The sequence below is a fragment of the Ruegeria sp. C8 genome (genome assembly GCF_056537565.1).
Genome location: NZ_JBQFRV010000010.1, coordinates 112,141 through 168,774, shown reverse-complemented (window position 1 = coordinate 168,774; position 56,634 = coordinate 112,141). Strand labels below are relative to the sequence as shown.

The 56,634-nt window shown below is 53.8% G+C and carries 56 protein-coding genes (2 of these 56 cut by a window edge); 23 read left to right on the top strand and 33 right to left on the bottom strand.

Features of this window, described 5'->3' with window-relative positions; all coding sequences use genetic code 11:
- A protein-coding gene (locus ACR0KL_RS14670) for a ShlB/FhaC/HecB family hemolysin secretion/activation protein (RefSeq protein ID WP_170679019.1) crosses the window boundary here: on the top strand, positions 1–1,320 show its 3' portion. It extends 99 nt beyond the left edge of the window; 1,320 of the gene's 1,419 nt are visible here — the last part of the coding sequence; its start codon lies beyond the left edge, outside the window; its stop codon occupies positions 1,318–1,320.
- A gap of 1,328 nt (positions 1,321–2,648) precedes the next feature.
- On the top strand, positions 2,649–2,852 hold the full coding sequence (locus ACR0KL_RS14665) for a hypothetical protein (protein WP_170679021.1): 204 nt from the start codon (positions 2,649–2,651) through the stop codon (positions 2,850–2,852).
- 452 nt (positions 2,853–3,304) lie between these two features.
- On the opposite strand, the gene ACR0KL_RS14660 is transcribed toward ACR0KL_RS14665, so the two are convergent.
- The gene (locus ACR0KL_RS14660) at positions 3,305–4,009 is read right to left on the bottom strand and encodes a helix-turn-helix transcriptional regulator (protein WP_170679023.1); all 705 of its coding nucleotides are present in this window, start codon (positions 4,007–4,009) and stop codon (positions 3,305–3,307) included.
- A gap of 106 nt (positions 4,010–4,115) precedes the next feature.
- Between ACR0KL_RS14660 and ACR0KL_RS14655 the strand changes: the two genes are divergently transcribed.
- Together ACR0KL_RS14655 and ACR0KL_RS14650 are read left to right on the top strand one after the other, a co-directional pair.
- Positions 4,116–4,553, top strand: coding sequence for a VOC family protein (locus ACR0KL_RS14655; RefSeq protein WP_170679025.1), 438 nt, complete (start codon positions 4,116–4,118; stop codon positions 4,551–4,553).
- 40 nt (positions 4,554–4,593) lie between these two features.
- A complete protein-coding gene (locus ACR0KL_RS14650; RefSeq protein WP_170679026.1) occupies positions 4,594–4,950 on the top strand; it encodes a VOC family protein in 357 nt (118 codons plus the stop codon).
- Between the two features lie 878 nt (positions 4,951–5,828).
- Here ACR0KL_RS14650 and ACR0KL_RS14645 read toward each other — a convergent pair.
- From ACR0KL_RS14645 to ACR0KL_RS14635, 3 genes are read right to left on the bottom strand one after another with little or no spacing between them, the layout of a single operon-like run.
- Entirely contained in the window at positions 5,829–5,993 is a 165-nt protein-coding gene (locus ACR0KL_RS14645; RefSeq protein WP_170679028.1) for a hypothetical protein, read from the bottom strand.
- A gap of 47 nt (positions 5,994–6,040) precedes the next feature.
- Positions 6,041–6,391, bottom strand: a complete 351-nt coding sequence (locus ACR0KL_RS14640; RefSeq protein ID WP_480777193.1) for a hypothetical protein — start codon at positions 6,389–6,391, stop codon at positions 6,041–6,043.
- Between the two features lies 1 nt (position 6,392).
- Positions 6,393–7,013 (bottom strand): hypothetical protein, encoded by a 621-nt coding sequence (locus ACR0KL_RS14635; protein ID WP_170679030.1) that lies wholly within the window; start codon positions 7,011–7,013, stop codon positions 6,393–6,395.
- A gap of 604 nt (positions 7,014–7,617) precedes the next feature.
- Here ACR0KL_RS14635 and ACR0KL_RS14630 point away from each other — a divergent pair.
- From ACR0KL_RS14630 to ACR0KL_RS14620, 3 genes are all read left to right on the top strand, one after another.
- Positions 7,618–11,217 carry an adenylate/guanylate cyclase domain-containing protein gene (locus tag ACR0KL_RS14630; protein WP_480777192.1) on the top strand — a complete coding sequence of 1,200 codons (3,600 nt, stop codon included), beginning with the start codon at positions 7,618–7,620 and terminating at the stop codon, positions 11,215–11,217.
- Between the two features lie 27 nt (positions 11,218–11,244).
- Complete coding sequence (locus ACR0KL_RS14625) at positions 11,245–11,502, top strand: DUF4242 domain-containing protein (protein ID WP_170641725.1); 258 nt, start codon at positions 11,245–11,247, stop codon at positions 11,500–11,502.
- 116 nt (positions 11,503–11,618) lie between these two features.
- Complete coding sequence (locus ACR0KL_RS14620; protein WP_170679034.1) at positions 11,619–13,034, top strand: FAD-binding oxidoreductase; 1,416 nt, start codon at positions 11,619–11,621, stop codon at positions 13,032–13,034.
- 368 nt (positions 13,035–13,402) lie between these two features.
- Here the strand turns inward: ACR0KL_RS14620 and ACR0KL_RS14615 are convergent, their stop codons facing one another.
- Complete coding sequence (locus tag ACR0KL_RS14615; RefSeq protein ID WP_170679036.1) at positions 13,403–14,428, bottom strand: helix-turn-helix domain-containing protein; 1,026 nt, start codon at positions 14,426–14,428, stop codon at positions 13,403–13,405.
- Positions 14,429–14,610: 182 nt separating this feature from the next.
- Between ACR0KL_RS14615 and ACR0KL_RS14610 the strand changes: the two genes are divergently transcribed.
- The 6 genes from ACR0KL_RS14610 (at position 14,611) to ACR0KL_RS14585 (ending at position 22,167) form a co-directional block, all read left to right on the top strand.
- The gene (locus ACR0KL_RS14610) at positions 14,611–15,972 is read left to right on the top strand and encodes a metal-dependent hydrolase family protein (protein ID WP_480777191.1); all 1,362 of its coding nucleotides are present in this window, start codon (positions 14,611–14,613) and stop codon (positions 15,970–15,972) included.
- A 69-nt stretch (positions 15,973–16,041) separates the two neighbouring features.
- Positions 16,042–17,433 (top strand): amidohydrolase family protein, encoded by a 1,392-nt coding sequence (locus ACR0KL_RS14605; RefSeq protein WP_170679040.1) that lies wholly within the window; start codon positions 16,042–16,044, stop codon positions 17,431–17,433.
- Between the two features lie 64 nt (positions 17,434–17,497).
- Entirely contained in the window at positions 17,498–17,896 is a 399-nt protein-coding gene (locus ACR0KL_RS14600) for a hypothetical protein (protein ID WP_170679042.1), read from the top strand.
- Between the two features lie 24 nt (positions 17,897–17,920).
- Positions 17,921–18,301: a hypothetical protein gene (locus ACR0KL_RS14595; protein ID WP_170463054.1), complete on the top strand. Its 381-nt coding sequence runs from the start codon at positions 17,921–17,923 to the stop codon at positions 18,299–18,301.
- A 224-nt stretch (positions 18,302–18,525) separates the two neighbouring features.
- Entirely contained in the window at positions 18,526–19,314 is a 789-nt protein-coding gene (locus ACR0KL_RS14590; RefSeq protein ID WP_480777190.1) for a DUF3299 domain-containing protein, read from the top strand.
- Between the two features lie 108 nt (positions 19,315–19,422).
- Complete coding sequence (locus ACR0KL_RS14585; RefSeq protein WP_480777189.1) at positions 19,423–22,167, top strand: AsmA family protein; 2,745 nt, start codon at positions 19,423–19,425, stop codon at positions 22,165–22,167.
- An 11-nt stretch (positions 22,168–22,178) separates the two neighbouring features.
- Here the strand turns inward: ACR0KL_RS14585 and ACR0KL_RS14580 are convergent, their stop codons facing one another.
- Positions 22,179–22,679 (bottom strand): hypothetical protein, encoded by a 501-nt coding sequence (locus ACR0KL_RS14580; protein WP_170679048.1) that lies wholly within the window; start codon positions 22,677–22,679, stop codon positions 22,179–22,181.
- A 232-nt stretch (positions 22,680–22,911) separates the two neighbouring features.
- On the opposite strand from ACR0KL_RS14580, the gene ACR0KL_RS14575 reads away from it, so the two are divergent.
- Positions 22,912–23,118 (top strand): hypothetical protein, encoded by a 207-nt coding sequence (locus tag ACR0KL_RS14575; protein WP_170679050.1) that lies wholly within the window; start codon positions 22,912–22,914, stop codon positions 23,116–23,118.
- A gap of 139 nt (positions 23,119–23,257) precedes the next feature.
- On the opposite strand, the gene ACR0KL_RS14570 is transcribed toward ACR0KL_RS14575, so the two are convergent.
- Complete coding sequence (locus ACR0KL_RS14570; protein ID WP_170679052.1) at positions 23,258–24,439, bottom strand: adenylate/guanylate cyclase domain-containing protein; 1,182 nt, start codon at positions 24,437–24,439, stop codon at positions 23,258–23,260.
- A 194-nt stretch (positions 24,440–24,633) separates the two neighbouring features.
- Between ACR0KL_RS14570 and ACR0KL_RS14565 the strand changes: the two genes are divergently transcribed.
- Positions 24,634–26,166, top strand: coding sequence for a phospholipase D family protein (locus ACR0KL_RS14565; RefSeq protein ID WP_480777188.1), 1,533 nt, complete (start codon positions 24,634–24,636; stop codon positions 26,164–26,166).
- Positions 26,167–26,654: 488 nt separating this feature from the next.
- Here ACR0KL_RS14565 and otnC read toward each other — a convergent pair whose 3' ends face one another.
- The 7 genes from otnC to ACR0KL_RS14530 are packed head-to-tail and all read right to left on the bottom strand — an operon-like array spanning position 26,655 to position 32,978.
- The gene (gene otnC / locus ACR0KL_RS14560) at positions 26,655–27,296 is read right to left on the bottom strand and encodes a 3-oxo-tetronate 4-phosphate decarboxylase (protein ID WP_170679056.1); all 642 of its coding nucleotides are present in this window, start codon (positions 27,294–27,296) and stop codon (positions 26,655–26,657) included.
- A complete protein-coding gene (gene otnK / locus ACR0KL_RS14555; protein WP_480777187.1) occupies positions 27,293–28,570 on the bottom strand; it encodes a 3-oxo-tetronate kinase in 1,278 nt (425 codons plus the stop codon). The genes otnC and otnK overlap by 4 nt, the downstream gene beginning before the upstream one ends.
- Entirely contained in the window at positions 28,567–29,364 is a 798-nt protein-coding gene (locus tag ACR0KL_RS14550; protein WP_170679060.1) for an N-acyl homoserine lactonase family protein, read from the bottom strand. Before ACR0KL_RS14550 ends, otnK begins: the two co-directional genes overlap by 4 nt.
- The gene (locus tag ACR0KL_RS14545; protein WP_170679062.1) at positions 29,361–29,648 is read right to left on the bottom strand and encodes a putative quinol monooxygenase; all 288 of its coding nucleotides are present in this window, start codon (positions 29,646–29,648) and stop codon (positions 29,361–29,363) included. The genes ACR0KL_RS14550 and ACR0KL_RS14545 overlap by 4 nt, the downstream gene beginning before the upstream one ends.
- Entirely contained in the window at positions 29,648–31,159 is a 1,512-nt protein-coding gene (locus ACR0KL_RS14540) for a tripartite tricarboxylate transporter permease (protein WP_170679064.1), read from the bottom strand. The genes ACR0KL_RS14545 and ACR0KL_RS14540 overlap by 1 nt, the downstream gene beginning before the upstream one ends.
- Positions 31,160–31,163: 4 nt before the next feature.
- Positions 31,164–31,913 (bottom strand): hypothetical protein, encoded by a 750-nt coding sequence (locus ACR0KL_RS14535; protein ID WP_170679066.1) that lies wholly within the window; start codon positions 31,911–31,913, stop codon positions 31,164–31,166.
- Between the two features lie 57 nt (positions 31,914–31,970).
- Positions 31,971–32,978 carry a tripartite tricarboxylate transporter substrate binding protein gene (locus ACR0KL_RS14530; protein ID WP_170679068.1) on the bottom strand — a complete coding sequence of 336 codons (1,008 nt, stop codon included), beginning with the start codon at positions 32,976–32,978 and terminating at the stop codon, positions 31,971–31,973.
- Positions 32,979–33,113: 135 nt separating this feature from the next.
- Here ACR0KL_RS14530 and ACR0KL_RS14525 point away from each other — a divergent pair, with 135 nt between their 5' ends.
- The 5 genes from ACR0KL_RS14525 to ACR0KL_RS14505 all read left to right on the top strand — a co-directional run bounded on the left by ACR0KL_RS14525 (position 33,114) and on the right by ACR0KL_RS14505 (position 37,658).
- A complete protein-coding gene (locus tag ACR0KL_RS14525; protein ID WP_170679070.1) occupies positions 33,114–34,202 on the top strand; it encodes an isocitrate/isopropylmalate family dehydrogenase in 1,089 nt (362 codons plus the stop codon).
- Positions 34,199–35,230 (top strand): Gfo/Idh/MocA family protein, encoded by a 1,032-nt coding sequence (locus ACR0KL_RS14520; protein WP_170679072.1) that lies wholly within the window; start codon positions 34,199–34,201, stop codon positions 35,228–35,230. The genes ACR0KL_RS14525 and ACR0KL_RS14520 overlap by 4 nt, the downstream gene beginning before the upstream one ends.
- Positions 35,227–35,904 (top strand): GntR family transcriptional regulator, encoded by a 678-nt coding sequence (locus ACR0KL_RS14515; RefSeq protein WP_480555008.1) that lies wholly within the window; start codon positions 35,227–35,229, stop codon positions 35,902–35,904. Before ACR0KL_RS14520 ends, ACR0KL_RS14515 begins: the two co-directional genes overlap by 4 nt.
- A gap of 364 nt (positions 35,905–36,268) precedes the next feature.
- A complete protein-coding gene (locus tag ACR0KL_RS14510; RefSeq protein ID WP_480555006.1) occupies positions 36,269–37,219 on the top strand; it encodes an Acg family FMN-binding oxidoreductase in 951 nt (316 codons plus the stop codon).
- On the top strand, positions 37,209–37,658 hold the full coding sequence (locus ACR0KL_RS14505; protein WP_170679076.1) for a MarR family transcriptional regulator: 450 nt from the start codon (positions 37,209–37,211) through the stop codon (positions 37,656–37,658). Before ACR0KL_RS14510 ends, ACR0KL_RS14505 begins: the two co-directional genes overlap by 11 nt.
- A 38-nt stretch (positions 37,659–37,696) precedes the next feature.
- Here the strand turns inward: ACR0KL_RS14505 and ACR0KL_RS14500 are convergent, their stop codons facing one another.
- The 9 genes from ACR0KL_RS14500 to ACR0KL_RS14460 all read right to left on the bottom strand — a co-directional run bounded on the left by ACR0KL_RS14500 (position 37,697) and on the right by ACR0KL_RS14460 (position 43,174).
- Positions 37,697–38,464 (bottom strand): hypothetical protein, encoded by a 768-nt coding sequence (locus ACR0KL_RS14500; RefSeq protein WP_425085430.1) that lies wholly within the window; start codon positions 38,462–38,464, stop codon positions 37,697–37,699.
- Between the two features lie 364 nt (positions 38,465–38,828).
- On the bottom strand, positions 38,829–38,999 hold the full coding sequence (locus ACR0KL_RS14495; protein ID WP_170679078.1) for a hypothetical protein: 171 nt from the start codon (positions 38,997–38,999) through the stop codon (positions 38,829–38,831).
- A 263-nt stretch (positions 39,000–39,262) separates the two neighbouring features.
- Entirely contained in the window at positions 39,263–39,817 is a 555-nt protein-coding gene (locus tag ACR0KL_RS14490) for a CIA30 family protein (RefSeq protein WP_480777186.1), read from the bottom strand.
- A gap of 11 nt (positions 39,818–39,828) precedes the next feature.
- The gene (locus ACR0KL_RS14485) at positions 39,829–40,281 is read right to left on the bottom strand and encodes a TspO/MBR family protein (RefSeq protein WP_170679080.1); all 453 of its coding nucleotides are present in this window, start codon (positions 40,279–40,281) and stop codon (positions 39,829–39,831) included.
- A gap of 13 nt (positions 40,282–40,294) precedes the next feature.
- Positions 40,295–40,798, bottom strand: a complete 504-nt coding sequence (locus ACR0KL_RS14480) for an aggregation factor core (protein WP_170679082.1) — start codon at positions 40,796–40,798, stop codon at positions 40,295–40,297.
- A 136-nt stretch (positions 40,799–40,934) separates the two neighbouring features.
- On the bottom strand, positions 40,935–41,318 hold the full coding sequence (locus ACR0KL_RS14475) for a nuclear transport factor 2 family protein (RefSeq protein ID WP_170679318.1): 384 nt from the start codon (positions 41,316–41,318) through the stop codon (positions 40,935–40,937).
- A gap of 144 nt (positions 41,319–41,462) precedes the next feature.
- Positions 41,463–41,843, bottom strand: a complete 381-nt coding sequence (locus ACR0KL_RS14470; RefSeq protein WP_170679084.1) for a VOC family protein — start codon at positions 41,841–41,843, stop codon at positions 41,463–41,465.
- Positions 41,844–42,857, bottom strand: a complete 1,014-nt coding sequence (locus ACR0KL_RS14465; protein ID WP_170679086.1) for a zinc-binding alcohol dehydrogenase family protein — start codon at positions 42,855–42,857, stop codon at positions 41,844–41,846. It abuts the gene before it with no gap.
- Between the two features lie 26 nt (positions 42,858–42,883).
- Entirely contained in the window at positions 42,884–43,174 is a 291-nt protein-coding gene (locus tag ACR0KL_RS14460) for a putative quinol monooxygenase (RefSeq protein WP_170679088.1), read from the bottom strand.
- A 104-nt stretch (positions 43,175–43,278) separates the two neighbouring features.
- Between ACR0KL_RS14460 and ACR0KL_RS14455 the strand changes: the two genes are divergently transcribed.
- On the top strand, positions 43,279–44,166 hold the full coding sequence (locus ACR0KL_RS14455; protein WP_170679090.1) for a LysR family transcriptional regulator: 888 nt from the start codon (positions 43,279–43,281) through the stop codon (positions 44,164–44,166).
- Positions 44,167–44,183: 17 nt separating this feature from the next.
- Here the strand turns inward: ACR0KL_RS14455 and ACR0KL_RS14450 are convergent, their stop codons facing one another.
- From ACR0KL_RS14450 to ACR0KL_RS14420, 7 genes are all read right to left on the bottom strand, one after another.
- Entirely contained in the window at positions 44,184–45,104 is a 921-nt protein-coding gene (locus ACR0KL_RS14450; protein WP_170679092.1) for a haloalkane dehalogenase, read from the bottom strand.
- A 235-nt stretch (positions 45,105–45,339) separates the two neighbouring features.
- Positions 45,340–47,229, bottom strand: a complete 1,890-nt coding sequence (locus ACR0KL_RS14445; RefSeq protein ID WP_170679094.1) for an SLC13 family permease — start codon at positions 47,227–47,229, stop codon at positions 45,340–45,342.
- Between the two features lie 340 nt (positions 47,230–47,569).
- A complete protein-coding gene (locus ACR0KL_RS14440) occupies positions 47,570–48,676 on the bottom strand; it encodes an alkene reductase (protein WP_170679320.1) in 1,107 nt (368 codons plus the stop codon).
- Between the two features lie 115 nt (positions 48,677–48,791).
- Positions 48,792–49,388, bottom strand: a complete 597-nt coding sequence (locus tag ACR0KL_RS14435; RefSeq protein WP_170679096.1) for a TetR/AcrR family transcriptional regulator — start codon at positions 49,386–49,388, stop codon at positions 48,792–48,794.
- Between the two features lie 216 nt (positions 49,389–49,604).
- A complete protein-coding gene (locus ACR0KL_RS14430) occupies positions 49,605–50,393 on the bottom strand; it encodes an aspartate/glutamate racemase family protein (RefSeq protein WP_170679098.1) in 789 nt (262 codons plus the stop codon).
- 67 nt (positions 50,394–50,460) lie between these two features.
- Entirely contained in the window at positions 50,461–51,309 is an 849-nt protein-coding gene (locus ACR0KL_RS14425; protein WP_480777185.1) for an alpha/beta fold hydrolase, read from the bottom strand.
- 75 nt (positions 51,310–51,384) lie between these two features.
- Complete coding sequence (locus ACR0KL_RS14420; RefSeq protein WP_170679103.1) at positions 51,385–51,573, bottom strand: hypothetical protein; 189 nt, start codon at positions 51,571–51,573, stop codon at positions 51,385–51,387.
- Between the two features lie 151 nt (positions 51,574–51,724).
- On the opposite strand from ACR0KL_RS14420, the gene ACR0KL_RS14415 reads away from it, so the two are divergent.
- Both ACR0KL_RS14415 and ACR0KL_RS14410 read left to right on the top strand, forming a co-directional pair.
- On the top strand, positions 51,725–52,600 hold the full coding sequence (locus ACR0KL_RS14415; RefSeq protein ID WP_170679105.1) for a LysR family transcriptional regulator: 876 nt from the start codon (positions 51,725–51,727) through the stop codon (positions 52,598–52,600).
- Positions 52,575–53,738, top strand: a complete 1,164-nt coding sequence (locus ACR0KL_RS14410) for a trimethylamine methyltransferase family protein (protein WP_170679107.1) — start codon at positions 52,575–52,577, stop codon at positions 53,736–53,738. Before ACR0KL_RS14415 ends, ACR0KL_RS14410 begins: the two co-directional genes overlap by 26 nt.
- 264 nt (positions 53,739–54,002) lie before the next feature.
- Here the strand turns inward: ACR0KL_RS14410 and ACR0KL_RS14405 are convergent, their stop codons facing one another.
- The 3 genes in view from ACR0KL_RS14405 to ACR0KL_RS14395 are tightly spaced (at most 3 nt apart) and all read right to left on the bottom strand, a layout consistent with a single transcriptional unit that may run on beyond the window.
- Entirely contained in the window at positions 54,003–55,028 is a 1,026-nt protein-coding gene (locus ACR0KL_RS14405; RefSeq protein ID WP_170679109.1) for a response regulator, read from the bottom strand.
- Positions 55,021–55,362, bottom strand: coding sequence for an Hpt domain-containing protein (locus ACR0KL_RS14400; RefSeq protein WP_170380064.1), 342 nt, complete (start codon positions 55,360–55,362; stop codon positions 55,021–55,023). The genes ACR0KL_RS14405 and ACR0KL_RS14400 overlap by 8 nt, the downstream gene beginning before the upstream one ends.
- Before the next feature lie 3 nt (positions 55,363–55,365).
- On the bottom strand, positions 55,366–56,634 hold the end of the coding sequence (locus tag ACR0KL_RS14395; protein WP_480777184.1) for a GAF domain-containing protein. It continues 5,727 nt past the right edge of the window; only the last 1,269 of its 6,996 coding nucleotides appear in the window; the start codon falls outside the window, past its right edge — the gene reads right to left on this strand; the stop codon is at positions 55,366–55,368.

The following is a 56,634-nucleotide window of genomic DNA, read 5'->3' as shown; positions in this document are numbered from 1 at the left end:
ATCTACCGAGAGGACGGTTACTTCTTGGCTGAAGCCTGGCCTGGTCCCGATGGGCAGAGCATTGTTGTTGATGAAGGGCGTATTCAAACCATCGAAATTGAAGGTGTAGATACGCGCACGTTCCAAACCTTGGAAAAGATCTTTCGCCCCCTCACCACCGCATATCCCATAACTCTCAAACGATTTGAGCGGGCCGTTATGTTGGCCGAGGACATACCCGACTTGGACGTGTCGACCGAACTTGATTACCCGGATCAAGCTGGTGCTCGGCTGAGGGTATTGGGAGAGCCTTTGCGCAAACAAGCCGGCAGCGCGACACTCGACAACCCTCCGCGTGAGCTTGGAGAAGCGCTCAGCTTCTATATCGTACAAGAATTTTATTCGACGCTGACCGTCGGGGATTTGCTTCGATTTGAGGGGTCAGGCAACTACAATTGGGACAAAGACGACGAACACTCATTGTGGGGCGCTGTTACCTATCGCACGCCGCTGAACAGCAATGGTCTGTACGGTGAGATTTTCTACGGAAACATAAACGCAAAACGTGACCTCTCGGGTGATTTTGCAAGAACAGATGTTGATGGCGAGAACTTCACCGTCGCGTTGGGTTACCCCGTGATCCGCGATGTGGCCCGCTATGGTTATCTTCTGCTGGATTATCGCCTTTCCGAAGCGGACTCAGTCAGTGGCGGCGTTCCATTGTCCAGTGACGCGAGTGTCGTTGGCCTCACATATCTTTACGGGCAAAACTATCCAAAAGGACAAGCTCTGGAAGCGGGGCTAACCTTGTCTTTTGGTGATAATGACAACGACACGACAGACGCGAATTTTGACGACGGAGATTCTTCGTTCTGGCATCTGCGGGCCGGCATCGGGTACGAAAGCCCGCTTACGAGCTTGTCGCCCAACACAGCTTGGCGCACTGAGATTTGGGGGCAGTACACCACCGACCGGCTGCCCTCGGTCGAGGAGTACTTCCTTGGTGATCGTTATGCTTTGCGTGGATATCGGTTTGACGAAGTGGATGGTGATTCCGGGATTTCCGCGGTTTTCGAAGTGTCTCACTCCTATTTTCCAAGTTCCCAAAGCATTCATCGCTTAACGCCTTTTGTCTTTTTCGACGTGGGTTATATCTCGAACAATGACCCTGCGAGTTTTGAAGTCGACAATACTACACTGGCCTCGACAGGTCTGGGTTTGGACATTGAGTTTAAGCAAAACCTATTCCTGTCCGGATATGTCGGTGTCCCTTTGAGAGACGGTCCGTTGACTGACTCTGGTGATCCTGGCGCGTATCTTGCTCTGACAACAAGTTGGTGAGGATGTTATGAAACGGAACCACATTGTTTTACTTTCCGCAGCTTGTTTGGTCGCGGAGCTGGCCGCCACGCAGGTCGTCGCCCGCGGCAATCATTACGGGTGGTGCCGTGGCGTAGGGAACCCACACCAATCGAGCCAAGGATGCGGGCAGGCCGGCGGGCAAGGGGCAGGCAATCAAATTTCCGGTCCAACGCAGCCGGTGGCAAATCAGTTGCCACCTCAGGGAACGCCGCAAACGCCCACCTCCGTTGCTGTGCCGGTCCTTGCGCCGGGCGCGGTCCCGAATGCAATTCCCGGTCGGGTTCCTGTCGCGACGCCAATAGCGATTCCCGGTCAAGTTCCAACGCCGATCGTAGCGCCGACGCTCGCTCCGCCCTTGGTGCCAAATCCAACACCAAACCAGGTTCCGACAGCCGTTCCCAATCAGGTTCCGCCATTGGCTAATGTGCCGCCGCAAGTTCCGACTGCGACTCCTTATCAAGTTCCGATAGCTGTCCCTGGTCAGGTTCCGCCTCAACCTAATGTGCCGCCCCTTGTGCCAACAGCGACACCCAACCAAATACCTGTCGCCGTTCCTGGTCAGATCCCGCCTCAGCCTACCGGTCAAACTGCTGTGCCACAGCTTGTCCCAACCGCGACTCCTAATCAGGTTCCCATTGCGGTTCCTGGCCAGGTTCCACAGTTGACGCCAAGACCCACGGCAACTCATGTAGCCGTCCCAGGACATCAGAATCCACAAGGTGTCGTGACAATCATGCGCCCAAGGCCAAGGCCAACAACCGGTACTGCTCAGCAACCTGGCGCAACACAAGTGACCCACCATTTAACCCATCAAAGCAATTCAAAGAAACACGATCACGTCGCAGCAACACCAGGACGGCATGACCCGCACGACCTACCAAGATTCCGCAACGCGGCGGCCAAGGAAAACTGGGAATGCGTTGCCAGCGGATTTGGACAGCGTCGTTATGATGCTGGGCGAGGCGTTTTGTTGAACAGCGGGGCGTTGCGGCATCTCGGAAACGTGGACGCCATGGCACGCGATGTACCAGCGCGGCATCCAAAACACTCTGGCTGCATTATTTCGGTCAAACGAAAGCAGCGTTGACCCGGTTTGGTGGGTTTTAGTGCGCTTGTAGCACTTGGCGCATCTTTAAGGTCATGTAGGTGCGGGCACAACGCTGCGCCTCTGAAACTGATTGCATTCAGACAATAAAGGAGTCCGCGCTTTTGCCCGGAGATACGGAAACTGAGATTCCAGGGAATTCGTTTCCGGCCATTGCCTTGGCGCATCCGTTCTCTGCGTCACTACCAACGGGCACAGCTGGATGATCTGCGGCGACCATCACATTGGTCACGCCACGACAGCCACGCTGACGGATCATGCGATCAACCTGCCCATGCACAGCAAAGGCATCCGCGACGACACGCTGAACGGTTCCTGGAGTGCTTGGGTACCGGAACGCATTGTCTGCATCACACTGTCCAGATCCCTCGGGAATTGCCGCGACCGGGCTTTTGCGCTGTTGTGAAAAAGCGGGCAAGCGACCGCGACTGAATGAACAGGCCCGTGACCGCAATCGTCCTCTCTGGCGCGCGCCGTGCACCAGATCATGGCCCATCGGTTGTGCAGACGGTCTTTCTGGAAGTTACCCTCAAAACGCTCTGGCTCAAAGAGCTTGGTCAGATGCGCGAGCGGGTCGCCCTGGTACGCCAATGGATTGCGGTTACCAAATGCTCCGAATTTGGCGCTGACCAGCTTCCATTTTTTCGAAGCAATTCGGCATGTTTTCCCTCTCCCCCTAACAGAAGCGCGAGAAGCCGCTCCGACACGTGATCACGGCATCCATGTTGTTAAAGACGGTCGCGTAAAAGTTGCTCTGATAGGGAGCGGATGACATCACGAATCTGATCGGAGCGGTTTTTGAACCAGCGCTCCGCTGCGCTGCAGATTTCACAAAGCGGTCGTGCGGCAAGCCCTGCCCTATGCCCCTTCTTCATAGCGCTTTCGTTCTGCATCCGTTGCATCGCGCCACTCCGCGCGGAGTAGGTCCATTCGCCGAGGAATGCTGTCTTCGAGGACCTCCGCCTCAATGATCCGCTCTGTCCGAAAGTAGCGAAAGCCTTCTCGCATCTCGCACCATGCAGCTATGATGCGGCTGGTGTCTCGGTAACCCAGCAGTATGGGCCATATCACACGACGTGACTTTTGGCCTGAGTGGTCTGAATATTTCAATGCTATCTTTTTGCGGCACCGAATGGCCAGACGAATGGCCGCCGCGCCGAGCACTTCATCCGGCTGTGTGACGGGCGCGACGCTGACCGCCGGCTGAAGGAATGACGTCCGGTACTTGTCAGGAGCAACAGCTTCCAGCTTGGTGATCAGCTTCTCAGCCGCCAGCGCAAGTTCGGGTTCGCCTCGGGTCTGGACCCACAGCACACCAAGCGTAACGGCCTCGATCTCATCCGGGGTCAGCATCAGCGGTGGCATATGAAAGCCGGGCTCCAACACATAGCCGACCCCGGCCTCGCCATTGATTGGCACGCCCTGCCCAATCAGCGCAGCAATATCACGATACACCGTGCGCTTGGTCACGCTCAGTTCTTCACCAATAGACTGGGCTGAGATCGGGCCTTTGGCACGTCTCAGAATCTCTATGACTTCAAATAATCTATCGCCACGCCTCATGTGATCTCCTTCCTATGAAGCAGATCATACTGACACCATGCTGACAACACGCTGTCAGCATAGGCGCGGTAAAAGCAGGAAAGGCATCAACTAAGGAGATCAGAATATGAGACGATTCATTGCCCTAACCCTCGCCGCTGTTCTGCCATCAGCGCTCGCAGCGAAGTCGTCCGAGCAGCAAGGAACTGCGCCGATCATGGCTATGGGTGCCTATGTGCCGACTGACAACATGGACGAATCGGAGGCCTTCTACCGCGCCCTGTTCGACAGAGAACCGACAATTGGGCTACCAGAATTCGTGGCGTTCGACGTGGCTGGTGGCTGGTTCGCGATCGTGTCACGGGATAAGTACGCACCTGGTGCCGAGGCAGGTTCGGGCGCGGTTCCCTACCTGCAATCCGCCGATCTGGAAGTCTTGCACGCCCGTGCCATTGCCGCCGGCGTGGCCGCGCCAAAGATCATCGAAGAGCCGGGCATCCACCTGCTCAAGATCATCGACCCGAACGGTCAGCTGATCGAGTTCTTCAAACTGACAGTCAAGTGACGCACTCAACACTCCGCACTTTCTCAACGGAGATCGCACCATGCAAATGAACTACTTCGTCGTCGGTACCAACGACATGGCCGCCGCAACGCACTTTTATGACCAGCTTTTTGGTCGAACGGGTATGGAGCGTGTCTCGCCCACTGACAGAATGGCATACTGGCTCGGACCTGGCTTTGCCTTTGCAGTCGCCATCCCGTTCGACGAAAACCCTGCCACCAATGGAAACGGAACCATGGTCGGCTTCAGTGTCGGGTCGGCTGAAGAGGTCGAAAGGCTGTATGTATTGGCCATCGAGCTTGGCGGCACGAGCGAAGGCGAACCGAACCAACGGGGACCGCGTTTCTCGGCCTACGTCAGGGATCTGGACAGCAACAAGATTTGCCTCTCCGCCTGAGGACAGGTCGCAAGTGCAGTTTCCGATTGAAAGGAGAAGGTTTTTAAGCTTGTTCTTTTGGGCGCGAATGGGCGGAGAGGTAAGCTTGTCCTCGATGCTGCGCTCGCAAAGGATTTAGTCGTCACAGCGATCAATCGTTCTGCAGACAAGGCACGCGATCTCAAAAAAGACTGCACGTGGAGGTCGGTGATCCCTGTAACCCTGTGTTCCTCGCATCAGTGTTTCGCGAACATGGCGCCGTTGCTTCGACCTTGGGCAGCCGGCTGCCTTCGAAAGGCGCGACATCGGTGTATTAACGATCTGCGGTCGCCATCGTAGAAGCTGCGTCTCGGGTTAGCCGTTTGACCCGTAAGGCCAGACTATGTTTAGAATTAAGATTGCCACAAATAGGGTGACAAGCTTAAGCACTGTTGCTTTTCGTTTCGGCATGTTCGCAAAAAGTGGCGTCTGTTCGAGACCCCAGAGGACAGCAAAGCAGATTGCTACGGTGACAATCATATGTGGAATATCAAGGCTCACAGCGTCCCTTTCAAATAACTGAAATGATGTCTACAGGCGTCGTTTTATACGACGGCAAAGCAACGTTAGGATTACAAGATTGAGCGCCGGAGCCAGACTCGCAAGCCATAGGCGCCAAGTCTCCGGAAAACCATCTGTCAAGAGAACCCATGGCAATCCCATGGGCAGCAGGAAGATACCGGACAAAGGGTCTCTCTGCTGACCAAAAAGCCCGAAGGTGCCGACCAAAAACAGCGCAAGTGCCATGAGGTACAAAACCCCTAAGGTTCGAACAACCCAACGACAGGCGGTTGCCGATCCTGACACTGCTTAGTCCTTTCCGTATGTGTAAGTGAGATTCTCCGGGTGCCGATGTCAGATTAGTTGCACGCCGGATAGTTCGCGCGATCCGCTTCCGATACATCCACGGGGCATTCGGTGTTCCGGTTTACTTCGGAAATATCCGCTTCCGTGGTGAAGGATTGCTCTTCTGCACATCCTGCCAAAACGACGAACAGTGTTGCGGCTGCAAGCGTGTATTTCATGGAACTTCCTTTCAATCAGACAAAGTGTTCAGCCACGACCTAGAGCATTAGCAATCTACGGCGGGCAGCATAGTGACATCCGAATAACGGCCATCGGCAGTCGCGATGCGTGCGCAGGCACCCGTGCTGCGGTTAAACCAGAAGGCAGTTAGACCGTCTGTCCGGATCAACTCATAGCCGAGGTTTTGTATGCCCATCTCGGCCTGACCGGCCCGCGCACCTTCAAATGCGGAAAGATCGGTGGAGCTTCCCACGGACGGTTGGTCAGTTGAAGGTGCCGTGGGGCTTGAAGTCTCCACGCAACCCGCCAATGCGCAGAGTGTCGCAAATGCACAAACCAGCATAAACGATTTCTTATTGGATTCTCCAATTTGATGCGGAAACTCTTCCGCATTCATGTCATTCGATGCCAAAGATCACGTTGTAGGACTGTGCACCGTTCGAAGTGTTGTAGACTTCGATCACGTGATCTCCCGACTGCCAGAGCTGCCCACGATACTCTTGCGCCGCGCCCGTTTCATCGAGCAGAACAGACCCGTCCGGATTATAGATCACATAAGTCATTCCGGGTCCGTTCGCGGCGAGACGGAAATAAAGGAACTGACCGTCGCGCGCACCCAGGATATACCGCCGGCTCTCTTGTGGCAGGAGAGAGCCGGTCAGCTCCGCACCGGAAGTGCCACTTGCGAACTGCACGCGCTCCGTGCTTGGCGCGCCTGTGCCAGAAGAGCCCGCCATCGCACCACCGCCGTCATCTGCGGCTTGTGCAACGCTCAATTCGGCAACCTGACCATCGTTTGAGACAAGGCATCGCCAGATTGTTTCGCCTCTATCTTGCAACATGACAAGCGAGTTTGCTTCGGAAAACTCGGTGGAGAGCACCGCGCCACCTTGTCCGTCTGGCCCTCCGACTTCTCGCAATTGGTCGATACAGCCGTCAATTGCTTCCTGCCCAACATCCGCGGCGGCCGCGAGCGTTGGCAAAGCAAAAATACATACAGTCAAAAACGTCAATCGCATTATTAAAAACTCCCAATGGAACCACGGAGAACTTTAATTACTAAAGCAATGCAAACTGTCGCACGCAATAATAATGTAAACACCGCTCCGGGCTCAAATCAGCTGACCAAATCACAAGTCACTCAGCGAATTTTGCGAGTGTTCGTTAGTGTTGTGAGTGTCAAAAACGGTCGTTTTGGGCCCGCTTCCCGGGAGAAGGCTTTCTTGCGCAGTGCAACATTCGGCAAAGTGGGCTCACAACAGACTTCAGAGGCAGCGCAGCATCTGTAGTGGTGTGTCGGGTTGGCTCATCTTGTGCGGCGCAAAGCTGCCCTACATTGCTGAGTCTGTATGCCGCGTCGCGGCCCATCAAAGAAGACACTCACTGCGCTAATGTGGCCTAGCGCTGCGCGCACTCGCACATCGCGGTCACAGGTCTCTTCAAAAACAATTCATCGAATACGTGCAGCTAATTGGCAAGTTGCGCAATTCCAGAAGGCTGGGGCAAGAACCGACCTAGTCGGTTGGTCTGAATGTAAAGATATTCTGCAGCTATTCATTCAAGGTCATCCCGTTTTGATTGCGTATTCTTGATTAGTGATGCGTATCCCAGCATGATCCAAAGATGACGGTCGAAATTGAAAAGTGGTTGAAAGATCTCGAACTGAGCCAGTACGCAGATGTTTTTGCGGCAAATGATATCGATGCGCGTGTTTTGCCACTTCTGTCAGACGACGACTTAAAAGAGCTCGGGCTAAGCCTTGGTCACCGCAAGATCATCCTCGCCGCAGTGCAAGAGCTAGGCGGCCAGCAACGCGCAACTTCATCGCCGCAAGCATCTCGTGAACACCCGCCGGGAAACGTAAACGCGCCTATCTCAAACCATTCACAAAGTGACGATCCGCTCAAAAGTAAGCATAGTGAGCCGGCCACTGCAGAGAAGCGCCACGTAACCGTTTTGTTTGCCGATCTCGTCGGCTCGACGGAACTCACCAATCGTTTCGACCCCGAAGATATGCGGGACTTACTACAGAACTACCAAGACGCCGTTGCGGGCGCCGTAAGTCGATATGGTGGCTATGTTGCAAAATACTTGGGCGACGGTCTTCTCGTGTTTTTTGGCTGGCCGAGGGCCTACGAAGATCACGCAATTCGGGCGATCAAAGCCGGTCTTGAGGCCGTTCATCGCGTCAGCGAACTCAAAACCCCGGACGGAGAGCGCTTGTCAGTAAGGCTGGGCATTGCGAGTGGTGATGTCGTTGTCGGCGATAATATCGGTGAAAACACATATGAAGAAGGGGCCATGACGGGCCCAGTTGTCAATCTTGCGGCGCGAATTCAAGAATTTGCGGAACCAAACTCGGTCGTGTTGTCGGCAGAAGAAACCGAGACCGCTTTGCATCGGATTTTTGAATACAAATCTCTTGGCAAGAAAGAGCTAAAGGGTTTTGCTGAGCCTCGGACTCTACTGAAAGTGGTGTCGGAACGCAGTGCGGAAAGCCGGTTCCGAGCCGCACATCGCGATGAAGTCGACAGTGTTATGATCGGCCGGGACTACGAAAAGGGTATTCTGCTGCAATCATGGCAACGTGCCCAGAATGGTCATGGAGAGGTTGTGTTGCTGTCCGGTGAAGCCGGGATTGGGAAATCGCGACTTACAGAGGAATTCCTCGCAGATATCACCGCGAACGACCAGGCAGATATCATAAGGCTGAATTGTTCTCCTTATCTCAGCAGTAGCCCCTTTCATCCGGTTGCCCAACGGATATCCCAGGACGCAGGTGTCGAACCGGACTTCGATGACAATTTGATCCTTGAACATGTCAGGAAGATGCTGGAAAGACGGCCGGGACTGGACTGGGAACAAGTTCTACCTGTCTTCGCAGCTTTGGTTGCACCTCGTAGTGCGCTGGCCCAAAAGGTGCTCGAGATGTCGCCGCAGGAGCAGCGCGACATAACAATCCAAACTTTGATTCACACAGTGCAGGTGCGATCAGACGTGTGCCCGGTTGTTCTGTGTGTAGAAGATGCGCATTGGATCGATCCTTCCACACAAGCCTTGTTGGAGCGCTTTAAGTCGATTTCCAGCGACCTTCCTCTGATGATCCTGATTACCCACAGGCCTGGGTGGGAATTGGCCCGCGACGATGGGGACACGCACGTTCAGTCACTAGTACTGCGCCGGTTCGATTCTGCGCATGTTTCACACCTCGTCGCAAACATCACAGGCAAGAAACCGGACGGTACCTTGATTGTTAAAATCATTGAAAAGACTGACGGTGTACCTTTGTTCGTGGAGGAATTGACGCGAACGATTGTGGAGGCTGGTGAGCAAGGGCAAATCCACATACCCTCGTCTTTGAAAGGCGCGTTGATGGCGCGTCTTGATGCGGTTTCGCCTAAGGCAAAACAGGTTGCGCTTACAGGGTCTGTTATTGGCAGAGAGTTTGAGCCGAGCATATTGAATGCGGCGATGCGTCTTGCAGAATCTGATATCGACAAATGCCTCGAAGAACTTTCGCGAACAGGCATAGTCTTCGAAAGCGGTCACAATCGCGGGCACTTTGTATTCCGTCATGCCCTTATCCGCGATACCGCCTATCAGTCCATGCTTAGCTCAACTCGAAAACAACAGCACGCGGATGTTGCGCGTGCGTTGATACAGACAAGGTCAGCCGAAATCGCGCGTCGTCCCGAACTGGTCGCCCGCCACCTTTCAGAAGCTGAGGATTGGAGGGCCGCGTTCGAAAAATGGCAGATTGCGACAGAAATGGCGTTGGCACGATCTGCCAGCCAAGAGGCGATGACGAACGCCAGAGAAACGCTGCAAGCTGCTGAAAAACTTGGCTCAGATTCCAAAACAGAATTGATCAAAGGTAAGATCCTTGTTGGCCGCAGCCATGACAGCCTGGGCCAATTGCCTGAAGGGATAGCAGTTCTGAAAGACGCCTCCAACGCGGCGCTGGCAGTGCACGATGTGGAATTGGCTGCTGACGCGGCCAACCATTTCGCCGACTCATGCATGATGTCCAGCGAAAGGCACAATGAAGCAATCGATCTCTGCGACAATGCATTAAAAGACTTGCCCGATGCCGATGAAGTCCGTCGGTGCAGACTGATGAGCCAACTTGCACGCGCCCACATGTTCGTCGGTCAGTTCTCCGAAGGTGCGCGTTTCGGCCAGCAGTCCATGGAGTTGGCCGCAAAACTGGGAGACTATAAATCCCAGTTCTCAGTAATGATGATGCATTTTGGGGCTCCATTCGTTGCGCGTAAGGGAAGAGAAGCCCATCATTGGCGTGAAAATCTGGAGGCCATGCACGGTGTGGCAGAGCATCTTGGTAGTATCGATCAAGGTCGAGACCGAACTCTGAGCTTGTTTGTAGGCGCCGAGATGGCCGACCGTGAATTGATGGACCATTCTCTGGGTTTGCTGACAGAGATTTCGGAAAAGGACAATCATCTGCAGCTCTATTGGGTTCAGAAACACGCACGCGCCATGGTTGCAATTATGGATGGCGATTTTGAGCAAGCCGAGAACCACGCCACCGAGGCTGTGAAAATTGGTCGAAAGACCCATGGGGAACATGTTGAGGGCGTCTTTGGAGTTCAGATGTTCACGATCCGCCGCGAGCAAAACCGACTGCACGAAGTTGCGCCTGTGATTAAGAAACTGATGACAGACAGCCCCGAAGACATTTCATGGAAGCCCGGTTTTGGTCTTATCGCTGCAGAACTTGGGTACAAAGAACCTGCCGAACGAATACTGAACGAAATGGCTGCCAATGGCTTCGATCTTCCACCCGACGCCATGTATTCAACGACATTGTCCTATTTGGCCGACATATGTGTCGCCATTGAGCATCAGGAACACGCCAAGACGCTCTATGAAATGCTTGCTCCTTACGAAGACCTTACGATCACCGCTGGGGCCACTACAGTCTGCACTGGCGCAGCTGCCCGACGCCTTGGAAGTCTGAGTAAGGTTCTGAAGGACTGGGATGCCGCTGAGAAGATGTTCGAGAAGGCCATAGAAATTGACACGCGCATGAAATGCCCCCCTTGGGTCGCGCACAGCAAGGCGGCATATGCAACTGCATTAAGGCGACGCGGGCGCCAGAATGATGTGGAACAGGCGTTTCAACTGGAAGGGGAAGCGTTGGCAATTTCACAGAAATTGAGTATGGTTTCCCTCAGATCAAAGCTCGAAGGAGTAGCGAGTTAAGGTAATTAATCTGGTTTGGGGGACTTTATGCCAAGGTACATAATTGAAAGAAATTTCGCTGAGCAGCTCAACGTCACAGACGATGACAAAATTCACATAAAAGAGATCAATGACGAAGTCGGCGTCGAGTGGATTTTTTCGTTTCTAAGTGCAGACAAGCGCAAAACGTACTGCTTGTACGAAGCCCCGGATGAGGAAAGCCTGAGAAGGGCGGCCGAACGCCTGAACATTCCCGCCGATGTCATAACGCCTGTGGATCGGATTGATCCGGCAATTTTCGCCTGATCAGCATCGTATTTTACTAATTCAATGAAACGCCGTCGCGAGACAACGCGACGGAAATATCAATTACTTGAGGCAACCCTGCAAGAAGCCCGACCTGACAATAGGGAGGCCAATGCATGTTTGACCTAAAAACACTTGATGGTAGTACGGCAACTGTAAACCAAGGCGCTTTAGACGCTCTTGATTTATCGCTTCGCGGCGGAGTCTACCATAAGGGCACTGCGGAATACGAAGATGCTAGGACCACGTGGAATAGCATGTTCGAACGTTACCCCGGTTTCGTGATCCGCGCCTTGGGTGCAAGCGATGTGCAGAAGGCCGTGAACTTCGTGCGCGACAATGGCCTCATAATGTCCATTCGGTCAGGTGGGCATCAGATAGCGGGACATGCAGTCGCAGATGAAACGGTCATGCTCGATCTGTCCCAGATGCGGTCGGTTCACGTCGACCCTGTCAGCAAAACTGCTCGGGTTGCGCCCGGAGCACTGCTAGGAGATGTGGATCGCGAAACTCAGGCACATGCACTTGCCGTTCCCGTTGGCATCAATTCGACTACGGGCATCGCAGGTCTCACGCTTGGCGGCGGCTTTGGATGGACCACTCGGAAATTTGGTATGACGATCGACAATTTGCTCTCAGCGGAAGTCGTGACCGCGGACGGAACCATAGTAACGGCCTCTCCCAAAAGCCACTCTGAACTTTTCTGGGCCATCCGAGGAGGCGGTGGAAACTTTGGTGTGGTGACTTCCTTCGAGTTTCAACTGCATGAGTTAGGGCCCGAGGTCCTGTCTGGCCTCATTGTTCATCCGATAGTAAAGGCGCCAGAACTATTGGCCGAATTCGCCACCATTGCAGACAATTCCCCGGAGGAACTGACCGTCTGGAGCGTGATGCGGAAAGCGCCTCCTCTACCCTTTCTGCCAGCTGAGTGGCATGGACGAGAGGTGTTGATCTTTGCTGCCTGCTATAGCGGGTCCATGGACGAAGGTGAAAAAGCTATTGCGGCACTACGCGCGCTTGGCGAACCAATTGCCGACGTGATCTCTCCCCACAAGTTTGTAGACTGGCAGGCCGCTTTTGACCCGCTTCTAACACCAGGTGCTAGGAACTATTGGAAGAGCCATGATTTAGATGAACTTTCTTCGGACGCCATCTCAAGTTTACTGAAAGCGATTGCAAATCTTCCTGACCCGGCGTGCGAAGTTTTTATTGCCCATGTGGGCGGAGCGATGGCGCGCGTCGACGCCGGTTCAACGGCCTATCCCCAAAGATCTGCTCACTTCATCATGAATGTTCACACGCGTTGGGAGGATCCCGGCAAGGATGCCGAGTGTATTGATTGGGCGCGAAAACTTTACGTCCAGATGCAACCGCACGCGAGCGGAAGTGCGTATGTCAACTTCATGCCAGAAGACGAAGCAGACCACATGGCCGGGGCATATGGCGATAACGGTGGCAAGCTTTCTAGGATCAAGGGCACATATGACCCGGCCAATTTGTTCAGGGTAAACCACAATATCTTGCCCGCGTGATAGAATTCAAAACCGCATAAACTGGTCCAGATTGATGTTGAGCGTTGCGCCTTAACATCACGTGGCTATTCTCGTTGACGAATTGTCAGGTCAAGTGAAGCATCCAGTGGACAATCGAACTAGTGACCCCGCTCGTACCTGGTTGCGGATTCCGTCAATACGATCTTTAAATTCAAATCGTGTAAGCGTTATTTCTAAATCAAAGTTGCAGTTTGATTAGCAGAATTCAGCCTCAAAAAAATGGATGCAAGGCGACTAGCAACTATTTGGGACTAGTTCGCCGATCTTCTTGCCGAGCATCAAGACCACTATTTGGTACAGTCTTGTTACAGGAACAGAAACCTCGATCAGCATTGGCACCGAGATGATCAGGCCCGTTCCTCCACCGTTTTCTTAAAGGCCGACGGCGACATCCCAGACCATTTTCGGAAGGCCCTCGAAAACGCGGTGGAGTCTGCGTAACCAAGCCGCAGTGCGGTCTCACCAACGGACTTCCCAACCGGACCCAGCAGCTTCCTTGCTTCTTCCAGTTTGACACCAGATATGACCTGAGATGCTGATAGCCCATAAGTGGCCAGCCGATTGTTCAAAGTCTCCCGGTGGAAACCGCATAGGCGCGCCAGTTCGTCTACACCAAATCCCTGCTCGCCAAGATGAATCCGGATCAGGCCCTGAAGCCCGGCTAAGAAATCTTGAGGCGCATGCTGATCGAGGTTAGCGCTTGTCAGGTCTGACGGGTTTGCCAATGTTTCCGTGAGCAACTTATGGCTCAGCCAGGGTGAGGGAAACCGGATCGAAAAACCCTGTGGGCCGCACTTGATGGCTTGAACACCATGAAAGTGCTTAGGTAGCACGTCAGGTTCGCTTACCCGTAAATTGATTTGGCTTGGGTCCCACCTGAAATCCAGAACTCGGTGCAGTAGTGATATCCAAATGCTCGCCAGAAATGCGTCGGTCTGTCCGGGCGAAACCGAAATGTTGAAATTCCGCTTGGCACTGAAATAAGCATGCTCGCCTTCCACAAGCAGCGATTGCGTGACCGCATTGGATTCTTTCGAGACGGCTTGAGTGTATCGCGTAAAGAAGTCGCCTAGCGTCAACGCCTCGGCCAACATGTCACCAAGGGGCAGAAACCGAACAAGGTCAATTGATTGACCAACTTGCGCGCAGAAGTCCGGTGATGTTGCGTCAGCAGCGGCTTGATGGATTTTATAAATCGTCTCGTGTGGCAGGAAATTCTGGCGATCCATCACCTGAGCTTCACTCACGCCCAGAGGGTCCAGAACAAATGCCGGTTCAACACCGGCACCACGCAAAGCAGCGACCACGGGTGCAGCAACCGATGCCCGAACCAACGGCAAGGCCTTCTTGGTGTTTTGGTCAAATGCGTCCATGCCGACCTCAGATATCATGAAGGTAACGACAGAAAGACAGAAAACACACAAAAAGGCGCCAAAAGCATGCAGAATGCCAAATCAATTTGGCTAAGCCCGCCATACTGTCAGGCAAAATCCGGCAATCACTCTAAAATCATATTCAGAAACATATATCTGTAATTCGTATTTGGAGGGCCTCAATGACACCGAAATTCAAACACCTGGTGGCCACGGCAGCCTTTTCTGCAAGCCTGGCAATCGCGGGCCAAGGTTTGGCACAGGAAGAGAGCTTTCCAATCCTATTTACCAACGTGCACGTTTTTAACGGTGTCGATGAACAGCGACTTGAGAACGCAAACGTTCTGGTCGTGGACAACCTGATCGCAGAAGTATCGGCGGAACCACTGGCCGTCGCCAATGCCCAGATCATTGACGGTGGTGGTCGCACGCTGATGCCGGGCTTGATCGACGCACATGTGCATATGACCGTCACCGAACCGGTGGCTGACCTGCGCGATAACTTCGACTGGATGTACTGGGGTGCTGTTTCAACAATTGAAGCCGAAAAAATGCTTCTGCGAGGGTTCACAACAGTGCGGGATGCGGGCGGCCCCGCGATCGGCCTGCAAAAAGCGATTGATCGGGGTAAGGCTATTGGCCCGCGTATCTACGCCTCTGGGCCTGTGATCTCGCAAACCTCGGGGCATGGAGAACATCGCGTCTACACCGAGCCCCATCCCAATTTCATGGGGGCGCAACCATCCTTCTTTAACCAGCACCTGGAGTTTCTGGCCGACGGCGTGCCGGAAACACTGCGCGCGACCCGCGAAGCCCTGCGCCTTGGCGCTGTCCAGATCAAAGTTATGGCTGGCGGCGGCGTGTCCTCTTCAGTTGATCCTCTTCACACCGTTCAAGGTCTTCCGGAAGAGCTGGAAGCTTCTGTTCGGGCCGCTGCCGATTGGGGAACCTATGTGATGGTTCACGCCTATACGGACGAGTCCATTGTGCGGTCGATTGAGGCAGGTGTGATCAGCATTGAACATGGACAACTGATGACAGAAATCGGTGCGCAAGCGATCAAGGACGCGGATGCATGGATTGTTCCGTTCTACTCTCTTTTGGGGCTGGACGAACAAACCGTTATTTCCGCTCTCGGACCAGGGGCCGCTGAAAAGTTCCTCAGCGTGCAAGCGGGTGCACGAAATCAGATGCAGTTGATCAAAGATTTCGGGATCGAGAACGTGGCTTTCTCAACTGACATAATCGGCGACCCGGTGGCTCTGACCAAGCAAAACGATGAGTTCAAATACCGGCTGGAGGCGTGGACTTCACACGAAATCCTGCAACAGGCCACGTCAAAATCGGCCACACTTCTGGCACTTTCAGGAAAACTCAATCCCTACACAGCAGGCCCGCTGGGCGTGATCGAACAGGGTGCATACGCCGATCTGCTGCTAGTTGAAGGTAACCCGGTCGAGGATGCCGAGATCCTGGTCGACTACACCAACAACATCGACCTCATCATGAAAGATGGCGTGATCTACAAGAATACACTCGATTGAGTGTCGCGCGGGGTGAATTTACCTCGACATCCCGCGCCCCCTTAACTTGGAAAATGGGAGTACTGACACGTGAAAACACTGGCCTCACTGACAGCAATCGCTGGACTTGTTTCCATGGCAGCAAGCGGTGCCTTGGCGCAGGACGCGCTCCCGCAAACCTTGTTCACCAATGTGCATATCTTTGACGGAATTGATGAAGAGCGGATCGAAAACGCGAATGTTCTGGTTGAAGGCAATCTCATAAAGACAGTCTCGACTGACGGTATTGATGCGCCTGACGCGACGCTTGTTGACGGGGGCGGGCGCACGCTGATGCCGGGCTTGATTGACAGTCACGTGCACTTTTATGCCACAGGGCTCGTGCAATCCTTCTCGGGCCTTCAGGCCGCCAAATGGGATCAAATCGGGGCCACAGCAGCCGAAAATGCCCGCGACTATCTCTACGACGGCTACACCACGGTGCGGGATACCGGCGGAATGGGATCAGGTCTGCGCGAACTGATCGACAAGGGGATTGTAGACGGCCCGCGCATCTATGCGTCAGGTGCGGCCATCGGCCCGACATCCGGCCATGGTGACTGGCGAAACCCCGAGCAGCGAACCTTCAACATCGGTTCGGACGACGTCGCCAATACGTTCAACCTGTCATATATTGCTGATGGTGCCGAAGAAATCCGGAAGGCATCGCGGCTTAACTTCGCGCATGGGGCGAGTTTCCTGAAACTGATGGCCGGCGGTGGAGTGTCATCCGAGCTCGATCCACTCTGGTCCGTTGCTTACAACGTCAATGAGATTGCGACAGCCGTCGAGGCTGCGTCCTTCTTTGATACCTATGTGACAGTTCACGCCTATACGGACGAAACAGTAACAATGGCTCTGGACGCCGGCGTCAAGTCGCTGGAGCACGCTCAGATGGTGAGCGAAGAGACCGTCAAACGCATTGCGGATGAGGGTATCTTCTGGGCCTTGAATGTAGCTGGAATGGATCCCGCACTGCTTGATCACCCCAATTTCTCGATGCCAACAGTGAAACCGAAACTGGAAGAATATCTGGTCGGGTCAGAAAACGTCATTGAGTACATTAAGAAATACAAGCCCAAGATCGTGCATAACGTCGACACCGTGCTGTCCACCATTGGGTTTGGACGCGCGCACCGCGACTTTGAAAAATACTACTTCGCTGAATTGCTGGGTAACCATGCCTTCCTAGTTGCAGCGACCTCGACTGGTGGCGAGTTGGCACAGCTGACTGGGCGGCGGAACCCTTATCCCAACAAACTGGGCGTGATCGAAGAAGGGGCCTATGCAGACATCCTGATCGTCGATGGAAATCCGCTGGAGGACCTGTCGGTTCTTGGAGCAAACCCGAAATGGTTCGATGCACCGGCGCGTGATCGAGGGTTCGAGACCATTCGTGTCATCATGAAAGACGGCGTCTTCTACAAGAATACACTCGAATGAGCAGAGTATGCGGGAATTTGACATCTGCGCCTTGCATCGTCGATCCTGATCGGGGGAGTGATCAATGAACAGGGTAATCGCAGTAGTTCTTTGCGTATTTGGGATCGGCGTTGCTGAAGCAGCAGCCGACGAAAACCAAAGCCGATACTATCTGGGGATCGGGGAACCAAACTCCGAGGCCTGGCAAATCATGATCGACAACCCAACCGACCGGGAAAAGGACATGGGCGCTGCACTCGCCGCAATGGGCGGTGAGATGATAAGCTATTTTTGGGGACTGGCAGATGGCAAGAACTACATCACCGTCCGTTTCCCAGACGATCCGGGCATGGTGCAGGCCATGTATATTTCGCGTCTGAGCCAAGGGGTTCTGAAAGACTACAGGTTCATCGAACTGATGACGAGCGCGGACATGGTTGAAGCCCTGAAGCGCGTGCCGGAATTTTCAACTCCGGTCGAATGAAGTTAGGAAGCAAAGGAACAGTCTATGAAGATCGTGTACGGAATTCTCGCAGCCTTATCAGTTGTGTTTTTCATCCTTGGAGGCAGCGATGCCTATGCCAAAGACAACAAGGGTAAGAAGCCGAACAAGGGGGGCAAGGACCGTGATGTCAGCATTCAGATCGAAGACAAACCCGGCAAAGGCCCAAAGGCTGTGCCACCTGGTCAGATCAAGCGTTACACGCGCGGTGCCAAGCTCCCGTCTGATCTGGAGTTCGAGGAAATTGGGGACCTTTCCAAATGGAAGCTGAAGGAGCCGGGCAATGGAAACCGCTACATTCAGGTCGATGGTGAAGTTCTCGAAGTTACAAATGACCTCTCTACGGTTGTGGATGCTGTCGGCATCGTCGGCGATCTTCTCAACTAGACGAAAGTACGATGTTTCAGGGCAAGAATTACCTCGTTTGCCCTGACGCTGGCCGGGGCGATCTTTCTGTGAACCCCGGCCCAAGTTCAAAACCCAGACACCAGGCCTAGCGATCGAAAAAGCCCTTCTTATACTTTTTGCGCTTGCGACCCTTTCATGAGCACGCGTCCTGCTCGCGCAGGAATCCGTTGGAACTTAATGATGACCCGTCAGAGCCAGTGGCAGTGGGCGCTGTTTTGCGTACAATTGAGGAGCATATGACAATGCGTCTTTCCTTTGCGGTAATAGCCGCGTGCTTTTTGGCTTTGCCGGTTCATTCGGAAATTGCACGTATCGAATGGTCAGACCTGATCGATGAATCCGCTCAAGACTACGAAGATCCTTTCGTTGAATTGACTGACAAACAGCTTAACGCGCTTCGTAAATTGGTCCGGTTGCGCGCACGGCAAGAAAAAGGCGGGGCGACGCCAGAACAGCTGGACCAGCTTCAAGTGGATATCGGGACGACCGAAGCAACTCTTGCTGAGGGAGGCATTGATGCGAACTGGCTGATTTCCCAACCCTGGGTTGTGGTGGAAAGACGTGGGCAGGCGGGCACGACCACCAACGTCGACATCGATGGCGTGACCGTTTCATCGGGCGGGTTTGTGATCCCGGCAACCCGCGACGAAGATGGCTCCCAAAAGGCATATATCGTGCGGGAACGTGGAATGTGCAGCCACGTACCGCCTCCGCCACCAAACCAGATGGTGCGTTTGCGCCTGAGTGAATCCTGGTCACCATCGACAGTTTACGAGCCCATCGTTGTAACTGGTCAAATCAGGATCGACCCGACGCAGAACAAAATGCTGGTTGTCGATGGTCCCGTCCTGATGAAGGCTGCGTTTACCTTGGAGGTTGATGACGTTCAGACTTTTGGACCAATCCAGTCTTCAGAAGAGGCTACGACAAATAGGGCAAGCGTACTGATGGGAAGAATAATAGCGACTGGCGGGGCTATCAAAGACGAATAGTGACACAGCCCAACTGACCTGAATATGTTTCAGAAGGGGCGTTCTGTTAGGTGGGCCGAAAATCTGCTTGTCAGAGACTGAACGGCCAAAGCGGCGATAGGGGAGCGCATGAGGGTTTGGCTATTTAGGATAATTGGGCTTGTCGCACTTCTCGCTTTCGCAGCAGGCGCGTTTGTTTGGTTGTTGTTCGCTGCTCCGATGTTCTCGGACATGCGGCGCGACCTTGTGGAAAGAGTTCTTTCGGAACAAATTGGTCGGCCACTTCTTGTCAAAGATGATGTAAGCGTCGCGCTTGGCCGCACGAGTTACATTTACGTCGGTGGTGTGGTCATCCCGAGCCTGACAATGCCGCAGGAAGCTCTTGTGGAATTGAACCTGCTGGAGCTGGAGCTGGATATAGCCGCTTTGGCCAACAGGCGCCTGCACTTTGACAATCTCGTCGTGGAGGGCCTCCAAACAAATCTTCTGACGGCCGAAGACGGCACCACAAGCTGGCGAACAGACAGGCCGACACGCAGGCCCGAATCTGAGGAAACAGTATCAACGGAAGATCAAGAAGACGTCGCGAGCGCTGATAGTACCAATGAGAGTGGTGCGGAAGGCGGTGGGATCCTGAACTTTCTGAGCGACAAGAACGTAAGTTTCACATCAATCGGGTTAAACATTGACGACAAGGTCTCGGGCTTCTCATTTGTATTTGACCTTCAGTCACTCGCGCTCGAACAAGTAGACAATGGACAAAGAACAAAGGTCTCTGGTTCCGGCTCCGTCAACGGTCAGGTTTTCGAAATCGAAGGCGACTACCCACACGCCGCACCGTTTACGACACGCGCCAGTTTTGGCGAAATGACCGTAAGCTACGATGGCGAGCCCTTCTCGGCAGACGAAGGGGGCGGTTATCGGGCAGTCTTGGAAATGGACACAGGTGAGTTCGGTGATTTTCTGGACGTCATCGGGCTGGAACGCGTTCTGGAAGGCAATGGTCAGCTGCAAGCAGAACTCGTGTCTCAGGACGCTGTGAAGATCGAGGCGTTTACAACAACTGTAAGCTTGGAGGATGGGCAAAAACTCGAAGCTGAGGGTTCAATAGATGACCTCTACACCGCTCAGGGCGTTGATCTGATCTTCAACGCGCGGCTTCATCCCGAAGGACAGCCTCCGCCAGCAGCAAAAAGTATCCAGGAACTTAAATTCACCGGCTTTGAAATGCATATGGTCGGATCCCTGGCTTCCTTCGAATTTGAGAAGTTGCTGTTCCAAACCAATGCATTTGACCAAGGGCTGGACGTAATCGGCCCAGCCTCAATCGAAAGTATTCGCCGCATGCCAGACGGACGGCTTGCCATGCTGGGCATTGCGCTACAAGCCGGTCCAATTGAACAGCCTGTCCTGAAAGCCGAAGGTGAAATCCTCGATCTGCTTCAGCTTCAGGACGTGACTTTCGATGGGGAGCTAAACGGGCCCGCCAAGTTGATTTTGCCCAACCTCGATGAAGAATACGTTGACCAGTTCGGCGGCATCAAAGCCGATTTCAACATATCCAACGCGGGTGGGCCGGTTTCACTCAACAGGTTTAACGCGACCACCTACGGCACCGATCTCTGGGCGCTTGATCTCGCACTATCTGTCAACGAGCTAAGAGGCCTTGCCGGTCTCGATTTCGACGTGGAATTGGACATCGACGACAGCGCCAAGTTTCTGACCGCAGTTAATCTGCAGCCTGTCGAGATCGGAGCACTAGCTATTGATGCGGAAACCTCCAAACAGGGCGAGGACTTTGATGCCGCAATCCAGTTCGAAGCCGGGTCTTCGCATCTTCTTGCGGCTTTGGACGCAAAATTTCCCGAGGGTGCTTCTGTTGTTCGGGGCAACATCACGAGCGAAAGGCTCGATCTCAACGACCTGAAGAACCTGACTGCCGTGCTGGACCAACTGAAAAGCTTGGTAGGCGAGACCACAAAGGAACCTGAAGCCGAAGTTCAGCCTTTGGTTTTACCGAAGGAGACAGACGTCCAGCCCTTGGTATTGCCAAAGGAAAAAGGGAAACCTGCCGATCTTCTGGATGTGCAGCGCGTGCTTCGAGAAGCTGACGTCGAGGTACAGATCGACTTCAAAGAGATCGTAGGCCAGCAAGGCGTAACATCAGTTTCAAGCCAGTTGTCTGCCAAAGACGGAACTGTGGATTTCGGGCCCTTTCAGATGGCTTATGGCGGTGGAAACTTCAGCTTGCGGGCGGTCATGGATCTGATTGACTCTCCTGATTGGCTTTCATTGTCGGGATCGACCTCGGGATGGGAATTCGGCGAAATCTTGGATGAGTTGGGAATTGGTATTGAGGCCTATGGACGTTTGAGCGGAGAGTTCAACGTTTCTGGCAATACTGCCTCGGGCAAGGCCTTCATCAACTCCATGCGCGGCAATGCGTCTTTGTCGATGTCGCAGGGCTATATCAGCACCAGCCTATTGGAGCTGGCGGGGCTGGGCATATTCCCGTGGCTGTTTTCAGAGGAGTTTCGGCAGGGTTACACCGACATCACTTGCGTGGTCGCCCCGGTTGATATCCAGGCCGGGCGGGTCAGTTCAAACTCCATCGTCATTGAAACGGGATCAGTTCAGTTGGTGGCCAGGGGGCAAGTGGACTGGCTAAACGATAGCATCGCATTAAGAGCGGAGCCTCGTCGCGTCGGCAAACCCCTATCCCGGAGCGCTTGGCCATTTGATGTAACGGGTCAGCTTTCGTCGCCGAAGTTCAAGCTGGATGTGGGTGGGTCTATAAGCAAGGCTCCAGAGGGCGCTGATGCTATGCCTGTCGACAGGCAACCCTGTGTGCCGGACATCAATCAATTGCAGTAGTCGGACGCGACCTAGTTCTTCAGTGGTTCCGGCTGTTCAGCCTGACACGTCAGAACGGCCTCAATGGCTTTTGCGGACCCGCTGAGATCAAGCTCTACCTCGGCCCCACTTTCGCCAATAATCGTGACGCTTTGGCGTTTTCCAAACTCGGTCACAAACGCCGGGTTGTCGAAAAAGGCGTAGCCACCGGGAACTCCATTCTTATAGACACCAACCGCTTCGCCTTCGAATTTTGCATCACCAAAGTCGAACTTTACGATGCCGGTCGCGCCGTCCTCGATCTGCACCCAGGCCGGATTGTAGGCGGCAAAAAAACCACCAGCCTGATTGGGTGCCGCACCAATTTCAACGGTCATTTCGTCTTCAAAGGGCTTCCAAGCGAGACAGCCGTTTCCCTTTTCGAGATCAATTAAGATTGTCCAGTCACCGGATTCACCCCACCGCTCCATACCAGCAGCCCACACCACGCCAGCGGGGATCAATGCCATTGCTGTCAGCGCCAACCTGTTCATTTAAAGCTCCACAAATGGTCCGTGTATCTAAAGCTGCATTCAGATTATCTTGCGGGACAAATCAAATACAACCATTCAATTTATGGAATGCTGAGCCAACGCTAGTACGCCATTGCCCTGAACACGAAATCATCTTCAACCGCCGCCAGAGAAAAAATGACGCTCTACTCACCTAGAATTTGCCAGAGTTATTCAAAGCCTCTTTCGGGCCGATCCGTTCCTGAAAATCCCAATGTTCGACGATCTTTCCACTCTTGATCCGGGACAAGTAAAAAACGGCCCAGTCGCGCTCGTCTCGCTCTACATGGCTAAAAGCGACCACGAAATTTCCTTGACCGAGTGGTCGGTGAACTTTGACGTATTGCGCGGTTTTTCTGCCACTTGTCACTTCTCCAAGAAGCTTGGAAAAAGCTTCCAATCCATCGGCTACGCCGGTTGAGTGTAGCGTTTAGCGATCCGAAGGATTGCCGCCGCGCATTCAGTGCTGCCGTTCTCTGCAAAGTACGTAAAGGCCGCTAGCAGCCCTAGGCAGACCTTGAAAACACGAAATTCCAAAGTATTTACAACAAGATAGAGCATCATTTTGCTTGATCGGAGAGGCTGATAACACGGAAAATCTGCACCGGGTTACCGATGCCCTTCAGTTCCTGTTCTCCCATTTCTTCGGTCTCTACATATTCTTCTATGTCTAGAAGCGCCCGTTGGTTCAAAAGGATCTGCCCGTCGCTGGCAAAGTCGCAAAGCCTGGATGCGGTGTTCACGACCCCACCTATTGCAGTGTAGTCGGCGCGGCCATGAAACCCGATAAGCCCAAGCGTCGCATAACCACTACTGATCCCAATACCCAAACCCATCGCATGTCCGAGTTTCTGCCAGGGTGCTCGTATTCCTTCGAAGGCTTCGTTTATTGCCTTAGCCAGCCGCACGGCTTGCAGAACGGGCTGATCGCACGGAACCGGGTCATTGAAGAAGACCATCAATCCGTCTCCGGCTCGGTATCCAATTGTTCCTTTGTGTTTGGCAACTAAATGGCCAACTTCATCGTGGAAATGCTGGAGAAGGGTAATGACATCCTCCGGCTCAATCGCTTCGGAAATGGCGGTGAAATTCCGGATGTCGCAGAATAGGCAAGCGATGTATTGACGATGAGTATTCAAAAGCTCGTCAGCGTTTTCTTCGACGACAAGCTCCGCAACTTGAGGCGCAAGGAATTGTTTGAGACGCCCCAGCCTGTCAATCTCGCCTTCCTGGCGCTTTACCTTCTCAGTCAGTCTTTCGTTCAATGCTTCTATTTCATGTGTCTGGCTGCGGACCGTGTGGTTCAAAGCATCGAGTATAAAGTTCTGGTTTAGCAAAGCCGCGATCACCAAAAGCACATAAGCCAAAGCTTCGACGCGTTCATCATAGCCGAAGTATAGTGTGACAATCAGGATGACAGCAGCAATCCCACCAAGGACGAGTGGAAGCTCCTTGGCATGCCGTTTCCGATCTCTCCATAAGAAACTAACCGCCAATAATGCAAACACCCACATGAGCACCGCTTGCGCATGTGGGTTTATGGTAAGCGCTTCGTAGCCAACCAAATAGGTGAGCAAAATCCCGGAATAGCACGTGGCCAAGGAGGCCAGAGCAGCCAAAACAGCTCCGATCCCGATTGGCATCGAGATTTTGAACTCCTCAGTTGCCACGCCGATACCGTCGGCCGCAGCACGCGGCGAAGGCTCCGCAGCGGAGTTATTTCTGTGTTCGGGATCAGGCATGGTCCTCGTTCGCACTTGGTCGCTGGTAGAGTACGTTTGATTTGAGATTGCGTCAAAATCACATGCCAGCATGCGAAAGCTGAGGGTTTCACCAAAACAACAACGCCCAGCGAAACAATCTCATGCTTTACAGAACAGACTTGCAATCACCCGTCTAGGCGTAGTCACCTAATTTTAGGGGATGGAGGAAGCTGATGACGCAATGGAAGTTGGTGGTCTGTATCTTGTGCACGCTGACCCTTGTTGCTTGCGCCCCCAAAACTCGCAGATATGAAAAGACGGTATCGGCTTCGCTGCCGGCGGACTCGCGCACGGCTCTCAGTCGGGCGGCCAACCGGCTTGGCGATCCCAAAGACGGTCGGTCGGGCGTAAAGCTGATCAGTGACGGCGAAGAAGCTCTTGTCTCAAGGCTATTGCTCGCTGCGGCGGCCGAGAGAACGATAGACGCGCAATACTACCTTCTGCACGACGACCCAACAGGCCACCTATTCGCTGCCAGTCTTTTGCAAGCGGCTGATCGGGGTGTACGTGTCCGATTGTTGCTGGATGACATGGACACGTCCAGCTATGACGCGATGACCGCCGCATTGGACAATCACAAAAACATTGAGATTAGGCTGTTCAATCCATTCTGGCGGGAACAAAGCCTTCTGATCGCAGGTTTGACCGATTTCAAACGCATCAATCGCAGAATGCACAACAAGTCCATGACCGCAGACAACGTGTTCACGATTGTGGGCGGGAGAAACATCGGTGACGAGTACTTTCTCGCGCGAGAAGAAATGAACTACGCTGATCTAGATGTGCTGGCAGCAGGCCCCGTTGTACGCGAGGTGTCACAAAGCTTTGACTCATACTGGAACAGCGAATTCGCCGTTCCAGCTCGGGTAGTCGTTGGAGAACCTCAGGAATTTGACCTTGTTGATGCGCGAGTCAGGTTGAACGAACTGGTCGAGGAAGCGAAGCAAACGCAGTATGGCGCGGCCCTCAGAAAGTCAGCACAAGAGAACTTCGCAGATGGAGCCCTATCACTGGATTGGCTGCCTGCGAAGCTCTACGCTGATCCGCCGTCAAAAGCCGCCGGTCTCGAGAACTCAGGTCCCGTTCTGGCATCTCAATTGCTTCCGTACTTTGAGAATGCAAGCAGTGAAGTGAACATCGTCTCCGCCTATTTCGTGCCGCGTAGCAACGGTGTGAAATGGCTGACCGAATTGGAAAGCCGCGGCGTCGACGTAAAGGTTGTAACCAATTCACTTGCCTCTAACGACGTCGCACCCGTCTACGCCCACTACGCCAAAAAACGCCGTGCACTTCTGCGCGGTGGAGTAGAACTCTATGAACTGCGACCGGACGCCTATCAGGTCCAACGCCGCGGTATTAACTGGGCTCAATCCAGGTCAGGCCTGCATTCCAAGGCATTTGCAGTCGATGACCGATACTTGTTCGTAGGATCGTTCAACTGGGATCCGCGATCTGTCAACATCAACACCGAGATGGGAATTCTGATTGACTCGCCGGCATTGGCGACACAGACCATGGGTGCCTTGGATGACGCGCTACCCGCATACACATATAACGTAACGCTCGAGAAAGCTGGTCAGCTTAGATGGACGACAAGAGGCGATGATGGCAACGTTCTAGAGTACCAATCGGAACCGACAGGATCGACCTGGGATCACATAGTTGCGGGATTTTTAAGTGTTTTACCAATTGCGTCTCAGCTGTAGGTTTTGGCAAATACCCGACGCTACCAGAGAACTCCGGCCTGCAAAAAACGCTTGGATTGGGTTCAAAACGTCCGTTGCTCTTTTCCAGCCGGTCGTTTTGTTCATCCGCCCACCAGAATTTGCATCTTCGCTTTCAGCGCATTGCAGACCTTCGCGAGAATCCAAGCAGAAAAGCCGCATGGAACCCAAGGGGCCTTAGAGAGGCCCTTTGTGGGGTTGAGCGCCGCAAAGAACCATGACCGCAATGACTACGACAAAAACTGACAAAATTCGTCGCTAAGGCAGACAATCGCGCAGCGCAAGACTACAGGCAAACTACGCAAACTTATGGGGTGCGCGTAGTGTTATGCACAAACCTAAGCATCATGTAAGCGCGCTCATAACGGTGCGTTCCTGCAATTGATTGCATTCATTAAACTCAAGCGTGCTTGCGAATAACTTTTCACGATTTTCCCAATTGTTTGCACACTCCTCCTATCGGCGTCCGATTACATCCTTCCGAAAGTCTCTTTGAGTTCTGTGACTTGTGCTGCATCCAACATCCGGGTTGGCATGCCCCGCAAGGCCACAAGCAGCTTGGCCGTTTCTTCAAGCTCTTCTGCTGCACAGACAGCAGAGAAGAGGTCCTTTCCCGACACGACCGGGCCATGATTAGCCAACAGAACCGCACTGTACTTGCCGCCCAGTTCGCGGATCAAATCACCGGATTTCGGGTCACCCGGCTTAACGTATGGAACCAGTTTGACCGTGCCAACGCGCATCACCACGTATGGTGTTAGCGGTGGAATACAGTCATTGGGATCGGTGTCTTCCAAACACGACAGTGCAGTGGCCCAAGTTGAATGCAGATGCACCACGGCGCCCGCTTCTGGCCGCGTCTCGTAGAAGGCTTGGTGCAGAAAGACTTCCTTTGTCGGCTTATCGCCCGAGACGTAGCTGCCATCCAAACTAATCTTGGCGATGCGCTCTGGGTCGATATCGCCCAAGGTCGAATTCGTTGGCGTCATGAGGATTCCGTCATGTAGACGCGCGGAGACATTGCCCGCAGTGCCGACGGAAAAGCCACGCGCAAAAAGCGAGGCGCACAGTTCCGACATTTGCTGCCGTAAAGCCAATTCTTCAGATCTCATTTGCCGGCCTCCATCATTCTGAGGGCTTTCGCAAAAAAGTCCGGAGCGCCAAAGTTTCCAGATTTTAGGGCCAGCGCAATAGGTTCAGTTTTTCCAACGCTCAGGATTGGCACGCCCGGGTCGATCTCTGGCCCAATTGACATGGCCTGAGACCCCAGTGCCTCAGAGATGACCTTGGCAACAGCTCCCGACGTCTCCCCTCCGGCAACGACAAGGCGCTTATAGCCCGTTTGGACAAGTTCCCGGGCAGTTTCAGCAAAGAGATTGTCCAGCCTGTCCGCTACAGCTTCCTGACCGAATTTATTTTGGATAGCACGCACATCATCCGGGCTTCCCGATGAATATGCGAGCGGTGCCTGACCCGGATGCTTTTCAAAGAAATCCAGAAGCGTTTGCGTGGTCACATCCCCGGACATCACGCCCGGAACATCAATGGCGAAGGTTGGATAGGATTTCGCATGAATCTCAATCTGCCCGCGGGTCGCACCTGAACAAGAACCCGCAAGGATCGCGGCAGGCCCTGCGATACCAGTGAACGCTCTGCCAGCACTTTTGGATGAAGTCTCTCTCAGGAAGTTTCTTGGTAGACCCAGCGCTATACCCGATCCGCCAGTAATGAGCTTGGCATCCTTTAGAGCTTCGCCCCAAGCCAACAAATCTTCATCCGAAATCGCATCGCCAATCACAAATCGTTCGTCGGCGTTCTGCCAAGCAGCAGCAATCCCCTCTGATCCTTGCTTCACGGCGTCGATCGACACCAACCCGACCGGTTCTTTGGTTTGATGCTGCAACCATCGCCTAATGTTGGCATCCGTCATCGGAGTAAGTGGGTGGTTTTCCATTCCGGACTTGTTCAACAGCTTGCCGAGCACAAAAAGATGACCGTGATAGACCGTGCGCCCCGTTGTCGGAAAGGCCGGACAGAAAACCACCTTTTGCGCGCCCAGTTCGTTGGCCAGCGCTTCTGCAACTGGGCCGATATTTCCCTCCATAGTGGAATCGAAGGTCGAGCAATACTTGAAGATGAACTGCTGGCATCCTTGATCCTTAAGCCACCGCAGGGCGCGCAGGCTGTCCGCAACAGCTTCTTCGACAGGTGCGGTGCGGCTTTTGAGCGAGATCACACCCGCCTCGATCTCTTCGTTGGCTGGGGTTGTGGGAATACCCGGGAACTGAGCCGTTCGTAATCCACCTTCCGGCTCGACACCCTTTGCCAAGGTGTTCGCAATATCACTCGCACCGGTAAAATCGTCCGCTATGACGCCGATCTTCATAATTTGATTTCCCTGGTTGGCCCAGGATCCAGCCTATGAATATGCGGTGCCGCTCCGACTGGAAAGATCTCACGCACAAGTGGATCATGGCCGGGCACGATAAGTCGAGGATGCGAGGCCAATCTCTCTAGCGTCCCAAAACCATCCATCATGTCTTGCAGGTCGACGACGATGGGAAAGGCTTTGCGTGCCATGAAATTCTCGTAGTAATGCGAGGCATCAGAGGCGAGTACCATCCACCCAGCTCCCGTTCTTACGCGAACGCATTGCAATCCGCGCGAGTGTCCACCGATGCAGTGCACCGTGACCCCATCTGCAATCTCAGCTTCTCCATCGTAGAACACGACCTTGCCTGAATAGAGACGCTTTACCACCTCGCAGACATGGCCAGCCGTGAAAGGCGCACGCAGGTGGTCATGGCACATGCAGGGACCTGTGGCGAAGGCCATTTCCGCCGACTGCATATGCAACTTTGCGTTAGGAAACATGTGCAGTCCGCCCGCGTGGTCATAATGAAGATGGGTCACGATGACCTCGGTCACCGCTTCCGGCGAAATGCCTAGGGGCCGCAAGGCCTCGCGAGGGTCCATCGCGATGGGACGACCCCGGGCGGCGGCCTCATCGGAGTCGTAGCCAGTATCGACCAGAATGACTTTGTTGCCGCGTTTGAGCACCCAAACAAAATAATCCATCGCATGAGACGCGTCGTGATTATCATCAATGATGAAACTATCAGCGCGCGTCCGGGCATTTCGATCCGCGTATTTCACGGCGTGGATTTCCCAACCGTTCATCGGATGACCTCAGGATACTGGTGAACTACTTTGGTGGCGATAATATCAGCCACTGCCGAATCGAAAGACCTAAAATGCGCACTTTCTAGGTGGGCAGAGAATGCCACGCTGTCATCATAAACTTCATAGAGAAAAACTGTCTCGGGATCGCCGCCGAGGCAAACGTCAAACTGATGGCATCCGGGTTCTTCACGCAAAGAGGTTGAAGCATTTTCGACCATCAGCGGCAAAAAGGTGTCTCTTGAACCGGGCTTGAGAGTGAAGGTGACAGTGACCACAAACATCAGACAGAAAGTCCTTTTAGACGTGAGAAAGCGCGCTTTGCGACGGGCAGTTGGCTGAGGATCAGACCAATGTTGAGCAACAGCAGAATGGCCGCACCGGGTCGTGAAAAGAAGACCGAAAGATTCCCGTCCGACAAGAACAGCGACCGGCGGAAGGTTTCGTCAAAAAGGCTGCCCAGAATAACCCCGATAACCAACGGCGCGATTGGGTACTTCATGAGGCTCATGAAGTAGGCAACGGCACCGACACCGAGCATCAGGTAAAGATCATTGATGCCTCCACCAACGCTGAATGACCCAATTGTTGTCAGAACCATCACGACGGGCAAGAAGATGGTCTGCGGGATGGCGAGTATCTTGATAAAGACCCGAGCCGTGAAAAGCCCCATCATGAACATGGTCAGGGATGCCAGCACCAGGATCGCAACCACGCGCAGAATGATCTCGGGATCAATCGTCGGCCCCGGGATCACGTTGTTGATCTTGAAGGCCCCCATCAAAGCCGCGGCGGGTGGTGAACCGGGAATGCCCAACACCAAAAGCGGGATCAGCGCGCCGCCTATGCAGGCGTTGTTTGCGGTCTCAGAAGATAGCAGACCTTCCAATGACCCTTTGCCGTACTTGTCGCCCTCGGCGGACACCGTCTTGCCAACACCGTAACTGACCCAACCGGCTACATCTTCGCCCACTCCGGGAAGTGCTCCTACCCCTGTCCCGATCACGCCTGACCGGCCAATGGTGGGCAGGTAGCGTCGAATTGAGCGAAGGTTCGGAAGGATACGACCTTTCAGGGCCAGAACCTTCCCGGCCTCCACGTGCCTCAAACCGTCGATGATTTGGGGGATGGCAAAAGCCCCCATCAAAACTGGCACAACTTGAAACCCGCTCATCAAGTATGACCAGCCAAAGGTATAGCGCGGCTCAGACAACAGAGGATCGAGCCCAACCATGGACATCGCAAGCCCAATCAGACCGGCGATCCATCCCTTAATCACTAGGTCTTCGCTCATCAAAGTGCCAGAAAGCAAAATGCCGAATAGGGCAAGCAGCGCTTTCTCCGGGCTTGCGATGTTCTTTGAAACCAAAAGCAACGCCCAGACGAAAATCAAAAGCGTGATGGTCCCGATAACTGTGCCAATAAAACTGGCCGTTGTGGTCAGTCCGAGTGCTTCGCCCCCTCGACCCGCTTTGGCCAGAGGGTAGCCATCCATGGCCGTCGCCGCGCTGGCTGCCGTGCCCGGTATATTCAATAGAATTGAGGGGTAAGAGCCGCCGTAGATCGCGCCAACATAGGCTCCGAGCAATGCGATGAGTGAATAGTCGAGCGGGATTTTGTTGCCGAAGAAACCTGTCAGGATCGTCACCGCCAAGGTTGCCGTCAGACCGGGCAATGCGCCGAACGTGATGCCCAGGAATACGGATGCGATCAAATACAGATAGGTCAGCGGGTCCACTGCCAGGCCCACGAAGGCGGCCCCAAATCCAGCCAGTTGCGAAAGGATAAAGTCCATCCGGTCAATCTTTCCATAGCGGACGAAGCGTCACGTAGTAGTGGTATTCGATTTGCTTGAAGATCAGCCCGCCGCGCGCGGGCACGTTCTGCCTGAAAACAAAGGCCATCGCGCAAACAAGGATGAGCGGGGCAAGTATTGCCACCAAAGGAACGTACCGCAAAACGGGCTCAGAGGCCACTTTGGTCAACACTACAAATGTGAGCGAGACCCATAAGGCCAGCGTAAACCAATCATCACCGTGTGCGTTCCAATCCGCCTGCGCGGGAAAAACAGCAAACGCAAACAGTCCAGTGGAGACAACAGCGATACAGGCAACCAAAGCACGCCGAGCATGGCCGCCGTAGTAGCCATACGTCAAAGCTGTAATCAGCAAGCCAGAACACAGAATGAAGTCGACCCTTGGAACCAACCCGACGACATATGCTAGAAGGATCAGGCCTATTGTTGAAGCTCGATAGGCTTCCGACTTGTCCCACCCGATCCCCAACGCACTGAGCGCGTTTTCGGCCCCACCAGAGCGGATCGAAATAGCCAGTAAAACGAAGGACAACGCAAGCAACCCACCGAAGATGAACAGCGGTACAATTGCAGCCGAGTTGTACCAATCCGACCCGCTTACACCTGCGCGGTTTTCACCCCAAAGGGGGATGTCCGACGTCTTCCAAAGGAAAAAGACGGACACCGTTATCAGAACAATCGACGCCCAAAAATCGCGCGCCCGCATGAGCAGTGTTTCGTCAGGTTTGTCCATTGCCTGCCTCCTGAGGGAAAGGGCGCGATCAAGCGCGCCCTTTCAAAATTGATCGGATTAGGGCTTCTCGATACCCAGCGAGGCCGGATCGACCGTTGCAGCACCAAGATCCTGCAAGGTATAGGCAAACGTAGCTTCGAGGTTCGCAAACAGCTCTTGAGCCTCTTCACCGTGCTGACCACCGACGTCGTAGTTGTTCGCCGCAGCCCATTCGGCGACAGTGTCAGACGCAATAGCCTGCTCGAACGCATCGCCTAAGGCAGCCTTAACGTCATCCCCGGCCGAACTGTGAACCGCAAACCCGATGGCCTGTTTCAGCGGCAAATACTGATCGAGTCCGTCATAGATGCCAAAGGCAGACGGAACTGTTGCCCCTGCGATCTGCGCGTCATCGGGCGTCAACATCGCGAGCGGTTTAAGCTGACCGCCTTCGATCAACGGCGCCTGTTCAGCCAGTGACGTCACAACCAACGCAACTTCACCCGCTATGGCTGCTTCCTGCCCGGGCGCTGAGCCTTTGTATGGAACAAACTTGAATTCTGCACCGGACCCTTTTTCGATGGCCAGAAGGTTCAAGTGGTGGATCGAACCTGCGCCCGAAGCCGCGGCTGGAATAGTGCCCGGAGCAGCTTTCGCGGCGTCGACCAGTTCTTCCAGAGTATTGTAAGGGCTGTCCGCCGGAACCGAGATCAGATCAGGTGATCCGCCAACAATGAATGGATACCAAAAGTCAAATTTCTTATCCCAACCACCCTGCACAGCAGCGGTGACATTCGATTCAGACAGACCAACCAGTGTGTAGCCATCGTCTGGTTGGTTCATGACGTAGACCATACCGTTGGAGCCCGCGACACCACCTGTTTGATTGATCACATTGATCGAGACCGGAAGGTGTTTTTCCATCTCGGCCATGATCATACGGTTGATCGTATCCGTGCCGCCACCGGCCCCCCAGACCACAGCTGTGGTAATGTCACGATAGGGGTAATCCTGCGCAGCAGCTGCGCCTGCAATTCCGGTCGCCATCACAGCTGCGGCCACCAACTGCCCTAGCATTAATTTCATTTCCAAGTCCTCCCAAACAACATCGCGTTTATTATTGCATTTATTTGCGTATACATTAAAGAATGCGTTGTCAACGGACTGTAGTGAAGGCTGCGATCGCGCTATGAATGCGAAACAGGAAGGAAGCGGGGCAAAATGAAAAAGACTTACGATATTGCAGTGTTCCACGGGGACGGGATTGGCCCAGAAATTATGGGCCCCACGCTTGAAATCCTGCGCCAGCTCTCGCTCAGCAATCCCAGCTACGACCTGGCGTTTACAGACGCGCCGGCAGGAGCAGGCCACTACGCCAATACTGGAGAATCGTTTCCGGCCGGATCACTCGAAACTGCCCGCAATGCTGACGCGATTCTGCTGTCTGCAATGGGCTTGCCGGACGTTCGATACCCGGACGGAACTGAGATTTCGCCGCAGATTGATCTTCGAAAGCAACTGGGACTTTTCGCTGGTGTGCGACCTGTAAAGGCAAGCAGCGGACAAATGACCCCATTGGCGCTGCCTCCCGGAAAAGAGATCGACTTTGTGTTGATACGCGAAAGCACTGAAGGGCTGTTCTTCACCCAAGGCGCTGGCGAAGTTTCCGAAGACGAAGCACGAGAAACTCTCCTGATCACGCGTGAGGTGTCCGAAAAACTGTTCCGTTTCGCGTTTGAGCTCGCCCAGAACCGCAAAAGAACCGGGCGCGGCCAGGGGCGAGTTACATGTGTCGACAAGGCCAATGTATTTCGCGCCTTTGCGTTCTTCAGATCAATGTTTGATGCAGAAGCCGCCCAACATCCCGAATTGCGGGCAGACCATGCTTATGTTGATGCCACCGCTCTGTGGATGGTTCAAAAACCTTGGGAATTTGATGTTTTGGTCACCGAGAACATGTTCGGAGACATCCTCTCCGACCTTGGTGCAGGTCTTATGGGGGGTCTTGGACTGGCTCCGTCAGCGGATATCGGGTTGAAACACGCTGTATTCCAACCCTGCCATGGTTCCGCACCGGACATTGCGGGACAGGGAATTGCCAACCCTTTTGCGATGATCCTGTCCGCAGCAATGATGCTGGAATGGTTGGGTTTGACCCATGATCACCCAGGCCTGTCCAACGACGGCCAACGATTGCGTGAAGCCGTGGAAAAGGTGACTGCGAACGCACAGAACCTGACGCGTGACCTAGGTGGCACCGCCGGAACGCAGGATGCAGCCGCATCGGTATTGGAAGCACTACGGGCATGAATACTCGACAAACCATCAGGGTCGCTTGTGTGGGCGCAGGATATTTCAGCAGGTTCCACTACGAAAGCTGGTCCCGAATGCCCGGAGCGGTTCCGATTGCATCCTGCAACCGTGATATCAAAAAGGCGAAAGAAACAGGACTTGCCGCTTACGATGATCTGTCACAAATGCTGGAGGCGGAAAAACCAGATCTCGTGGACATCATCCTTCCACCTGTAGCGCAGGCCGAAGCCATCCGAACGGTACTGAACTCTGGTATCAAGTGGCTGATCTGTCAAAAGCCATTCTGCATGTCTCTGGATGAAGCGGAGAAGATCGTCTCCGAGGCTGAAGCGGTAGGCGCAACTATCGTCGTACATGAGAATTTTCGCTTTCAGCCCTGGTATCGTGCGATCAAGGTGACGATGACCGAGGGTCGAATTGGAACACCTCTACAAGCGACTTTCCGGCTTCGGCCCGGCGACGGACAGGGACCACGAGCCTACCTTGACCGGCAGCCGTATTTTCAGGACATGCCGCGTTTCCTCGTTCATGAAACAGCAGTTCACTGGGTAGACACGTTCCGATTTTTGTTCGGTGCGCCCAGCGCAGTTTATGCGGACTTGCGCCAAGTTAACCCCGTTATCGCGGGCGAGGATGCAGGTTTCATCCTATTTGATCACCCCAACGGCTTGAAAGCCCTGTTCGATGGCAACAGGTGCCTTGACCACAGTGCCGAAAACCTGCGTCAAACCATGGGTGAGGCTCTCATCGAAGGAACCGAAGGATCACTGGTTCTTAACGGTGACGGTTCAGTTGAATTCCGTGCTTTTGGAAAACAGGAGCGACAGCAGATTTTACCTCCGAGCGATCATGATGGGTTTGGAGGAGACTGCGTGCACGCCTTGCAAAGTCACGTCGTTTCAGGCCTTGTAGAGGGCACGCCGCTGGAAAACACGGCTCGAGACTATTTGGACGTGATCCGCATCGAAGAGAACATCTATCTCTCGGCTGTGGAGGGACGAAAGATCAACTTGGAGACGCCGTGAAGGGTCAGGACGCAAAAACTCTTTCCAATACCCAACGCGCTGTTAGGGATTTGCGACAGATGATTCTGTCTGGCGAACTAGCAGCCGGAACTGACCATCTGGAATCGGAACTCGCCGAGACCCTTGGCATGTCCCGCACCCCGATACGGGAAGCTGCGCTGATGTTGGAGAGTAAGGGCTTGCTTGAAATGCGGCCCCGAAAGGGCGTGCGAATACTGCCTGTTTCATCAGATGATATGCGTGAGATTTACGACATACTGACGGAACTCGAGAGTCTCGCAGCACAGCGCGCTGCCGAAGCGGGCTATTCAAAAGATGAACTGGCGGTACTCGCCGGATCAATTGCAAAGATGGACCAAGCCATCGAAGCCGAAGATCTTGAAGCCTGGGCCGAGGCAGACGAGTTGTTTCATCAGGAGCTCGTTCGGTTGGGCGGCAACAAACGAGTCGAAGCGATTGTTGCCATGATGAGCGACCAGGTGCGCCGCGCGCGCGCAACGACATTGTTCATCAGGCCCCTGCCCGTCAAATCCAACGAAGATCACCGGGTTGTTTTTCAAGCGATTAGTGAAGGTCGTCCAAATGCCGCCCGTGAACGTCATCGAGAACACAGGCTGCAAGCACAGGCTATGCTTTGCGGGATACTTGAAAAGCATCGGCTTAACAGCCTCTGATCTTCTCGCATCCGGTCGTTAATCAACTAAGATAGCTGCTTATTTTCGGCACAAAAGGCGCTCCGAATGCCTGTCTAACACGGCAGTCCGCCGTTGAGTCTAGCTGTTCTGATTTACTTTTTTCAGGTCACTCAACCAATCACTGTATCGGTGGGGTTGCAATAGTACGATTTCGCATTACTTTAGTTCGATATCGTACTATTGGGGAGTCAAGATGCCAAACCGAAGACGTTTTCTCAAGATTCTAGGCGGAGGCACGATACTGGTGGCAACGGGCGCGGTTGGGTTCCTCGCTACACGCACGCCGCATGACGCGCTGGCTCCGTGGACGCCAAAACCGTATGACGACCCACGCAAAGCCGCCTTGTCCTACGCAATTCTCGCCCCCAATCCACACAACTTGCAACCTTGGCTGGTCGAGTTGGTTGGGCAAGACACGGTACGTATCCACCGTGATCCTGATCGCGAACTTCCGGAAACCGATCCTTACCACCGCCAGCTCTTTATTGGCCTCGGCGCATTTGTTGAGACACTGGTCCTGGCGGCAGGAGCACAGGGATTTGATACCGAAGTCAAACTACTGCCAGATGGAGATTACGGACCTATCGCAGAAGCAGTGTTTGTTCCCGGCGGAGCACCCGATCCGCTCTCAGATCAAATCCTCAAACGGCATTCCAACAAGGAACCGTACACTGAACAGCGCCTCTCAGCCGACCAAGTGTCTACGCTTGGCAACTATGCAACCTTGATTACCGATGAAGATCTGGTGGCGCGTATTCGAGACCTCACGAAACGCGCTTTCGAAATCGAAATGCGAACACCCCAGACCCTAAAAGAATCCGTCGACCTCATGCGGATCGGGAAAGCAGAGATCAACGCCAACCCGGACGGGATTGAATTGCGCGATCCCATGCTGGAAACGCTGCGACTTACCGGCCTATTGGACAATGAGACCCTTAAGAATGTTGACCACCCAGGCACTCAGTCTCACATGCGAGGCTACTTCGCTATGCTAGACGCGACGCCGCAATACGCAGTCCTCACGACAGCTAAAAATACGCGAAGCGATCAACTCGAAGCCGGACGTCAATTGATGCGTTTCTACCTGAAAACAACTGAAATGGGCTTAGGCGTTCATCCAGTCAGTCAAGCCCTTCAGGAATATCCTGAGATGGCTGATGAATACGCTCTTGCGCATGAGCTTCTTGCGTCACCGGGCCACACGGTGCAAATGTTGCTGCGTTTGGGGTATGGACCCGAGCCAATTGCCACACCCCGCTGGCCTCTGGAGACACGAATTCTGAATGAAGCCTGAAGATGAGACCAACGCAGTCTACCGGTTCTTCACCGAGGTCGGGATCATCAACCAGCTGATCTCGACCAAGCTTGAGGCGTTCTTACCTGGCAGAATGACCGCAACCCAATTTGGCATATTGGGTCACCTGGTCCGGCGCCCCGAGGGGGAAACGCCACTACAGCTATCGAACGCGTTTCAAGTGCCCAAGACGTCGATGACGCACATGCTCGCGAGCCTTGAAAACCATGCCCTGATTACCCTTGAAACCAACCCCAATGACAAGCGTTCGAAAATAGCCCGGTCCACGCCACAAGGCGCGGAGTTTTTGAAAGCTTGTACCGAGCGGATGTCGGAATCCCTGGCTCCAGTTTTGTCCGAACTCGGGTCAGGTCCGTTTCAGAATTCGCTACCGAATCTGACGCTCATACGCGAAGCTTTGGATAGCGAACGGGACTAGGCAAAAACCAGTGTTGGCCAGAATACGAAACCAAATTCTCAGAACATCATGCAGTCTCCGCCCGGGGGAAGCGGCGGTGATCCTTCAGGCAAGGTGGGCGTGTAGTCAAATGTCACAATCTTCGCGCCGCCGTCGAATGCTACAAACAGTTGGTTAGATCCCGGCCTAATGGCGATGCCTTCAGGGTCAGTTCCGAATTCCAAAAGGCTTTGCTGGGCGAGCAATTGGCCATCTGCCGTGAACTCATACAAGCTGTTTGACCCTTCCCAGTCATCAACAATCAACATGTGACCTGTGCGTGGGTCAATGGCGATGCCCTGCGCCTCACTTAAGGGGGGAGAGAGCTTCATGGTATCCAACCTCGCCGTCAAAGCACCCTCTGAAGTGAACCAGGACAACCGTTCGGGGTCATCTTCTACGGTCACGATCTGCCCCTTCGCGTTGATCGCGATCCCCTCGGTGTCTGCGAATCCGCCGTCCAGTTTGAAAGGCGCTCCGAGTGGCTCTCCATCTTTGGTGACACGTTGAAGACTGCCGATACCATCGCCCAGCAACAAGTGATCCCCTTCGATAGCAATTGCTTTGATACGGAAGAGATCGCTGGATATTCGGCGCAATTCATCCCCTTGCAATGTAACGAGAATGGCCTCGGGCCCTTCATTCGCAATCCACAACCCGCAAAACGTCGGATCGTAGTCAAGACTTGCGGGTTGATTGAGCTCATACCGCCCTGTTTCGCGAAGCTGCAGTGCCGTGGCCGGGGTCGACACAGCAAAAATTAATAAGGCAGTGGTCCTCACAAACACTCAGGATGCTCCTAACTGAGTTAGAAAAGTGGGGCGGTGTCGTGACGGGTCAATACAAAGAACGATTGGTCTCCTAACAACAGAGGCCATCACATTGCCTCACCAGAGGAACGGAGAACGCCAAGAATCGGCCCAAGGTCGCGTGAATTTGAAATATCCATCGACACAAACCAAGGCGATGAACTGGTGCAGTTTCTTGCATCGCAGCGGGACAGGAGGTTCCCTACCACGCAGTACTTATAGACGAGTCTGTCGCGTCACCACTCTCGGCATCGAGTGCTGTTTGGCTTTGGTGCTACCAATTGCAGAATTCGATCTGCCTTAACCAAATTCACAGACAATTTGGTGTCGAACCCCGAAACGCTTAAGCTTCGGCGATCAATGTGCCCCAACTGGAAAAGCCACCGTCTGTCTCGCAGATGATCGTCTCCATCCCGGTTACCGCATCGTTCCCGAAATAGCAGTCCGCAAACGCACCAGTGCCAACAAATGATAGAGTCAGGGCAACAAGCCCCAAAGTTGCAATCCTCTTCATGATACTCACTCCTTTAGATGAGCTTCATGTGGGAGTTGTCTTTTGCTGAATGTATTTTGCTTTGATTAAGTTACTTTAATTTAAGACCGTCTGTGGAGTTGTCTCTTCGGAACGCAGCACGCTGCAAATGTTTGCTCAGAAAAGACAGGTTCAGCATCGAAAATGAAGGAACCGCACATCCGCGTCGAGGCATTGGCACAACTCGATCTCAAGCGGTCTCAAGCAGACCTATCTGAATATCACAGCCCTCTCTTTGGAGATCTTCAATAGAAACCAATCTCACTGACATCTACGCGGGCCTCGTGATCGCGCCCGAAGGCTACAACTCCAACTGAGGTAATTTCGTCAGCAACGGGAATAGCGCGCAATATGGCACCAGAAGCCTTGAAACCTGACAAAGGCAAGTGAACTTCGGTCCATTCGTCGGAAGTTGCGAAAGCGGCCTGATAGTATTGCCACGGAAGCACCGTGCCGCGGGTTCTGAGATGAACGAAATATTGCTCACCGTTCCCCCGTACCAATAACCTGACGCCTGATACACCCTCATCTGGTCGATCAGACAACTTGCGCCGGAACTGGATGAAGCCGCCGTTGTTTTCCGTACTGACCGTTCCGGTCAGCCGCGCGAATGCAACATCACCTTCCGAACGAAACTGCACTTGTCCTGAGGAAACACCTCCCATGACGGTGTCGGCAACGTAGTCCCAACGCGTCTCCGGAGACTTGGAAAAGTCTTCAGTCAGTTTTTCATCAGCCTGAGCCATTGTGCATCCAATGATAACAAGACCTGAAACAAGCCCAATGAAGTTGGCAAGCATTTTGTTCCTTCTCAGTTCAGTATCGCAATGGAAAGGTTCAGCGCCATGGCAAATGCGACCCATGCAAAGTACGGCAGGAAGGCCAGCGTAGAAACCCGATCGGAATTCCTGACCTGAACGATGAACATGACGATCACAGCCAACAACGCGACAATGACCACAAAGGCAATCCACGGCCGTTGCAGTATGAAAAAGGCTGGGGACCACAAAAAGTTCAGAACCATCTGCGCCCACCACAGCTTCATGGCGGTCGAGCTTCGGTCTGCTTCGAACTGGCGCCAACCTACCATAGCGATCAAGACATATAGCACTGTCCAAACTGGCCCAAAAATCCAATTTGGTGGATTGAAAGCCGGCTTAGCAAGCTGCGCGTACCATTCGCCGGGTGCGGTCAGTGTCCCGATCAGGATGCCGCCTCCCACCATGAGCGCAAGGAATGCTATGCGGATTAACCAGTTCGACATTTTGGGATAGCTTTCAGCAGTCCTGTGTCGCCACGTTCACAAATGCTTCGGAAGAGAAGGTCGCAGTACTGGTCTCATCCGCATCGGTAAATGACACCGTGGCGCCTTCGATCTCCGACCCCGTTACGGTGATTTCGCGTTGCCCGATAGTATCATCGACATCGATGGTAAAGGCGAGTGTGTCCCCGGCTGCGAGGGAGGCGATCTCAAGTTCAATTGTATCTTGCCCGTCCACGACCCCTGGGATTTGCCGCAGAGCATCCGCACCCTCAACGAATTCGAGAGGTTGGAATACCTCCACGCCAGCACCCTTTTCGGTAACGTCGAAAATCAGACGTCCGGTAGATTGCGACAAGTCAATTTTGAGGGTCGAGGCTTCTACTTCGCAAGCTCCGACATTTGTCAAAACAAAACGGTCCTTGGGTGCGCCTTCTATAAAGCGAATTTGTACACCAGCTTGAAGGGACGTGGCTGCAAATAGTCCAACGGTGGCCGTAAGAATACTCTTCGAGAACATATTTATCTCCTAATTAAACGGTTCTTGATAGATACGCCTCGGCGGGTTTCCTGGATCAGACTTATACCCTTTGACTATCGTGGTTTAGCAGACAGCAGCTTTCGAAGTTTCATGCTCTGCAGTTAGAACGGCGAAGTCAAAACATGCCATTGTCATTCTCGCTGTTTGCTGGAACTTCCTGAAGAACGTCCCAGTGTTCGACAACCTTGCCATCGGCATCCAGGCGAAAAATATCGATCCCTGCATACTCGAGACCATCAGGCCAGATTTGATGGCAATGCAGAACAACGTGATCGTCTTCAGCAAAGGCTCGTTTGATATCCACACGCTTTCCCGGGTATTCGGCGGCCATGCGCTCAAAATAGTCAACAAAGGCTTGCTTGCCGTCGCCAACATGCGGGTTGTGCTGCGTATAGGTTTCTCCAACAAAGGTTGCGATGGCCTCGGTTGGTCGACACGCGTTGAACATCATTTCGTAAAAAGCGATGACGTTTTTCTTGTTTGTTTCGAGGTCCGGCATGCTGATCTCCAAATCGACGTTTGTACCGCCCAAAAATGTTGGTCCGAGTAATTCTTGGAAGCAACCCGGCAAGGATCGCAATCACTAGTCGGTAAGAGGTTACGTGTTTGATTTTGCGTTCCGACTTTTTCGAGGGTTTGTCCCTTACTCGGGTTCTTCAAAGTCTATATGAATATGATTTCCATCAGGATCGGCCACATGGATTTGGACCATTCGGGCGCCTGGGACGTCAGTCTTGCGATACTGGATATGACTCGAGGTCAATTTTTCTTCGAACGCGCTCAACCCCGTGGCTGAGAGTGCAAAATGCTCGAGCTTGAGCTTCACTTCGGAGCCGACACTTGGCGTTCCTTCGTGCCCCACAAGGTGAACCACCGCGTGATCACCCGCATACAACCAAGCTCCGGGGAACGGAAAATCAGGGCGGGCCCCGAGTTTCAAACCCAGGACCTCTTCATACCAAGTAACCATCTCAGGCAACCTTGTGGTCACGATGTTCACATGATCCAGCCGCTCAATTCTCATCTAAAACCCCTCAAGCACGAGCTTCCCTTTAGCCTTGCCGCTTTCAAGGATAGCATGCGCTTTCATTAGGTTTGTAGCATTGATCCTACCAAGTGTATCGGTTGCTGTGGATCTGATCTTTCCATCATCTATCAACCCGGCGACCTGATTCAGGATTTCGCTTTGACGATTCATATCTCCAGTGCCAAACAGCGACCGAGTGTACATGAACTCCCAATGCAATGAGATCGATTTGGATTTGAACGGCGCGATGTCGAAGGCCTCAGGATCATCGATCAACCCAAAGCGACCTTGGGGCGTCATTGCCTCTCCGGCTTGAGAGGCATAAAGCTGAGAATGGTTTGTCGAATAGATGAAATCCACGTTGTCGATAGCGAGAGCCTCGAGTTGTGTGCCAAAAGGTTCCGCGTGGTCGATGACATGGTGTGCGCCAAGCTCTCGAACCCAGTCTTGTGTCTCGGGTCGGGACGCAGTTGCAATAACCGTCAAGTCAGTAAGAGCCCGCGCCAATTGAATGGTGATTGACCCGACACCACCTGCACCACCAATAACCAGCAACGTATTGGTTCCACCGGGCACGGCATCTTGGACTCGCAAGCGGTCGAACAGCATCTCAAAGGCAGTAAGCGTCGTGAGCGGCATCGCCGCAGCCGCTTTCGCCGGTATGGATTTTGGCGCGGCTCCGACAATACGCTCATCCACCAGATGAAACTCGGCATTGGTTCCCGGTCGGTTGATCGCCCCGGCATACCAAACTGTATCGCCCGGACTGAAAGTCTCAACCGCTTCACCAACGGCTTCGACGACGCCTACTGCGTCCCACCCCAGAATATCAGGTGCTGGAACCGCAGGAGCACGTTTTTGCCGAATTTTCGTATCAACCGGGTTCACTGACACGGCCTGCACCTTCACCAACAAGTCATTCCCCTTCGGCGTCGGTTTGTCGGCCTCGAAGTCGATCAAGGCGTCCGCCCGATCAATCGACCCTGTCTCACGGTATCCCACGGCTTTCATAGCGTGCTCCTTTGTCCGGCTCTGTATCAACCGATGATTGTCATCTCATTCAACGTGAATTCTGCAACGGCACCCTCTGTTGCTTCCAAGTAAGCCGCAAGGTGCTGAGCACCCATGTGGGTTTGCCAAAGCTCCCGGCTTTCCCAGTTTTCGTAGAATACGAAATGAGCCGGGTTGTCGTTGTCCTGGTGCAGGTCATAGTTAATGCAACCCTCTTCGGCACGGGTTATGTCGATGAGCTTGATCAGCTCGGCCTTTACGAGGTCAATCTTGTCGGGGTTGGCTTTGATGTTGGCGACGATTGTCAGCTTGGCCATTGAAATAGATCCCTTGTGTTCTTGAGTGATGCGCTAGATTTACGCCGCAGTCCCTTCGGGATAAATAGGGCAAGATCGAACATATAATCCGGAAAATCCGTTTAATGCTTTTAGACAATCTTCGCTTGTTTCTGACCATAGCCGAGAAAGGCAGTCTTGTGGCCGCGGCGCGCGAGACAGGGATGTCGAGCACGACAGTATCCGAGCGCCTCGCGACCCTAGAAGCACACTACGGAGTGGTTTTATTCAACCGAACCACCCGTTCCATCAGCCTGACTGAAGAAGGCCGGTTACTAGCCGACGGTGCAAAAAGTGTACTCAGTGAGGTTGCGGACTTGGACACACTTGTTCGGCATGGTGCAGAAACTCTATCTGGTCCAATTCGCATAAGCGCGCCTATCGATTTGGGACGGAGCTTTGTCTCCGAAGTTATTGCCGAATTCACCGAAGAGAACCCCGCCGTCTCAATCGAACTGTCCCTCTCGGACGGCTATGTCGACCTAGTAGGCCAGGGTTTTGACCTCGCCGTTCGCTTCGGCAACATAACAGACAGCTCGCTCAGATTGCGAAATCTAGGAAGCTACCAACGGTTCGTATGTGCGTCCCCAGGTTACCTAGCCTCATTCGGAACGCCTGAAAAACCAGAAGATCTGTTAATCCACAACTGCTTGGTCATGAGGTTTGGCGACATGATCGACAACGTTTGGGAGTTTGGATCAGGACCAAATGCCCAGCGCGTATCGGTAAAGGGAAATCGAATAGTCAATGATGGTTCACTCATCCGCGATTGGGCGATTGCAGGCCATGGGGTCGTATTAAAGTCGGAGCTGGATGTCGGCGACGATGTTCGATCTGGCAGACTTGTTTCTGTTTTGCGCGACTTCCTGCCACCGCCAAAACCTTTACAAATGATGTTTCCGCCTAGCCGAGCCCAACCACGCCGCATAACGGCGTTGGCCGAGCATTTGCGTCGCAAGTTTGGTGTGAGTTAAGACCGCAGGGGAAGTCACTAATCTGACAGCAGCTGTGTTTGCTCAATGAATTTCAAAGTCGCCTGTGCCAGCTCTGTGCCAGCATCTTCTTGAATGAAATGCCCCGCTTTAGGCACAACGGTATGGTTTTGACCAACTGCCCCAGGGATCGACTTTTGGAACAGTTTGTCTACCCCCGCCATGACCCTGTCATCTTCTCCAAAAATAGTCAGAAACGGGGTGTTTAGGGTCTTGAGGGTTTCCCATGCGGCTCGGTTGGCTTCAGAAGCTGGATTGTCAGGCGAGTCGGGCACCAGCATTGGAAACTCTCGAGCGCCTGCCAGATAGCGCGCGTCCGGGAATGGTGCGTTGTAGGCTGCGACCTCTTCCTTTGAAATCTTGGATGTAGTGCCGCCAAAAACGATACGGCCCGAATTAAATTCCGGCACGGATTGCGAGTATTCCCGCCAAGAAAGAAATGCGTTGCCCAAAGGCACGTCACCGGTGGGTAAGGCCGTGTTCGCAACAACCACACTAGAGAACCGCTCGGGCATACTCGCAACCAGCCGCAAGCCAATGAGTCCGCCCCAGTCTTGGCAAACCAATGTGATGCCCGTCAGGTCAGCTTTCCGCAACCATTCGGTCATCCAGTCCACATGGCGTTGGTAAGTGTAGTCGGATCGCTCAGTGGGCTTGTCCGACCGGCCAAACCCAATCAAATCAGGAGCCAGAACTCGATGGCCCGCATCTTTGAATAACGGAATCATGTGCCGATACAGGAAGCACCAGGTTGGCTCTCCGTGCATCAACAACACTGGCGGTGCCTGCGCCGGTCCCTCGTCCAAATAGTGCAGTCGGAGAAGACCGCCCTCGGTATCATCCACATCAAGATAGTTCGGGCCAAAGTCGAAATCTGGCAATCCGTCAAACTGGTGGTCCGGTGTACGAAGGAACTTCATCGTGAACTCTCCAAAATTGCCGACGGTCTTGGTCCAACAACAGTGATGGATAAAACTAAAACGGTCCAGTTCCAGCGAATACCGACTTCAGGTTTGGTTGAGTTGGACGCATTGCTTCGGTCCCTCGCGGCGGAGGTTCTTTTTTGCAGACGTCTTGAATCTAACGTTCCGACAAAAATTTGGTCTCAAAAACCCTATATTATGAGTTCATCTGTACGGATCGCCGAGAGGCGGCTCAGAAGAAAATCGCAAGTCCAGTCATTGAGACAACCAAGAAAAGCAGAGTCATGATACCGCCCGAGCGAACAAAATCGACCACCCTGTAACCTGCTGGGCCCATGATCAACGCGTTCACCTGGTGTGTTGGGATCAAAAATGAGTTGGACGTTGAAATTGCCACGGTGAGAGCAAATACAGCCGGGTTTCCACCCGCCGATACAGCAATAGAAACTGCTAGCGGCACCAGCAGAACAGTTGCACCCACATTCGACATGACCAACGTGAACGCCGTCGCCAAAACGGCGATTCCTGCTTGCAACGACCAGATCGGCCACCCCTTCAAAAGGGCCAACACATGCGCTGCAATCCAATCCGCAGTGCCGGTGTTCTGAACCGCCTGCCCCAACGGGATCAGTGAAGCGAGTAGAAAAACTGTGCTCCAACTTATCGACTCGTAAGCCTCATCAATCGACAGCACCCGGCTCAAAACCATGCCAACAGCGCCAACTAACAGGCACAACGACAAGCGTAGGTCAGAAAATAGAATTAAGCTCAACGCTATCAGGAAGAAAGCGAGCGCCCATCCGACCTTGTGTGGCCGCAACTCTTCCTGGGGAAAGTCCGAGGTGACAACGACGAAATCCCGGTCTGCCTTCACTCGTGTCAGACGGTCCCACTGCACGTGCACCACACACGTGTCGCCGGCTTGCAAAGGAACTTGCCCGATATGCGTAGCTGAATGATCTTCGGTCTCAACGTGGCTTAGTGTTTCTTCGCCACGCTGAATGGCCAACAAAGACAAACCATGTGTTTGGCGGAGACGTAAATCGATCGGAGTCTGGCCGATCACCGAAGAACCGGGAGGAATAACAACCTCGGCCACCCCCGATTGGGTCGCGGCGAAATCGTCTGCAAAGACATCTAATTGGTGCAGGATCTCCAAGCCGTAAGGCTCAGCAAACTGGTGCTCAACCACCCGACGCAGGCCAAGCACGGCAAGCCGCGCCGGGGCTTCGATCTTGGTATCAGCCATCGGCGCGATGACCTTGTGGCCGCGATAAGATGTGCCCAGAATGTACATGTTATGGGCGACCATCAGATCCGAAAGCGTTTGCCCGATGATGATCGAGCCTTCAGGGACACGTATCTCAAACATATCGGCCCTAAGCCCGTAGGTGTTTTCGACATAGGCCTGCATGGACCGCGCCGAGCTTGCATCTTCTCCACGCTCCCGCTGCGCTGGAAGGACCCAACGACCAAAAAGCACGAAGTAAAGCACCCCTGTCAGCACCAGCATCACACCGATGGGCGTGACTGAAAACAACCCAAATGTCTCCATTTGTTGGTCAGCTGGAAGGGATGAGTTTGCCGAAACAATCAGGTCATTCAACAGGATGAGGGGCGACGACCCGACCAATGTAATCGTACCACCCAGGATAGCGCAAAAACCCATGGGCATCAGCAACCTACTCATCGGGATTTCCGTACGTGCCGAGATGCGGCTCACAACAGGCAGAAAAAGCGCAGCTGCTCCGACGTTCTGCATGAAGGAGCTTATGACACCAACCGTTGTTGATATGATTGGGATAATCCGAGCCTCTGTCGTGCCACCATTCTTGAGGATCAAGGCCGCAACCTTTGACATAAGTCCAGTCTTATCGAGCCCAGCCCCTATTATCATAACTGCGATGATGGACATCACAGCGTTCGAGGAAAAACCTTCAAAGAGCCTAGAGACATCGGCAAGATTACCTAGCCCTGGCAGATAGCTCAGTGCGCCAAGCAGCACCATTACGAGAATTGCTGCGACATCGATCCGAATAATCTCAGTAACAAAAAGTAAGACCGTGAAAGACAATAGACTCAGTACGGCTATCATTTCGTACGTCAGTGTTGGTAATTCCATATCGTACTCCCAACCTAACGTTACCTGAATAGCAGCAAATGCGAAGGACCAACTCTGCGCCGAAGGTAAGGCCAAAGTCCATCAGGCCGGCTCACACAACTGGTTTTCTCGGACATGGTATGTGCTGAAACCTGGATTTCGCCAACTTAAAGAGACGCTGATGATAAACTCAAATGCGCCTCTTAGTCACCGCAATCGGAGGGAAGCAGTCCATTCGCGGACGTGTGATAAATCCCAGCTTCCAGAAAAGTTATTGCCGTAACCGCGAAAAGAGCGCGCCCAAACCGGCGCGCTAATTCTATTTGCTATTGCATGTCACCAAGGAGTTAAGAGTGATGCATCACTCTGCGGCAACCGCTTCCTCTTCCAGTGCCGGGTAGTCGGTGTATCCTTTTTCATTCCCGCCGTAGAGGGTCGTTTCATCCAACTCATTCAGCGAGGCGTCTTTCTCAAGCCGACTGACAAGATCCGGGTTGGAAATGAACGGTCGGCCAAAGGCCACCAGGTCGACGGCTCCGATCTCAACCGATTCAATCGCCATTTCGCGGTCATAAGCGTTGTTGCCCATTTTCGCACCGTCGAACAAATCATAGAGCGCCTTGAGATCGCCACCTTCAGGAATATCGCGCGGGCCGCCGGTCTGTCCTTCCACGAGATGGAGATAGGCCAACCCATAACTATTCAACAATTTGATCGCATGCGAGAACGTCGCCTGTGGGTCACTGTCGGAAATGTTGTTGGCGTTGGAGAAGGGGCTGAGGCGGACACCAACACGGTCGGCGCCCCATACGTCGACAACTGCGTCCATGACTTCTTTCAGGAACCGTGCTCTGTTCTCGACAGGACCACCATATTCGTCTTCACGCTTGTTGGAATCGTCCCGCAGAAACTGATCAATAAGATATCCGTTGGCTGCATGGACTTCGACACCGTCAAAACCAGCCTCCTTGGCATTTTCTGCGGCCCTCCGGTAGTCGTCCACTATGCCAGCAATTTCTCCGATGGCTAGAGCACGCGGCTCAGATGTTTCAACAAACCGCTCACCATCAAAGGTCTTGGCCTTTGCGCCAATCGCGGATGGCGCAACAGGGGCGCCGCCATCCTGCTGCAAGCTGTGATGCGAAATCCGGCCAACATGCCAAAGCTGGATCACAATCTTGCCGCCCTCAGCATGGACGGCTTCAGTCACTTTTTTCCAGCCGTCGATCTGTGCTTGGGAAAAAATGCCGGGTGTCCATGCATAGCCTTTGGCTTGGGGCGAGATTTGCGAAGCTTCCGTGATGATCAGACCAGCACCCGCCCGTTGCGCGTAGTACTTGGCCTGCAATTCATGGACGCTGTCATCCTCGGCTCTTGCCCGGTTGCGGGTCAGTGGCGCCATGACAACGCGGTTTTTCAGTTCAATTGCGCCAGCTTTGATGCCGGAGAACAGTTTTTCATCAGCCATTGCTGCTTCCTTCTTTGGTTTAGTTCTATCAGACGGTTTTGGACTATTTGGTCCAAAATTAGGTTTGCGATTACTTAATGTTTTTTTTGATTTCAAAACATTAAGTTAGGTGGAACTAAGGTGATATCACCAACCGAGCTTGATTCAGAGTTTGCGATATCTGCTCCGCGGGAACACCCGCCTTGCGCAAAGCTAAAGTACCGATTGCAAGGGAGGCAAAGGCGCGCGCCTTGTCGAGCGCCTGTCCCGGATCCGAAGGCTCAAGCGCTTTCGCAATAATCTCGTCTATACTCTTCAAATGGTGACGCCCGAGAGCCGCGACTTCCTCATCATGAGGAGCAAGCTCCGTAAGGCAGTTGATCAGCATGCAGCCATCACGACCGCCTTGCGGGTTCGCCAAAGCTTCCATTATCGCACCAACGGGGTCATCTCCGCCCGAGTCTGCGACCTCACGCAGAGTTTTCAAACCACGCCTCGAATAGTGGCTGAGGGCTTTGTGAAACAAAGCTCGTTTGTTGCCGAAAGTTCCATAGAAGCTGGACCTGCTCAAACCCATGGCCTTGGTCAAATCGTCCAAAGATGCGGTCTCATATCCCTTGTGCCAAAAAACGCACAGGGCTTTTTCCAAAGCCTCGGCTTCATCAAAGCCACGAGGCCGACCCAGGCCAACAGGCGAATTGTTGTCGCCAACTATAAGAGTATCTTCGCTCATGGTTTGGATTTGGAATGGTCGGTCCAGGAATTCAAGGGACCCGTCGAGGATTCTGGATTAATCAGTCCGAATTGCAGCCAGCGACAGTAGTTTCTTAGGTTACTAGAAATACCGGACCCGCCCGTCGCGCTCGCTATATGGCTGATGTACGCCAAAACTGCCGACGGAGACCTATGCGTTCCGGAGTTGATTGGCCACGAAATTGGACAAACCCAATCAAACATGACCGTAGTAGTCGCGAGAAACGACTGCTGAGTAGGCACAGTACAGCAAGGTCCCCCAATCGAAAATCGGCAGGCCAACCTCGCGCTGTGCTGCACGAGAAAACGGTTGCATCCCTGTGCATTCATAAACGATGGCGCCGACATTCGGATCGCGTGCCACGAGTGCCTTTGTCGCTTCGACCATCTGTATTTCGCAGCCTTCGTAACGTGCGTGCAGCTCTTGCGGGCGTTTTTCCGGATCACAGAGTTTGTCGAACTCGGTCACTCCCAGCTCGTCCTGGGCTCCGCCAATGATCAGGTTGGAATTCGTATCAATACCGACGGCTTCGAGGTGGCGATTCGTCAGGAAGCGGCGTTGGGCACACAGGATCGCCACCTTCTTGCGGCTGCCGATCAGTGTCTGGGCAAATGGCACCTGTAGCAGGCTGGACGTGAACACCGGCACGCTAACGGCGTTGGCGACCTCCTGCTGGAAATAGGCAAAGTACCCACATTCTGCGGCAATGGCACGACACCCGTATCTTTCCAACCGCTTTGCGGATGCAATGATGGGCGCGCGAACTGGTGTCTTGCCCTGGTCCCAAACCAAGGTCTTGTTGCCGACGTCTGTGGCGATGTCGTACTGGATTGGAAAGGGAAACGCGCTTGGGTTTCGCACGTCACCGGGGAAGCCCGGATAGGCATCGTCCAGAAGCATGACGCCAAGGCCCATCCCATAGCCCACATGGTTCTGACGCACGTGGATATCTTTGATGCCGGGGTCACGGGGTGAATAAAACATTTAGTTAGGCCTTTTCGTGTCAGGGCATTTTGGCGGGCCAACATACAGTCGACCCGCCCCAGTCTGATCAGCTGTTGCGTTTGAGGAAGTCGACCAGCAGGGCCGAGATCTTCTCAGGCTGGTCTTCCATCGAAAAGTGGCCGCAGTCCTCGAGCACATGCAGTTCCGAGCCGGGGATGGCGTCGTTCAGCTTGTGGGCCCACGCAACCACCTGCCAGGCGTCATCCGCGCCCCAGATTAATTGGACCGGACGCTCACCGAGCTCGGCGTAGCGCGGCGCGACCTCATCGGTGTGCTTGGGGTCGTAGTGCGTAACTTGATGCTGAAAGAAACTGCCCTGGCCTACGGGACCACAGATGAAATCGAGGTAGGTTTCCATCGAGGTTTCGGCGAGACGTTTCTTGTTCTGTACTGTCGAATACAGCCAATCCCGGAAATGCTCACGGTGTTCTGCATCCGGCGCCTTGATCAGCTTCTCAAGACCCGCTTGCATCTGTTCGTGGGTGCGCTTCGAGGGCCAGCTGTCAAAGCTCACCACGTCGATCATGGTCAGCGTGCGGACACGCTCAGGGGATTGGATGCAGAACCGCTGGGCGACACCACCGCCGATGTCATGGGCGATGACATGCAGATCATCCAGTACCCAGATATCGAGCAGCCCTTCAAGGATCGGAACTTGCCCGGTGACCGAGGTGTCGATGTTAAGATCGCGTGGACGTTCCGACAGACCATACCCGAGCAGGTCGAATACGTGCACCTTGTGTCCGACCTCGACCAGCGAAGGCAGGATGTTGCGCCAGATCCAGGATGAGGACGGAGTGCCGTGGATGAGGACTACAGGTTCGCCTTCACCATGCACGCCGTGGGCGATGCGATTTACGTTTATCACACAGTGTTGGTCCACAAGTTGGATCATGATTTTTCTCCTGCTTTGGTGGGCTGGTCGGGCAGCTATTCGGGATGATTTCAAGGAAAGGGAGCGCAGGACCGGTCAGACGCTCCAGGCAAAGATGCCGTAGGCGCCGGCGGCAATGTAGAAGCCCTGCATCGTCGTCCAGCCCCACATCCGCTTGCGCACCGCAAGGGTGAAAAGAAGGAGCGCCGACAACAGGAAAAACACGAAGGAAAGCACCTCGTATCCAGTGTTGGAGGCGATGAGCAGGGAATAGGCGATGGACAAAAAAGGCTCCACCCCACTCAAGCGATTTGTTTGCATCGGTTGTCATGTTTCAATCCGTTTTATGACTTTCCCTGATTGTAATTTCAGAGCAATCAATCTAACAAATGAATGATTGTCATGAATCTATAATATATACGAATGGAGTCATGCCATGGCTGAACGGCTGGAAATAGATGGCCTGCGGGCGCTTCTGGCGATCTCGTCTCATGGGGGCGTCACCCGCGCGGCCGAACATCTTGCATTGTCCCAACCGGCGGTCAGCCACAAGATCAGGCGGCTGGAAAAGGTGCTGGATTGCGATCTTCTGGCGCGCCGCGCGGGCGGACCGCTGTTCACCGAGGCGGGTGAGCGGTTGCTGGGATATGCACAGCGCATGATGGATCTGCATGACGAGGCGCTGGCGGCATTAGGTAAGAAACCACTCAAGGGTATGATCCAATTGGGCATGACCGAAGACACAACGGGCGGCGATGTGGCCCGTATTTTGGGCCGCTTCACCCGGCTACACCCGGAAACCCAAGTGCGCACACGGATCAGCCAGAGCCTGACCCTCGCAGATTGGTTGGAGGCCGGTGAAATCGACGTCGCAGTCATGCAGGTCTTCAGCCGCGATGTGCTTCCTGACGATCTGGTTCTCTATGAAGACCAGTTGCATTGGATCAAATCGCATGACCTTCCATTGGACCTGTCGGTCCCGGTGCCGTTTCTCGCCTTTGACAGCAACTGTTTCTACAAACATTGGGCCAGTGCCGAAGGGGCGCGGGGTGGGCAACGGTTTGAAACGGTCTTCGAATGCCCCAGTGCGGCGGGCATCCTATCGTCCGTGCGCTCGGGGTTAGGGGTCGCGCTGATGAACGGGCTGCACCTGTCGCCTGATCTGGAGGTTGTCGAAGATATGTTCCCCGAGCCGCCTTCCATCGCCTATGTCGTGCGAACTCGCCCCAAGAACCGGAATGATGCAGTCAAGGCGCTCATCCAGGAAATCTCTCGACAGGTTAGAAATGCAATTCCCCTACGCGTTGCTTGATGAACCGGCCCTGGCCTCTATCGAAGTACAAGCAGCCCAAATTCTCGATGAAATAGGGGTAGAGTTGCAGGGAGATCCCGGCAGCCTCGACGCTATGGCGTCGGTCGGGGCGCGGATTGACGGGGAGCGCGTGCGTATCGACGCTGACCGTCTGCGCGATCTGATTGCAGATGCGCCCGCATCCTTTATCTGGCAAGGGAAAACTGAAGCGGCTTCAGTAACGGTCGGAGGCGACCGCCAGGTGGTCGTCCCCTTCTATGGCCCGCCGAATGTCCGGCACGCGGACGACAGCCTCCGCCGAGGCACCCTCGAGGACTACCGCGAACTCGTGCGCCTGTGCGATGCTTCGCCGGCAATCGACAGCACCGGCTTTCAGCTTTGCATCGCCCACGACGGGGACGCGCTCGTGCCCTACATGGAGCTCGCCCGCGCCCACCTGGAGCTTTCGGATAAGCCGATGATGGGCACCGTCCTGTCCGAAGACGCCCTGCGCGAGGTTGCCAACGCGGCTGGGGTCAAGGATACGGTCGAAGACTGTCGGTTGCTTCATCTGATCAACCTGACGCCCCCGTTGGTCTTTCAGGCCAATCCTTTGCGCTGCCTGCGTGCGTCGGCCGAATTGGGGCAGGCCAGCCTCGTTGCCTCTTACATGATGATGGGCGCCACGGCGCCGGTGACCGTTGCCGGGGCGCTGGCGCAGGGGCTTGCGGAAATCATGGTTGGTCTGGCTTTGACGCAAGTCTATCGCCCCGGGGCACCGGTAGTGGGCGGGATCTTCGCACCCCCGTTTTCGATGCAGTTCATGGGTCCGATCTTTGGAACACCAGAATCTCACCTGGCCCAATTGGCAAGTTGCCAGTTGGTGCGCCGACTTGGGGTCCCCTGCCGTGGCGACGGTTTGGTCACGTCGTCCAAGATCAATGACGCTCAGGCCGGATATGAAGGCGCCAGCGCCTTCGGAGCATCTTTGGCCGGAGGAGCCGACCTGATCTTGCACGCAGCGGGTTGGCTGGAGTTTGGCCGGACCGTCGGTGTTGATAAGTTCGCTTCTGATGAGGCGATCCTGCAGGCGCAGCTCTCAAATCTCCAAAGCTGCCATTCATCGGGATGTTTCCAAACGATGGCTGTAGGCCGTTAGTTAAACTTTGCAAAACCTGGTGTCTGCGCGTTACAGACCTTCGCGAGAATCCAAGTAAAAGGCCTCATGGAACCCAAAGTCCCTTAGGGAGACCCTTTGCGGGATTGAGCAACACAAATGGCCGTAACCGCAACGACTTCGCTAAAACTGATTGAATTCATCGCAATGGCAGACAGCCGCGCAGCGCAAAAGCTATGGGCAAACTACGCAGACATATGGGTGCGCATAAATTTGCACGATTTGCGAAAAGCGTTGCATGAATAGTCACAGCGCATGGATGTCGAACGGATCGGAAAAACCTTTGATCCTAGTGCCGACAAATGTCTCCAGCACATTAGCCATTTCCAAGAGATCACAGGTTTCTTGATCAACCAGAATTCGACTTCCAGTTTTCTGCGTTTCTGCTTCCAGGCGAGCAGCAAGGTTTACGGTCGATCCGATACAAGTATACGTCGCCCTGTTGTCTGTACCGGCATAACCAGCGACGACTTCTCCAGTCGCTATTCCGATACCGATTTTTAGGTCACTCTTCCCTTCTGAGCGCCGTTCGAGATTTAATATCTCAATCATGTTGTGCATTTCATGCCCTGACGCCACTGCACTTTGCGCGGAGTTGGACAGCGGCTGCGGAACTCCGAAAAGGGCCATCAAACCGTCTCCCAACATCAGGCTGACAATCCCGCCATTGCTGGCAACAGCCTCGAACATCAACGTGTAGAAGGTGTTGAGCAGGTCGATTGTTTCCTCGGGAGCGAGATCTTCCGATAGGGTCGTGAAGCCGCGAATATCACAGAAGAGTACCGAAGCGTTGGCACGTTTGCCGCCTATCGCAAAGCCAGATTCTTGCAGGTCTTGTGCAACCTCTGTTGTCGCAAAGCGCTCTAGCAGCCGCTTTTGTTCGTCCCTGAGTCTTTTCTTTTCAAGGCCGCTGGAGACGCGCGCACCGAGAAGTGTCTTGTTGACTGGTTTTGGCAGGTAGTCTTCAGCGCCCAATTCAATGCACCGCACGACATTGTCCAGACCCTCAACAGAAGACGTTACAATTACCGGCAGATCGCGCAGGTCGGTGTCGGATTTGACGGCTTCCAAAACCTGAAAGCCGTCCATTTCCGGCATTTCGATATCCAGTAGAAGCAAGTCAAACGGCTGGCTAGACAGCATCTCCATAGCAACCCGGCCGTTTTCCGCGACCGATGCTTGGTGACCCAAAAGCTCTACGCTGCGCGACAAAAGCAAGCGGTTCACCTTGTTGTCGTCGACGATGAGCAAATGGCCGGGAGCGTCAGTCATCAATCAGACTCCGTAAAGCCGTGGCCGCAGTGGTGAGGGCTGTCTCCAACGCCGTCGCATCTTTTAGGTCTCCAGCCTCGGGCAGTTCTCCAAGCTCAACTTTCTTGGCCAGTTCGGCAAGAGCCGTCGCACCAAATGTGTTGGCGTTTGACTTGATAGAATGCGCAGCACGCCGGTAACGGTCGGCATCGGCCGCAGCCGCAGCCGCTTTCAATTCGTCAATCATGCCGGGCGCTTCGTCGAGAAAGGTGTTCACAAGTTCGGCTGCAAATTCTTCGCCTGTGGCGTCTTTAAGCTCTGCCAAGATTTCATGATCAATTGGGCTGTCTGTCATGGATCACCTTCTTATTCTTGGGGAATTTAACAGGGCTTCGACAAGGGCAGGTACGCGGATCGGTTTGGTGATATAGTCGTCCATCCCTGCATCCAGGCACATCTCACGGTCCCCCTGCATTGCGTTCGCGGTCATCGCGATAATGCGAGGACGACTTCCATCCGAATGCGCTTTGTTGATGCGGCGAGACGCTTCAAGACCATCCATCTCGGGCATTTGCACATCCATGAATACGACATCGTATGTTTGCCGGTTGACGCTTTCGACTGCTTCAACACCGTTGCTGGCCAGATCAGCGCGATAGCCCATCTGCTCTAGCAGTCGCAGCGCAAGTTTCTGGTTCACCAAGTTATCTTCGGCCAGCAAAATCCGTAACGGATGTCGCGTCGCCAGATCCGGATCTGTTTGAGGTTTGTCCTGTGGCTTGGACGGCTTTACTCGCACCTTTTCAGTCGCGAACAGTGTGACCAGGGTGTCGAACAGGTGGGATTGGCGCAAGGGTTTGGCGAGGTTGGCAGCAAAGAGCCCATCCTCCAGATCTGCTTCACGCGGACCAAGTGAACTGAAAAGGATTAGCGGCAAACCCGGCTTCTTGACGCAAAACTTTTTAGCAAGCTCTTCTCCATCAATTTCGGGCATATGCATGTCGAGAATAGCCAAATCGAACTCGACGCCTTCTTCTAGTATGCTCAGCGCCTCGAACGGAGACTCACAGGTCGTGGTCTGCGTGCCCCATTTCTCGGTTTGAAGAGACAGGATTTTACGATTGGTGGCATTGTCGTCCACCATCAAAATTCGTTTGCCTTCGAGTTCAGGCTGAACGCCGACAAGACTGCGAGAAGACGACTTAACGGGTTTCGCAGGTTTTGCCTGAATCTTGAAAATGAAGGTGGAACCGCTCCCCTCGCCATCGCTTTCAGCCCACATGGTCCCACCCATAAGTTCGGCGAGGCGTTTCGAGATCGCAAGACCCAGACCAGTGCCGCCATATTTCCTGGTCGTTGAACTATCTGCCTGACTGAAAGACTGAAATAGTCGACTCATGCCTTTTTTGGACAGGCCGATTCCGGTGTCTCGGACTTTAAACGTCAGTTCGAGCATTCCCTGTACCTTGGAAGATTGCTCAACAGACAGAACTACTTCGCCGCTTTCGGTAAACTTCACGGCGTTGGAAAGAAGGTTTAGCAGAATCTGCCGTAATCTCGTTAAATCGGCGCTAATCGCCAGCGGCAGCGCGTCATCGAACTCATAGGCCAAATCGAGTTGTTTCTC

Bases quoted from the DNA above. Each gene is read 5' to 3' on its own strand.
- ACR0KL_RS14665 (WP_170679021.1), top strand. From the start codon at position 2,649: ATGATCTGCGGCGACCATCACATTGGTCACGCCACGACAGCCACGCTG.
- ACR0KL_RS14660 (WP_170679023.1), bottom strand. From the start codon at position 4,009: ATGAGGCGTGGCGATAGATTATTTGAAGTCATAGAGATTCTGAGACGT.
- ACR0KL_RS14655 (WP_170679025.1), top strand. From the start codon at position 4,116: ATGAGACGATTCATTGCCCTAACCCTCGCCGCTGTTCTGCCATCAGCG.
- ACR0KL_RS14650 (WP_170679026.1), top strand. From the start codon at position 4,594: ATGCAAATGAACTACTTCGTCGTCGGTACCAACGACATGGCCGCCGCA.
- ACR0KL_RS14645 (WP_170679028.1), bottom strand. From the start codon at position 5,993: ATGAAATACACGCTTGCAGCCGCAACACTGTTCGTCGTTTTGGCAGGA.
- ACR0KL_RS14640 (WP_480777193.1), bottom strand. From the start codon at position 6,391: ATGAATGCGGAAGAGTTTCCGCATCAAATTGGAGAATCCAATAAGAAA.
- ACR0KL_RS14635 (WP_170679030.1), bottom strand. From the start codon at position 7,013: ATGCGATTGACGTTTTTGACTGTATGTATTTTTGCTTTGCCAACGCTC.
- ACR0KL_RS14630 (WP_480777192.1), top strand. From the start codon at position 7,618: ATGACGGTCGAAATTGAAAAGTGGTTGAAAGATCTCGAACTGAGCCAG.
- ACR0KL_RS14625 (WP_170641725.1), top strand. From the start codon at position 11,245: ATGCCAAGGTACATAATTGAAAGAAATTTCGCTGAGCAGCTCAACGTC.
- ACR0KL_RS14620 (WP_170679034.1), top strand. From the start codon at position 11,619: ATGTTTGACCTAAAAACACTTGATGGTAGTACGGCAACTGTAAACCAA.
- ACR0KL_RS14615 (WP_170679036.1), bottom strand. From the start codon at position 14,428: ATGGACGCATTTGACCAAAACACCAAGAAGGCCTTGCCGTTGGTTCGG.
- ACR0KL_RS14610 (WP_480777191.1), top strand. From the start codon at position 14,611: ATGACACCGAAATTCAAACACCTGGTGGCCACGGCAGCCTTTTCTGCA.
- ACR0KL_RS14600 (WP_170679042.1), top strand. From the start codon at position 17,498: ATGAACAGGGTAATCGCAGTAGTTCTTTGCGTATTTGGGATCGGCGTT.
- ACR0KL_RS14595 (WP_170463054.1), top strand. From the start codon at position 17,921: ATGAAGATCGTGTACGGAATTCTCGCAGCCTTATCAGTTGTGTTTTTC.
- ACR0KL_RS14585 (WP_480777189.1), top strand. From the start codon at position 19,423: ATGAGGGTTTGGCTATTTAGGATAATTGGGCTTGTCGCACTTCTCGCT.
- ACR0KL_RS14580 (WP_170679048.1), bottom strand. From the start codon at position 22,679: ATGAACAGGTTGGCGCTGACAGCAATGGCATTGATCCCCGCTGGCGTG.
- ACR0KL_RS14575 (WP_170679050.1), top strand. From the start codon at position 22,912: ATGTTCGACGATCTTTCCACTCTTGATCCGGGACAAGTAAAAAACGGC.
- ACR0KL_RS14570 (WP_170679052.1), bottom strand. From the start codon at position 24,439: ATGCCTGATCCCGAACACAGAAATAACTCCGCTGCGGAGCCTTCGCCG.
- ACR0KL_RS14565 (WP_480777188.1), top strand. From the start codon at position 24,634: ATGACGCAATGGAAGTTGGTGGTCTGTATCTTGTGCACGCTGACCCTT.
- otnC (WP_170679056.1), bottom strand. From the start codon at position 27,296: ATGAGATCTGAAGAATTGGCTTTACGGCAGCAAATGTCGGAACTGTGC.
- otnK (WP_480777187.1), bottom strand. From the start codon at position 28,570: ATGAAGATCGGCGTCATAGCGGACGATTTTACCGGTGCGAGTGATATT.
- ACR0KL_RS14550 (WP_170679060.1), bottom strand. From the start codon at position 29,364: ATGAACGGTTGGGAAATCCACGCCGTGAAATACGCGGATCGAAATGCC.
- ACR0KL_RS14545 (WP_170679062.1), bottom strand. From the start codon at position 29,648: ATGTTTGTGGTCACTGTCACCTTCACTCTCAAGCCCGGTTCAAGAGAC.
- ACR0KL_RS14540 (WP_170679064.1), bottom strand. From the start codon at position 31,159: ATGGACTTTATCCTTTCGCAACTGGCTGGATTTGGGGCCGCCTTCGTG.
- ACR0KL_RS14535 (WP_170679066.1), bottom strand. From the start codon at position 31,913: ATGGACAAACCTGACGAAACACTGCTCATGCGGGCGCGCGATTTTTGG.
- ACR0KL_RS14530 (WP_170679068.1), bottom strand. From the start codon at position 32,978: ATGAAATTAATGCTAGGGCAGTTGGTGGCCGCAGCTGTGATGGCGACC.
- ACR0KL_RS14525 (WP_170679070.1), top strand. From the start codon at position 33,114: ATGAAAAAGACTTACGATATTGCAGTGTTCCACGGGGACGGGATTGGC.
- ACR0KL_RS14520 (WP_170679072.1), top strand. From the start codon at position 34,199: ATGAATACTCGACAAACCATCAGGGTCGCTTGTGTGGGCGCAGGATAT.
- ACR0KL_RS14505 (WP_170679076.1), top strand. From the start codon at position 37,209: ATGAAGCCTGAAGATGAGACCAACGCAGTCTACCGGTTCTTCACCGAG.
- ACR0KL_RS14495 (WP_170679078.1), bottom strand. From the start codon at position 38,999: ATGAAGAGGATTGCAACTTTGGGGCTTGTTGCCCTGACTCTATCATTT.
- ACR0KL_RS14490 (WP_480777186.1), bottom strand. From the start codon at position 39,817: ATGCTTGCCAACTTCATTGGGCTTGTTTCAGGTCTTGTTATCATTGGA.
- ACR0KL_RS14485 (WP_170679080.1), bottom strand. From the start codon at position 40,281: ATGTCGAACTGGTTAATCCGCATAGCATTCCTTGCGCTCATGGTGGGA.
- ACR0KL_RS14480 (WP_170679082.1), bottom strand. From the start codon at position 40,798: ATGTTCTCGAAGAGTATTCTTACGGCCACCGTTGGACTATTTGCAGCC.
- ACR0KL_RS14475 (WP_170679318.1), bottom strand. From the start codon at position 41,318: ATGCCGGACCTCGAAACAAACAAGAAAAACGTCATCGCTTTTTACGAA.
- ACR0KL_RS14470 (WP_170679084.1), bottom strand. From the start codon at position 41,843: ATGAGAATTGAGCGGCTGGATCATGTGAACATCGTGACCACAAGGTTG.
- ACR0KL_RS14465 (WP_170679086.1), bottom strand. From the start codon at position 42,857: ATGAAAGCCGTGGGATACCGTGAGACAGGGTCGATTGATCGGGCGGAC.
- ACR0KL_RS14460 (WP_170679088.1), bottom strand. From the start codon at position 43,174: ATGGCCAAGCTGACAATCGTCGCCAACATCAAAGCCAACCCCGACAAG.
- ACR0KL_RS14455 (WP_170679090.1), top strand. From the start codon at position 43,279: ATGCTTTTAGACAATCTTCGCTTGTTTCTGACCATAGCCGAGAAAGGC.
- ACR0KL_RS14450 (WP_170679092.1), bottom strand. From the start codon at position 45,104: ATGAAGTTCCTTCGTACACCGGACCACCAGTTTGACGGATTGCCAGAT.
- ACR0KL_RS14445 (WP_170679094.1), bottom strand. From the start codon at position 47,229: ATGGAATTACCAACACTGACGTACGAAATGATAGCCGTACTGAGTCTA.
- ACR0KL_RS14440 (WP_170679320.1), bottom strand. From the start codon at position 48,676: ATGGCTGATGAAAAACTGTTCTCCGGCATCAAAGCTGGCGCAATTGAA.
- ACR0KL_RS14435 (WP_170679096.1), bottom strand. From the start codon at position 49,388: ATGAGCGAAGATACTCTTATAGTTGGCGACAACAATTCGCCTGTTGGC.
- ACR0KL_RS14430 (WP_170679098.1), bottom strand. From the start codon at position 50,393: ATGTTTTATTCACCCCGTGACCCCGGCATCAAAGATATCCACGTGCGT.
- ACR0KL_RS14425 (WP_480777185.1), bottom strand. From the start codon at position 51,309: ATGATCCAACTTGTGGACCAACACTGTGTGATAAACGTAAATCGCATC.
- ACR0KL_RS14415 (WP_170679105.1), top strand. From the start codon at position 51,725: ATGGCTGAACGGCTGGAAATAGATGGCCTGCGGGCGCTTCTGGCGATC.
- ACR0KL_RS14410 (WP_170679107.1), top strand. From the start codon at position 52,575: ATGCAATTCCCCTACGCGTTGCTTGATGAACCGGCCCTGGCCTCTATC.
- ACR0KL_RS14405 (WP_170679109.1), bottom strand. From the start codon at position 55,028: ATGACTGACGCTCCCGGCCATTTGCTCATCGTCGACGACAACAAGGTG.
- ACR0KL_RS14400 (WP_170380064.1), bottom strand. From the start codon at position 55,362: ATGACAGACAGCCCAATTGATCATGAAATCTTGGCAGAGCTTAAAGAC.